This is a genomic window from Leifsonia sp. NPDC058292 (assembly GCF_042880955.1).
Lineage (GTDB): Bacteria > Actinomycetota > Actinomycetes > Actinomycetales > Microbacteriaceae > Leifsonia.
On record NZ_JBHVYL010000010.1, the window covers coordinates 54,867 to 97,985 of the forward strand.

General features: G+C 68.7%; 47 protein-coding genes (1 of these 47 cut by a window edge). 31 read left to right on the forward strand and 16 right to left on the reverse strand.

What is annotated here, in order from left to right; all coding sequences use genetic code 11:
- Both ACFVWR_RS08125 and ACFVWR_RS08130 read left to right on the forward strand, forming a co-directional pair.
- Positions 1–48, forward strand: the 3' portion of a protein-coding gene (locus ACFVWR_RS08125) for a flagellar hook capping FlgD N-terminal domain-containing protein (RefSeq protein WP_387209978.1). It extends 396 nt beyond the left edge of the window; 48 of the gene's 444 nt are visible here — the last part of the coding sequence; the start codon falls outside the window, past its left edge; it ends in the stop codon at positions 46–48.
- A gap of 26 nt (positions 49–74) precedes the next feature.
- Positions 75–1,244 carry a flagellar hook protein FlgE gene (locus tag ACFVWR_RS08130; RefSeq protein WP_387209876.1) on the forward strand — a complete coding sequence of 390 codons (1,170 nt, stop codon included), beginning with the start codon at positions 75–77 and terminating at the stop codon, positions 1,242–1,244.
- A 107-nt stretch (positions 1,245–1,351) separates the two neighbouring features.
- Here the strand turns inward: ACFVWR_RS08130 and ACFVWR_RS08135 are convergent, their stop codons facing one another.
- The 4 genes from ACFVWR_RS08135 to ACFVWR_RS08150 form a co-directional block, all read right to left on the reverse strand.
- Positions 1,352–1,639: a three-helix bundle dimerization domain-containing protein gene (locus tag ACFVWR_RS08135; protein WP_387209878.1), complete on the reverse strand. Its 288-nt coding sequence runs from the start codon at positions 1,637–1,639 to the stop codon at positions 1,352–1,354.
- Between the two features lie 45 nt (positions 1,640–1,684).
- Entirely contained in the window at positions 1,685–1,894 is a 210-nt protein-coding gene (locus ACFVWR_RS08140; RefSeq protein ID WP_387209880.1) for a hypothetical protein, read from the reverse strand.
- Positions 1,895–1,965: 71 nt separating this feature from the next.
- Entirely contained in the window at positions 1,966–3,531 is a 1,566-nt protein-coding gene (locus ACFVWR_RS08145; RefSeq protein WP_387209882.1) for a molybdopterin-dependent oxidoreductase, read from the reverse strand.
- 87 nt (positions 3,532–3,618) lie between these two features.
- Positions 3,619–4,182 carry a TetR/AcrR family transcriptional regulator gene (locus ACFVWR_RS08150; RefSeq protein ID WP_387209884.1) on the reverse strand — a complete coding sequence of 188 codons (564 nt, stop codon included), beginning with the start codon at positions 4,180–4,182 and terminating at the stop codon, positions 3,619–3,621.
- A gap of 135 nt (positions 4,183–4,317) precedes the next feature.
- Between ACFVWR_RS08150 and ACFVWR_RS08155 the strand changes: the two genes are divergently transcribed.
- On the forward strand, positions 4,318–5,784 hold the full coding sequence (locus ACFVWR_RS08155; protein ID WP_387209886.1) for an MFS transporter: 1,467 nt from the start codon (positions 4,318–4,320) through the stop codon (positions 5,782–5,784).
- Here the strand turns inward: ACFVWR_RS08155 and ACFVWR_RS08160 are convergent.
- The gene (locus ACFVWR_RS08160; RefSeq protein WP_387209888.1) at positions 5,698–6,966 is read right to left on the reverse strand and encodes a DUF4185 domain-containing protein; all 1,269 of its coding nucleotides are present in this window, start codon (positions 6,964–6,966) and stop codon (positions 5,698–5,700) included. The genes ACFVWR_RS08155 and ACFVWR_RS08160 overlap by 87 nt on opposite strands.
- 149 nt (positions 6,967–7,115) lie before the next feature.
- Between ACFVWR_RS08160 and ACFVWR_RS08165 the strand changes: the two genes are divergently transcribed.
- From ACFVWR_RS08165 to ACFVWR_RS08205, 9 genes are all read left to right on the forward strand, one after another.
- Entirely contained in the window at positions 7,116–8,150 is a 1,035-nt protein-coding gene (locus ACFVWR_RS08165; RefSeq protein WP_387209890.1) for a LacI family DNA-binding transcriptional regulator, read from the forward strand.
- Between the two features lie 144 nt (positions 8,151–8,294).
- Positions 8,295–9,209 carry an ROK family protein gene (locus ACFVWR_RS08170; protein WP_387209892.1) on the forward strand — a complete coding sequence of 305 codons (915 nt, stop codon included), beginning with the start codon at positions 8,295–8,297 and terminating at the stop codon, positions 9,207–9,209.
- Positions 9,209–10,984 carry a class I mannose-6-phosphate isomerase gene (locus ACFVWR_RS08175; RefSeq protein ID WP_387209894.1) on the forward strand — a complete coding sequence of 592 codons (1,776 nt, stop codon included), beginning with the start codon at positions 9,209–9,211 and terminating at the stop codon, positions 10,982–10,984. The genes ACFVWR_RS08170 and ACFVWR_RS08175 overlap by 1 nt, the downstream gene beginning before the upstream one ends.
- Positions 10,985–11,157: 173 nt before the next feature.
- A complete protein-coding gene (locus ACFVWR_RS08180) occupies positions 11,158–12,417 on the forward strand; it encodes an ABC transporter substrate-binding protein (protein ID WP_387209897.1) in 1,260 nt (419 codons plus the stop codon).
- A 3-nt stretch (positions 12,418–12,420) separates the two neighbouring features.
- Positions 12,421–13,296: a carbohydrate ABC transporter permease gene (locus ACFVWR_RS08185; protein ID WP_387209899.1), complete on the forward strand. Its 876-nt coding sequence runs from the start codon at positions 12,421–12,423 to the stop codon at positions 13,294–13,296.
- Positions 13,297–13,305: 9 nt separating this feature from the next.
- On the forward strand, positions 13,306–14,121 hold the full coding sequence (locus ACFVWR_RS08190; protein WP_387209901.1) for a carbohydrate ABC transporter permease: 816 nt from the start codon (positions 13,306–13,308) through the stop codon (positions 14,119–14,121).
- 28 nt (positions 14,122–14,149) lie between these two features.
- Entirely contained in the window at positions 14,150–16,330 is a 2,181-nt protein-coding gene (locus tag ACFVWR_RS08195; RefSeq protein ID WP_387209903.1) for a hypothetical protein, read from the forward strand.
- Positions 16,327–17,493 (forward strand): SGNH/GDSL hydrolase family protein, encoded by a 1,167-nt coding sequence (locus ACFVWR_RS08200; RefSeq protein WP_387209905.1) that lies wholly within the window; start codon positions 16,327–16,329, stop codon positions 17,491–17,493. The genes ACFVWR_RS08195 and ACFVWR_RS08200 overlap by 4 nt, the downstream gene beginning before the upstream one ends.
- An 89-nt stretch (positions 17,494–17,582) precedes the next feature.
- A complete protein-coding gene (locus ACFVWR_RS08205; RefSeq protein ID WP_387209907.1) occupies positions 17,583–18,332 on the forward strand; it encodes an ABC transporter permease in 750 nt (249 codons plus the stop codon).
- Positions 18,333–18,335: 3 nt separating this feature from the next.
- Here ACFVWR_RS08205 and ACFVWR_RS08210 read toward each other — a convergent pair whose 3' ends face one another.
- The 5 genes from ACFVWR_RS08210 to ACFVWR_RS08230 form a co-directional block, all read right to left on the reverse strand.
- Positions 18,336–19,145, reverse strand: a complete 810-nt coding sequence (locus ACFVWR_RS08210) for a flagellar motor protein MotB (protein ID WP_387209909.1) — start codon at positions 19,143–19,145, stop codon at positions 18,336–18,338.
- A gap of 1 nt (position 19,146) precedes the next feature.
- Complete coding sequence (locus ACFVWR_RS08215) at positions 19,147–19,959, reverse strand: motility protein A (RefSeq protein WP_387209911.1); 813 nt, start codon at positions 19,957–19,959, stop codon at positions 19,147–19,149.
- Positions 19,960–19,968: 9 nt separating this feature from the next.
- Positions 19,969–20,310: a flagellar FlbD family protein gene (locus ACFVWR_RS08220; RefSeq protein WP_387209913.1), complete on the reverse strand. Its 342-nt coding sequence runs from the start codon at positions 20,308–20,310 to the stop codon at positions 19,969–19,971.
- A gap of 127 nt (positions 20,311–20,437) precedes the next feature.
- Entirely contained in the window at positions 20,438–21,229 is a 792-nt protein-coding gene (locus ACFVWR_RS08225) for a hypothetical protein (protein ID WP_387209915.1), read from the reverse strand.
- A gap of 46 nt (positions 21,230–21,275) precedes the next feature.
- Entirely contained in the window at positions 21,276–21,881 is a 606-nt protein-coding gene (locus tag ACFVWR_RS08230; protein ID WP_387209917.1) for a TetR/AcrR family transcriptional regulator, read from the reverse strand.
- 66 nt (positions 21,882–21,947) lie between these two features.
- Between ACFVWR_RS08230 and ACFVWR_RS08235 the strand changes: the two genes are divergently transcribed.
- The 13 genes from ACFVWR_RS08235 (at position 21,948) to ACFVWR_RS08295 (ending at position 32,733) form a co-directional block, all read left to right on the forward strand.
- Complete coding sequence (locus ACFVWR_RS08235; RefSeq protein WP_387209919.1) at positions 21,948–23,399, forward strand: MDR family MFS transporter; 1,452 nt, start codon at positions 21,948–21,950, stop codon at positions 23,397–23,399.
- Positions 23,400–23,435: 36 nt separating this feature from the next.
- The gene (locus tag ACFVWR_RS08240) at positions 23,436–24,317 is read left to right on the forward strand and encodes a flagellar motor switch protein FliM (protein ID WP_387209921.1); all 882 of its coding nucleotides are present in this window, start codon (positions 23,436–23,438) and stop codon (positions 24,315–24,317) included.
- Position 24,318: 1 nt separating this feature from the next.
- The gene (gene fliN / locus ACFVWR_RS08245) at positions 24,319–25,035 is read left to right on the forward strand and encodes a flagellar motor switch protein FliN (RefSeq protein ID WP_387209923.1); all 717 of its coding nucleotides are present in this window, start codon (positions 24,319–24,321) and stop codon (positions 25,033–25,035) included.
- 8 nt (positions 25,036–25,043) lie between these two features.
- Positions 25,044–25,598: a FliO/MopB family protein gene (locus ACFVWR_RS08250; RefSeq protein WP_387209925.1), complete on the forward strand. Its 555-nt coding sequence runs from the start codon at positions 25,044–25,046 to the stop codon at positions 25,596–25,598.
- Entirely contained in the window at positions 25,595–26,452 is an 858-nt protein-coding gene (gene fliP / locus ACFVWR_RS08255; RefSeq protein ID WP_387209980.1) for a flagellar type III secretion system pore protein FliP, read from the forward strand. Before ACFVWR_RS08250 ends, fliP begins: the two co-directional genes overlap by 4 nt.
- Positions 26,452–26,727 carry a flagellar biosynthetic protein FliQ gene (locus ACFVWR_RS08260; protein WP_387209927.1) on the forward strand — a complete coding sequence of 92 codons (276 nt, stop codon included), beginning with the start codon at positions 26,452–26,454 and terminating at the stop codon, positions 26,725–26,727. Before fliP ends, ACFVWR_RS08260 begins: the two co-directional genes overlap by 1 nt.
- Positions 26,727–27,488: a flagellar biosynthetic protein FliR gene (locus tag ACFVWR_RS08265; protein ID WP_387209929.1), complete on the forward strand. Its 762-nt coding sequence runs from the start codon at positions 26,727–26,729 to the stop codon at positions 27,486–27,488. The genes ACFVWR_RS08260 and ACFVWR_RS08265 overlap by 1 nt, the downstream gene beginning before the upstream one ends.
- Complete coding sequence (locus ACFVWR_RS08270) at positions 27,485–28,645, forward strand: flagellar biosynthesis protein FlhB (protein ID WP_387209931.1); 1,161 nt, start codon at positions 27,485–27,487, stop codon at positions 28,643–28,645. The genes ACFVWR_RS08265 and ACFVWR_RS08270 overlap by 4 nt, the downstream gene beginning before the upstream one ends.
- Complete coding sequence (flhA, locus tag ACFVWR_RS08275) at positions 28,645–30,702, forward strand: flagellar biosynthesis protein FlhA (protein WP_387209933.1); 2,058 nt, start codon at positions 28,645–28,647, stop codon at positions 30,700–30,702. Before ACFVWR_RS08270 ends, flhA begins: the two co-directional genes overlap by 1 nt.
- Before the next feature lie 319 nt (positions 30,703–31,021).
- Positions 31,022–31,585 carry a hypothetical protein gene (locus tag ACFVWR_RS08280; RefSeq protein WP_387209935.1) on the forward strand — a complete coding sequence of 188 codons (564 nt, stop codon included), beginning with the start codon at positions 31,022–31,024 and terminating at the stop codon, positions 31,583–31,585.
- A gap of 4 nt (positions 31,586–31,589) precedes the next feature.
- A complete protein-coding gene (csrA, locus tag ACFVWR_RS08285) occupies positions 31,590–31,826 on the forward strand; it encodes a carbon storage regulator CsrA (protein ID WP_387209938.1) in 237 nt (78 codons plus the stop codon).
- A gap of 34 nt (positions 31,827–31,860) precedes the next feature.
- Positions 31,861–32,496, forward strand: coding sequence for a TMEM175 family protein (locus tag ACFVWR_RS08290; RefSeq protein WP_387209940.1), 636 nt, complete (start codon positions 31,861–31,863; stop codon positions 32,494–32,496).
- Positions 32,497–32,532: 36 nt separating this feature from the next.
- Entirely contained in the window at positions 32,533–32,733 is a 201-nt protein-coding gene (locus ACFVWR_RS08295; RefSeq protein WP_387209942.1) for a hypothetical protein, read from the forward strand.
- Positions 32,734–32,790: 57 nt separating this feature from the next.
- Here ACFVWR_RS08295 and ACFVWR_RS08300 read toward each other — a convergent pair whose 3' ends face one another.
- Entirely contained in the window at positions 32,791–33,066 is a 276-nt protein-coding gene (locus ACFVWR_RS08300) for a hypothetical protein (protein WP_387209944.1), read from the reverse strand.
- 121 nt (positions 33,067–33,187) lie between these two features.
- Positions 33,188–35,911, reverse strand: coding sequence for a hypothetical protein (locus ACFVWR_RS08305; RefSeq protein WP_387209946.1), 2,724 nt, complete (start codon positions 35,909–35,911; stop codon positions 33,188–33,190).
- A gap of 125 nt (positions 35,912–36,036) precedes the next feature.
- On the opposite strand from ACFVWR_RS08305, the gene ACFVWR_RS08310 reads away from it, so the two are divergent.
- The 4 genes from ACFVWR_RS08310 to ACFVWR_RS08325 all read left to right on the forward strand — a co-directional run bounded on the left by ACFVWR_RS08310 (position 36,037) and on the right by ACFVWR_RS08325 (position 39,973).
- On the forward strand, positions 36,037–36,990 hold the full coding sequence (locus tag ACFVWR_RS08310) for a hypothetical protein (RefSeq protein WP_387209948.1): 954 nt from the start codon (positions 36,037–36,039) through the stop codon (positions 36,988–36,990).
- Positions 36,991–37,069: 79 nt separating this feature from the next.
- Positions 37,070–39,325 carry a glycoside hydrolase family 3 C-terminal domain-containing protein gene (locus ACFVWR_RS08315; RefSeq protein WP_387209950.1) on the forward strand — a complete coding sequence of 752 codons (2,256 nt, stop codon included), beginning with the start codon at positions 37,070–37,072 and terminating at the stop codon, positions 39,323–39,325.
- Positions 39,326–39,389: 64 nt separating this feature from the next.
- Positions 39,390–39,596, forward strand: coding sequence for a hypothetical protein (locus tag ACFVWR_RS08320; protein ID WP_387209952.1), 207 nt, complete (start codon positions 39,390–39,392; stop codon positions 39,594–39,596).
- A gap of 26 nt (positions 39,597–39,622) precedes the next feature.
- A complete protein-coding gene (locus tag ACFVWR_RS08325; RefSeq protein ID WP_387209954.1) occupies positions 39,623–39,973 on the forward strand; it encodes a hypothetical protein in 351 nt (116 codons plus the stop codon).
- A gap of 69 nt (positions 39,974–40,042) precedes the next feature.
- Here ACFVWR_RS08325 and ACFVWR_RS08330 read toward each other — a convergent pair whose 3' ends face one another.
- The 3 genes from ACFVWR_RS08330 to ACFVWR_RS08340 are packed head-to-tail and all read right to left on the reverse strand — an operon-like array spanning position 40,043 to position 40,921.
- A complete protein-coding gene (locus ACFVWR_RS08330; RefSeq protein ID WP_387209956.1) occupies positions 40,043–40,255 on the reverse strand; it encodes a hypothetical protein in 213 nt (70 codons plus the stop codon).
- 11 nt (positions 40,256–40,266) lie between these two features.
- A complete protein-coding gene (locus ACFVWR_RS08335) occupies positions 40,267–40,614 on the reverse strand; it encodes a hypothetical protein (protein WP_387209958.1) in 348 nt (115 codons plus the stop codon).
- Between the two features lie 7 nt (positions 40,615–40,621).
- Positions 40,622–40,921 (reverse strand): hypothetical protein, encoded by a 300-nt coding sequence (locus ACFVWR_RS08340; RefSeq protein ID WP_387209960.1) that lies wholly within the window; start codon positions 40,919–40,921, stop codon positions 40,622–40,624.
- A 150-nt stretch (positions 40,922–41,071) separates the two neighbouring features.
- Here ACFVWR_RS08340 and ACFVWR_RS08345 point away from each other — a divergent pair, with 150 nt between their 5' ends.
- Complete coding sequence (locus tag ACFVWR_RS08345; RefSeq protein ID WP_387209962.1) at positions 41,072–41,449, forward strand: cupin domain-containing protein; 378 nt, start codon at positions 41,072–41,074, stop codon at positions 41,447–41,449.
- A gap of 86 nt (positions 41,450–41,535) precedes the next feature.
- On the opposite strand, the gene ACFVWR_RS08350 is transcribed toward ACFVWR_RS08345, so the two are convergent.
- Complete coding sequence (locus ACFVWR_RS08350) at positions 41,536–42,186, reverse strand: HAD family hydrolase (protein ID WP_387209964.1); 651 nt, start codon at positions 42,184–42,186, stop codon at positions 41,536–41,538.
- A 74-nt stretch (positions 42,187–42,260) separates the two neighbouring features.
- Between ACFVWR_RS08350 and ACFVWR_RS08355 the strand changes: the two genes are divergently transcribed.
- Positions 42,261–43,067, forward strand: a complete 807-nt coding sequence (locus ACFVWR_RS08355) for an SDR family oxidoreductase (RefSeq protein ID WP_387209966.1) — start codon at positions 42,261–42,263, stop codon at positions 43,065–43,067.
- The last annotated feature ends 52 nt before the right edge of the window (positions 43,068–43,119 follow it).

Sequence of the window (43,119 nt, forward strand, 5' to 3'; positions counted from 1 at the left end):
GATTCGATCTCCGGCGTGGTCACCCCCGCGCCGGCCACCACCGTCTGACCCACCGAAACCAGAAAGGCAGCATCATGCTCCGTTCGCTCTACTCCGGAATCTCCGGCCTCCGCTCGCACCAGACCATGCTCGACGTCACGGGCAACAACATCGCCAACGTCAACACCACCGCCTTCAAAGCTGGCGCGGTGCAGTTTCAGGACACGCTCTCGCAGCTGGTGCAGGGAGCCGGGGGCCCGCAGGCGCAGACCGGCGGAACGAACCCCGCGCAGATCGGTCTCGGCGTGCTCGTCGCGGGCATCTCGACGAACTTCACGCAGGGCGCCGCACAGGCCACCGGCCGCCCCACCGACATGATGATCAACGGCGACGGGTTCTTCGCCGTCAACGTCGGCGGCGAGATCCAGTACACGCGCGCAGGCTCGTTCGACCCGGATGCCGACGGCCGCCTCGTCGGCCCCGGCGGCGCGATCCTCCAGGGCTGGAACGCGGTGAACGGTGTCGTGCAGCAGGGCGGCGCCCTCGGCGACGTGACCATTCCGCTGAAGGCCGTCACTCCGGCATCCGCCACCACCGCCTCCAGCGTCACCGGCAACCTGCCCTCGACCGCGGCCGTGGGCGACCAGCTCGTGCGCGACATCAAGGTCTACGACGCGAACGGCGCCGAGCGCGACCTCTCTCTCACGTTCACCCGCTCGGCAACGGGATGGGATGTGTCGGGCACAGACGGAACGGCCACCGCCACCGGCGCGCTCGCCTTCACCAACGGCGCGCTCACCTCCGGCGGCACGCTCACGGTCGGCGGCGTGGCCGTCGACCTCAGCAAGGTCACCGGCTTCGCCGACCTCACGACCGTCGCGTTCAAAGACCAGAACGGCAGCAAGGCCGGCACCCTGGAGTCGTTCACCCTCTCGAAGGACGGCACGATCATCGGCCTGTTCTCGAACGGCGACAAGCAGGCCGTCGGCCGCATCGCCCTCGCGACGTTCGTCAACCCAGGTGGTCTGGAGAAGGCCGGCGGCTCGACCTACCGCGCGACCGTGAACTCGGGTGCGGCACAGCTCGGCGCTCCCGGCTCAGACGGCCTCGGCACGCTGCAGGGCGGCTCCCTCGAGATGTCGAACGTCGACCTCTCGCAGGAGTTCACCAACCTGATCGTCGCGCAGCGCGGTTTCCAGGCCAACGCCCGCATCATCACCACCTCCGACGAGGTGCTGCAGGAGCTCACCAACCTGAAGCGCTAGCACGCGCGCTCCGCGAGGGGCGAGTAGATGCGGCCTGGCAGGCGTGCCAGGCCGCAACAACTCGCCCCTCGCGGCGGCAACGCGGCGCGCGTGCCGCCCGCGGCAGGTCAGCCCTTGCGCTTCTCGTTCTTGAGGGTCTGCTTCGCGCTGTGTTCGACGAGCACGGGGATGTAGTCCCTCAGCTTCGCGCTCTGCAGGCCGTCGTAGGCCTCGGCGACGACCTTCGCGACGTGCTCTTTCGGCACTCCGTCGAACTTCTTCGCGAGACGGGTCACGACGTCGTCGATGGCCTCGGTCTCGTGCTTCTTGTCGTGGTTCTTATCGTGCTTCTTGTCGTGCTTCTTATCGTGCTTCTTGTCGTGCTTCTTATCGTGCTTCTTGTCGTCGCCGCTCACGCTGCTCAGCTTCGGGGGCCGAGGTGAACGAATGCTGTGCGCGGGTCACTTGGCGCACTGCGACCATTCGCCCCGCGGAAGATGGTGCTCCTCGCCGAGAACGTCGACGACCCAGTCGCTCCCGTCGATGCGGAGGTAGCGGCCGGCGACGATCTCGGAGGTCCACCCGTCGGCGGTCTGCGCCCAGCGGATGAACTGCACACGCTCGCCGACATGGGGTGCGTTGCCGGTCTGGGCCGTCCACCGCTCGGTCATATCCCCATTCAAGGGTGTATCCATCCTGATATCCAACAGACACGCGCTGAACTTTCGGAGCTCGACGTGCGTCAAGCAACGCTGATGAGGGTGCGTTGCAAACCAGTGGAGCCGTTCGGTGCGATGGGTCGACGCTGGTCGTCCTGCACTTTTCCGTTCTTGTCGGTGGCTCTCACCGTGACGTAGTGGGTGCCGCTTTCCGCCGTCCAATCCAGGAACCACTGCACCCAGGTGTCATCGTCGACCGCCGTGCTGAGTGTCGCCCGCTGCCAGTCGCCCTGGTCGATCCGCACATCCACTCGTCCGATGCCGACGGTCTGCGCCCAGGCGACTCCCGCGATCTTGGTGGCGCCTTGCGGGATCGACTTGTCGAGCCGAGGGGTGTCGATACGCGACGAGAGCTTGATCGGGGCCTTCGCGCTGTAGCCGCGCGGAGTCCAGTAGGCCTGGTCGGCCGCGAACGTCGTGACCTTCAGTTCGGTGAGCCATTTCGTGGCCGAGACGTAGCCGTAGAGGCCGGGCACGATCATGCGAACCGGGAAGCCGTGCTCCAGCGGCAGCGGTTCGCCGTTCATCCCGACGGCGAGGATGGCGTCGAGTTTCGGATCGGTGAGCGACGAGAGCGGGGTGCTCGCCGTGAACCCGTCCATGCTGCGCGAGAGCACCATGTCGGCGCCCGATGTCGGCGAAGCGGTGCGCAGCAGGTCGCGCACCGGGATCCCGAGCCATTTCGCGGTGCCCGCGAGGTTGCCGCCGACCTCGTTCGAGACGCACGTGAGGGTGATCGCGTACTCATCGAGACCCATCCGCAACAGCTCGTCGAAACCGATCTCGACCGGCTTGTCGACCATGCCGCCGATCTTCAGCCGCCAGGTCGCGGGATCGATCGACGGAACCGTGAGTGCCGTATCGACGCGGTAGAAGTCTTTGTTGGGGGTGAACAGCGGCGAGATGCCGGGGATGCGCAGCTCGGCTCCGGCGGGAACTATCACCTTCTTGCCGGGCGCCGGCAGCTTCAGTGCGGCGCGCAGAGCGGTCACCGACGAGGTGGCCGCGTTGGCGACGCGTGCGCCGACCCCGACGACGAGCGCCGCAGCGCCCGCGATCGCGGTGAGCCGGAAGAAGCCGCGGCGGTCGATGGCGGCGCTCGCCGCATCCGGTTCGCGCAGGTGGTCCCGCCAGGCGCGGAGGCGGCGCGCCGTCAGATACAGCAGCGTTGCTCCGACGATGATCCCCACGATGCCGGGCAGGGATGCCAGTGCGCCCGCGCTCGACCTGGTCACGGTGGCGACGACCGAGAGCGCGCCGGCGACCACGATCAGCGCCGCGCCGAGTGGAGGCCGCACGTACTCGATGACCCCGGCGACGGCTGCGGCGACCACGACGGCCACGGCGAGGCTCAGCAGCAGGAACGGCTTGTCGTTCGACCCGAAGGTCTCGATCGCGAACTCTTTGGCCCAGCGCGGAACGATGTCGATCACGAACGAGCCCACCGCGAGGATGGGGCTCGCCTCGCGTGCGACGATCAGCGCCACCAGCTCGGCCGCAGCCAGAAATGCGCCGGCGCTCACCACTCCCGCCGCTGCGGCGAACGGCCAGATGCGCCGCCCTCTGATGCTCGGCTTCTTCGCGTGCACGGTCGCCTCCGGTTCCGCGGCGACCTCGCCTCCGCTACCCCCTATTCGGTGCGGACGCTCTGCCGGATGGCTCCCGTGTGCGCCGGACTACCGCGCGCGCAACCCGTCGATCGCCAGCTCGACGACCTTCGTGCGCTGGGCGTCGTCTTCGAATGCGACCCCGGCGATGCCTGAGACCATTCGAACGACGTCGCCGATGACCACGTCGTCTCGCACCTCGCCGGACTTCTGGGCGCGTTCGAGCAGCGGGGAGCCGCTGTCGTAGATGGCGGTGCGGCAGGTGAGCAGCACGGGGGAGTCCTTGTTGAGGCCGTCGAGCAGGGCGTGCTTCGTGCCGATGTACGAGACGAAGCGGTGCAGCCAGGTGTCGAGCGCATCCCACGGCTCGAGTGATTCGGCGTCGCGGGCGGCGCGCACGACCGATTCGACCTCGTCCACGTACACCGCCTCGATCAGGGCGTCGCGGGTGGGGAAGTTGCGATACAGCGTGCCGATGCCGACCCCGGCGCGGCGCGCGATGTCTTCGAGGGATGCGGTGCTCCCGTGCGCGGCGAACGCCTCGCGTGCCGCGGCGAGCAGCGCGTCGAAGTTGCGGCGCGCGTCGGCTCGGTGCGGGCGCTGGGCGATGAGCGCGCTGTCGGTGTCGGTCATGGGTCCTCCAAAGAAGAGGCTTGCGTAGCGGAGGCGTCCTCCGCTACTCTAAAACGGAGGGTCCCTCCGATCGGAGCCTCCCTCCAATTCTAGCCGATTCCTCTCGGCGAACCCCTCGAGAACGGAAAGATCTCAATGTCTCGATCCCATCCAGCCCTCACCTTCGCCATTCTGGCGCTGAGTGCCGGCTCCTTCGCCACCCTCCAATCCCTTGTCGTGCCGGTTCTGCCGGTGATCCAGCAAGACCTCGGCACCACCACCTCCGGCGCAACCTGGACGATGACTGCCTGGCTCATCTCCGCGGCCGTCGCGACCCCGCTGCTCGGCCGCGTCGGTGACATGGTCGGAAAGCGCCGCATCTTCGTCATCGCGATGCTGGCCGTCGCCATCGGCTCCGTGATCGCCGCGGTGGCTCCCTCGATCGCCGTGCTCATCGTGGCGCGGGTCATCCAGGGAGTCGGCGGCGCCATGTTCCCGCTGGCGTTCGGAATCGTGCGCGACACGTTCCCCGCCCATCGCCTGCCCTCGGCCATCGGCGCACTCGCGTCGGTCATGGCCATCGGCAGCGGTCTCGGCACCGTTCTGGCCGGACCGCTCTCGGATGTGCTGGGCTGGCGCGGCCTGTTCCTGGTGCCTGTCGTGTTCACCGTCAGCTCCGCCGTGCTCGCGATGATCTTCATCCCCGAGTCCAGTTCACGCGCGCCCGGCGGCATCAACCCGTGGGCGGCCATCCTGCTCTCCGGCTGGCTGGTCGCGCTGCTGCTCCCGCTCAGCACGGGAAGCCAGTGGGGCTGGGGCTCGCCGCTGGTGATCGGTCTCTTCATCGCAGCGGCGGTGCTTCTCGCCGCCTGGATCGCCGTGGAACTGCGCTCGCGCACCCCTCTCGTCGACATGCGCATGATGCGCCTGCCGAGCGTGTGGGCGATGAACGCCGCAGCGGTGTTCGTCGGCGCCGCGATGTTCGCCGTGTTCTCCTTCTTTCCCCGGTTCACGCAACTCCCGACCTCGACCGGCTACGGACTGGGTGCGACGGTGGCCGGTTCTGGCCTGCTGATGCTGCCCATGCTCGTCACGATGGCGATCACCGGTTCTGCCAGCGGTCCGCTCGCCCGGTTCGTCGGCTTCCGCGCGCAGGTCATCATCGCGAGCCTGATCATCGCCGTCTCCAGCGTGGCGATCGGGCTGTTCCACGGATCCTTGTTCATCGTCTCCGCGGAGGCGGGCGTGTTCGGCCTGGGCCTCGGCCTCGTCTACGCGGCGATCACGAGCGTCGTGGTGCAGAGCGTGCCGGCGACCCAGACGGGCGTCGCCAGCGGGATGAACGCCAACCTCCGCACGGTCGGTTCCGCGATCGGCGCCGCCCTGATGACCGCCATGGTCACCGGGGCGATCGGTTCCGACGGCCTTCCGGCGGAGTCGGGCTACACCGACGGCTTCGTCACCGCGGGGCTACTCGCCCTGGGAGCCGCGGCCGTGACCGTTCTGTCAGTGGTCGTCGCGCGCGCCAAGCGCACGTCAGCGGAAGTCGGCGCGGCCGAGCGGGCTGACGAGGTGCCTGAGGTCGCGCCCGCCGAGCGCGAGCCGGAGCCCGTGCTCGGCTGACGCATCCCGCGACCGTCGCCGTCCGCTCGTCGTGCCTTCGGGACAGCGACGGCGGATGGCGACGTCCACGTCGATGTAGCGCGGGCGATAGTTGTCGACGTTCGCGTAGACATCGTCGGTCGAGAAGCTGTTGACGTTGTAGGTGACGAGCAGGGTGTCGCGGTCGCCGAGCTCCGGATGCGCCTTCGCGTTGTACGTGAACACGTTTCCGCCGGTCTCGGGGGTCGTGTAGAGCAGCGTCTTGTTCGTGAACGGCCCCGTGAGCGAGTCGCTGCGGTACATCACGACCTTTGCGCTCAGGATCTCCGTCGTGTCACCCGTGACGAGCGTGTACCTGCCCTGGAACTTGGTGACGCTGAACTCGTTGGAGACGCCGTCCATGATGCGCGCCGACGCGGATTCGGCGGCCGACCATCCCGAGCCCGTCCAGAACTCCCAGGGCTTCGTCGTCAGGTGGTTGGTGCGCACGCGGGCGAGGTGCAGATACTTGGTCGACTGCAGGTCTTCGACGCCGTAGACGTAGGTGTACCCGCCGTCTTCGTAGATCGCGGAACCCCACTGCACCGTGCCCGCCGGGCGCTTCGTGATGCCTTCGAGGGCCATCGTCCGCAGGGAGAACGACGCGACCGCCGTTCCCTTGAACGCGAAATCGAACGGCTGGTCGCCGGTGCGCACGAACTCGAGCAGGGTGACGCGCAGGTGGTTGCCCTCGACCGTGCCGTCGCCGAACCAGTACCAGTCCTGGTTCTCGTCGCCACCCGGAACCTGCACCAACGAGGCGGGGGCGGCGGTCGTTCCGCCGGTGTGCGTGGTGAGCCCGTGCCGGTCGTCGACCACGATCGAGTTGTGCACGAACGGGGAGTCGGTGGGCCGGGAGTGGTCGGCATTCACAGTGCCGAGAAACGTGTCTGAGTAGAGCCAGGCGATCTTGCCACCGGGCAGCGGCACGCTGTAGGCGGAGTCGGCGCCCGTCCAGCGGCCAGAGGTGTCGCCGTAGGTCTCGAACTCGGTGGTGAGCGACGCGTCGACGGATGCGGTGGTCGTGATCGTCTCGCTGCCGCCGGCGGGTGTCGTGCCCGGCGCCGGCGGGCCGGCCGTCGCGGCCAACGGTGCGGCGAGGGCGAGGCCGAGCCCGAGGGCGGCCGCGATCGCGGTGCGCCCGCGCAAAAGGGTGTGCGTCATGATTCTCCGATCCACGCTGATCCTGATATCGTTACCAACGCGCACAAGGTAGCACCGAATCCGCGTCGCTGTACAGCAATGGGCTCGGCCGGTCACGCCCGGTAGTAGGTTGAGTGCGACCCATGCGGCCTGTCAGACGAGGAGCGAGCATGACCCCAACGCCCCTCGGTGGCCCGCCACGGCAACCGACCATCAAAGAGGTCGCAGCCCTGGCCGGCGTGAGCCCGATGACGGTCTCGCGCACGCTCGCCGGGGGTAAGAACGTTCGCCAGGATGTGCAAGACCGCGTCTTCGAGGCGGTGGCCTCGCTCGGCTATCACCGCAACGAGAACGCTCGCAGCATCCGGCCGGGCCAGACGAGCGGCCTGGTGGGTGTGGCGATCACGAACCTCGGCAACCCCTACTACGGCAACTTCGCGCTCGGTGTCGAGGAGGTTGCGTCGCACTACGGCCGCCGTATCGTGCTCGGCAACACGGGCGAGGAACTCTCGCGCGAGCGGCAGCTCATCGCCGACTTCATCGGCCGCCAGGTCGAAGGCTTGATCGTCGTGCCGTCGGGCGGCGACTCCGGGCACCTCCAGCGCGAGATGCTGCGGGACACCCCGCTCGTGCTCGCCTCGCGAACGGTCGCCGGCGTCGAGGCCGACGCGGTGGTGCTCGACGACATCGGCGGCGCATACCGGGGAACCTCCGCCCTGCTCGACGCGGGTCACACGCGGGTCGCCTATCTCGGCAACGTGACGAGCGTCTTCACCGGCCAGCGGCGCTACGAAGGGTACGAAAGAGCGTTGGCCGAGCGCGGCATCCCGGTCGAGCCGAGCCTGGTTCGCCGCGGGCAGCAGGATGTGGCGACAGCGAGCGCGGCGATGCGTTCGCTGCTCGATCTCGAGCATCCGCCGACCGCGGTGTTCAGTGCCAACAACCGCAACACGATCGGCGCGCTGCAGGAGATCGGGGAGCGCATCCGCACCCGCTCGCAGGTGCCGCTGCCGTCCATCGTGAGCTTCGACGACTTCGAGCTGGCAGACATGATGCCCGTGCCGGTGACCGTGATCGACCACGACCCGCGCGAGCTCGGGCGCGAAGCCGCCCGCCTGCTGTTCGCCCGGCTGCTCGACTCCGCCGAGCCCGCGCCGGCCCGCAGCGTCGAGATGCCCACCCATCTCCGCGTCGCCCGCCCCTAGGGCGCTCATCTTCGGCCCGTGAGTCGCGCCTCAGGCGGGCTTCCGGGGCTCGCGAGGGTGTGTTTGACGCGACTCGGTTCTGTTGGTAACGTTACCAACGCGCCGCGCCGTACCTGACGTCGAGCGCCCGCGACGAGGAGGGAGATGACGATGGCTGTGCTGTGCATCGACTTCGGCGGCACCGAGATCAAGCTCGGGACGCTCGAAGGCGCCGACATCATCGACACCGCCTCGCTCCCCAACACCGGCGACGAGAGTGACCTCACGGCGGTTCGCGAGGTCGCGCTGCGGATGCCGGGGCGCATCGACGGGGTCGGCATCGCCGTTCCGGGTGTGGTCGACCGAGCCCGGGGAGCCCTCGTCGCCGCTCAGGAGAAGTACGAGTGGGCGACCGGACGCGATCTGCGAGCCTGGGCCGCCACCACGTTCGACGCCCCTGCCGTCATCGAGAACGACGCGCGCGCGGCGCTGCTGGGAGAGACGGCATTCGGATGCGCGTCCGGCGCGACCGACGCCGTGCTCCTGACGCTCGGCACGGGCGTCGGCACCGCGGCCATCGTCGACGGCGTGCTGCTTCGGGGCGCGCACGACCACGCGGGCATCCTCGGGGGCCACATCACGGTCGACCTCGACGGGCCGGTCTGCAATTGCGGCAACATCGGATGCGCCGAAGCGATCGCGAGCACGTGGGCCCTCCGCCGCGACGCCGCGGCGGATCCCGCTCTCGCCGCCGCCCTCGGCGCCCCCGGCATCCAGGCACTCGGCATCAAGAGCCTCATCGACCACAGCGCCGATCCGCTCGTCGCTCCCGTGCTCGATCGGTTCGTGCGCGCCTGGGGCGCTGCGATCGTCGGGCTCTGCCACGCGTACGATCCGAGCGTCGTGGTCGTCTCCGGCGGCGTGATGCGGTCGGCCGACATCCTTCTTCCGCGGTTGACCCGGTATGTGCACGATCACCTCTGGTCGTCGTCTTTCCGCCCACCGCTGCTCACGCCGGACGCGCCGGAGCACTCCGTGCTGCTCGGCCTCTCCGCCGCCGCCCCTCGAAAGGACCAGTAGTGACCGCACTCCGCTCCACCTACGACAAGCAGCCTTCGGTTCCGCTTCCGAGCGGCAGCCGGGTGTGGCTCGGGGCCGAGGCCTGGCCGCAGCTCGACGCGGCCGCGCGCGCCGCATCCGGTGATCGCGCTCCCGTGATTGCCGTGGACTGCTACCCGGGTGTCGACGTCGACGGCCTGGTGGCCGAGTTGAGTGCAGCGCTTCCCCTATATTCCGTCATCGACATGGAGGGCGCGCGCAAGCCGGCCGAGCAGATCGATGCGCTGATCGTGCGCAATCTCACCGACGACAGGGTCTTCGGCGTGATGAGCCATTTCACGCTCGACGAGTTCTATGTGGCCGACGAACTCATGGCTCTGGCTGCCGGGGTCGCCGACTCGGGCGAGCCGACCGTGCTGGTCGGCTGGGGCGCCGATCTGGTTCCGCTCGACGCCGACGTGCTCGTGCTGGCCGACCTCGCCCGGTGGGAGATCCAGCTGCGCCAGCGCGCCGGCGCCACCAACTGGCACGCGAACAACCCCGGCGACGACAATCTGCGCAAATACAAGCGCGGGTTCTTCGTGGAGTGGCGCACCGCCGATCGGCACAAGCGCACGCTCTTCGATCGCGTCGACTTCGTGCTCGACACGAACACCAGCATCGGCGAGGCGGGGCTGATCACGGGCGACGCGTTCCGGGGAGCGCTCCGAGCGACGACAGCCTCGCCGTTCCGGGTCGTGCCGTTCTTCGACCCTGGGGTGTGGGGCGGCCAGTGGATGAAGGAGCGTCTCGACCTCGACCCTGCCGCCGACAACTACGCGTGGTGCTTCGACTGCGTTCCGGAGGAGAACTCCCTGCTGCTCGAAGCCGACGGCCGCGTGATCGAGATCCCGGCGATGGATCTCGTGCTCTCGCAGCCGAGGGGTCTGCTGGGCGAGAAGACGTTTGCGCGGTTCGGGGCCGAGTTCCCCATCCGATTCGACTTCCTCGACACGATGGAGGGCGGCAACCTGTCACTGCAGGTGCACCCGCTCACCGACTACATCCTCGACACGTTCGGCATGCATTACACGCAAGACGAGAGCTACTACCTGCTCGACGCGGCCGACGACGCGGTGGTCTACCTGGGCGTCAAGACCGACGTGGACAGGGAGGAGATGGTCGCCGCCCTGAACGCCGCGCAAGACGGGGAGCACCCGTTCGAGGCGGGGCGGTTCGTCAATGTCTTTCCTGCGAAGAAGCACGATCACTTCGCCATTCCGGCGGGAACCGTGCACGCCTCGGGTGCCGACTCGATGGTGCTGGAGATCTCGGCGACACCGTTCATCTTCACGTTCAAGCTCTGGGACTGGGGCCGGGTGGGCATCGACGGCATCCCGCGGCCGATCCACCTCGAGCACGGGACGAAGAACATCCAGTGGAATCGCGACACCGAGTGGACGCGCGACAACCTGGTCGGGCAGGTCGAGGTGATCCGCGAGACCGAGGGCGCGCGCGAGGAACGCACCGGCCTGCACGAGCTCGAGTTCATCGAGGTTCGCCGCCACTGGTTCGAGACCGAGGCCCGCCACGACACCGAGGGCACCGTCAACGTGCTGAACCTGGTGGAGGGCGACAGTGTGGAGGTGGTGAGCCCGACCGGCGCGTTCGAGCCCTACCGCATCCACTACGCGGAGACCTTCATCGTGCCGGCGGCGGTCGGCCCGTACATCATCCGTCGCACGGCGGATTCGCAGAGCGAGACGTTCGCCACCGTCAAGGCTTTCGTGCGGGGCACCCGCGCGGACGACAACTGAACACTGGGCACCACCGAAACACCGCATCACCACAGCACGCACCGTCCGGCTCCTTGCAGGAGGTACCGAATACTGGTACTTTTGCAGATTGTTGGTAACGATACCAACAAGGTTTCCCGGGGGCGCATCAGAATGTGCCGGCCGTCACGCCGCACACGAACAAGGGAGTTCAGATGAACAAGAAACGCACACTGGGGCTCGTCGCCTCCGTGCTCGCGACCGGCCTGCTGCTCGCCGGATGCTCCGGCGGCGGATCGAGTACGGCCACCACGGGCACCCTCAAGTTCTACACCGACAAGGCGGCGTGGAAGCCGCAGTTCCAGGCGCTCAACCCGACGTCGCAGAAAGACGTGAAGATCAGCCTGAACACCACGGGCTACTCGGATGAGAACCAGTACCAGGCCTTCGTGAAGCAGTCGTTCCGCACACAGCAGAGCCCGGGCCTGTTCACCTGGTCGACGGGCGACTCGCTCAGCCAGCTGGTCGACCAGAAGCTCGTGGCCGACACCTCCGATGTGTGGAAGAAGGCGATCGACGACGGCAACGTGAGCAAAGACCTGGAGAAGTACTACACGTTCGACGGCAAGCAGTACTGCGTGCCCATGAACATCGCCTACTGGGTCATGTACTACAACAAGAAGATCTTCGACGAGAACGGCATCCAGAAGCCCACCACCTGGAAAGAGCTGATGGCCGACGCCGCGAAGCTCAAGTCGGCCGGTGTCACGCCGTTCTACCAGACGAGCACTCTGTTCACGTTCCCCTGGTTCGAGACCCTGGTCGCCGGAACCGACCCCGACCTCTACAACGGGCTGGCCGACGGCTCGGTCAAATACACCGATCCGCGCATCGTCGACATCATGAACGTCTGGCTGGAGCAGGAGAAGAAGGGCTGGTTCAGCGACGCGGGCAGCAAGACCGACCCGGCGCAGATGCTCAAGCAGGGCGACATGGCGATGATCAACTTCGGCACGTTCTTCGGCGCATCCCTCGACGGGGTGGGTATGAAAGCGGGAACCGACTACGACTACTTCATCATCCCGGCCGTCGACCCGAGCCTCAGCAAGACGCCGGTTCCGGTCGAGACCGGCCCGATGTGCGTCGCGCAGAGCTCGAAGCAGAAAGACCTCGGCCTCGCGTACTCCAAGTGGTGGATGACCCCCGACGCGCAGTCGGCGTGGGGCAACGCGCGCGGCGACGTTCCGTTCAACCCGAAGGCGACCGTCAAAGACGCGAGCCTGAAGAAGCTGGGCGAGGATGTGTCGGGCGGCGACTACCAGCTGGTCACGCGCTACTTCGAGGCGGCACCCACCCCCATCCTGAACGTGGCGCTCGAGCAGTTCGGCGCGTTCTCCGCCAACCCCGGTGACCCGACGCCGTTCCTGCAGAAGATCCAGGACGCCGCCGACAAGTACTGGGCCAGCAAGAAATAACACGTGAGCGACAAGAAACCGCAGTACCACTGGGCCGCCCGGGGCTTCGTCGCCCCGGGCGTGATCCTGGTCGCCGTACTCCTCTACCTCCCGCTGCTGTGGACGGTGTTCCTCAGCTTCACCGACTACAACGGCCTCGGCGACCCGACCTGGGCGGGGCTCTCGAACTATCAGGCGATGTTCGAGGACCCCGACTTTCTGAATTCCCTCTTCAACACGCTGCTCTGGGTGGTCGGAACCCTCGTCATCCCGGTCGGGCTCGGGCTCGCTCTCGCGCTCCTCACTTTCAACCTGAAGGGCGGGGTGTGGCTGCGGCTCCCCTTCCTCATCCCCTACGCGATCTCGGGCATCGGGGTCGGCCTCATCTGGTCGTTCGTGCTGCAGAGCGACGGCGCGCTCGATCAGGCGCTGCACTTCTTCGGCATCATGGACACCCCGCGGTGGCTTCTGGATGCGCCCCTCAACACGGTCGTGATGATCATCGCGGCCGCGTGGCAGGGGGTGGGCGTCAACGCTCTCCTGTTCACGATCGGCCTGCAGTCGATCCCGAAGGAACCGCTCGAGGCCGCGCGTCTCGACGGCGCGACGGGCTCGCGGCTGTTCGGCAGCATCCTCTGGCCGATGCTGCGCCCGCTCACCACGGTGGTCATCGGCCTCTCGATCGTCGCCAGCCTGAAGACCTTCGACATCGTGCTGGGGATGACGAAGGGCGGCCCCGGGCGGGTCTCGGAGACGCTGGCGCTCACCATGTACAACGACACCTTCGTGAACAGCCAGTACGGGCTGGGCTCGGCGATCGCGGTGTTCCTCACCGTCGTCACCCTGGTCGCCTCCGTGCTGTATCTGCGGCAGCAGCTGTCGAAGAAGAACGAGATCTAGGAGCATCCGATGGCATCCCGCATCACGAGAACCGCCGTGCTCATCTTCTTCGGCATCATCTGGCTGCTACCGGTCTACCTGCTCGTCATCAACGCGGCCAAGGCGCCCGACGCCTACGACTCGAAGCAGTCGTGGATTCCGACCGGCACGGCGCTGTTCGACAACATGGTGCAGGCCTGGCAGCTGAGCAACCTCGGCGACAGCCTGCTGAGCACCGTGATCTACTCGATCGTCTCGCCGGCCGTCGCCGTGATCGTCGGCGCAGCGGTCGGTTTCGCGATCGTCGCCCTGCGCCTCAGGCACGGGTTCTGGTGGTTCGTCTTCATCTTCGGCGGCACCGTCTTTCCACTGCAGATGGTGCTGCTTCCGCTCTTCGACGGTTACTCGCGCACCGGGCTCTTCGACACCCAGCTGGGCATGATCATCGTCTACACGGCGATCTCCATCCCGTTCTCGGCGTTCGTGATGCGCAACTTCTTCACGGGCATCGCGCACAACGTGTTCGAGGCGGCTGTGGTCGACGGAGCCTCCAGTTGGCGCATCTTCGGCCGCATCTACCTGCCGATGGCGTCGAGCGCGCTCATCGCCGTATTCATCCTGCAGGCGACCTTCATCTGGAACGACCTGCTGCTCGGTCTCACGCTCAGCCAGTCCGACAACGTGCGCCCCATCGTCACGACCCTCAGCGGCATGCAGAGCACCTACGGCGGCGCGCAGTTGTCGACCGTGCTGGCGGCGGGCATCCTGGTGTCGCTGCCGACGGTCGTGCTGTTCCTCTTCACCCAGAAGTTCTTCTCCCGCGGCCTGGCCCTCGGCCAGTACTGACCGCACACCGACCACACCTGGAGCACCGATGCCCGCACCGACGAGCACCACGAGCGGCACCCGCACCATCCCGACCGTCGACGATCTCGCGGCCGATGTCATCACCCACCACTACGACGACCTGATCGCGCCTCCAGGGCTCACGAACTTCCTCGGCACGACCGTGGTCGGGCACGACCTCACGTCACTGTCGGCCGTGACCTTTCCGCCCGTGTCGCAGGGGCTGGCGCTGACCGGCACGCTGTTCGTCGACGGGCGCGTGTTCGAGTCGTACGGCATCCCCATCGCGCACGCGTGGCGCCCCGACCGAGTGGTGCGCAGCGCTTCCGTCGGGGGGCTCGATCTCGAGACCGTCACGGTGTGCGTTCCTGGCGAGACGGCCGTCGCGATCGACGTGCGGGTGACCAACCGTGGCGCCGAGCGGCGAACTGTGTCGCTGACGATGGCCGCCAACGCTCGCGTCGTGCAATCGGGAACCGCCTGGGGCGACGCCGAATCGCCGAGCGAACGCAATGAGGTGACGGTGGATGCGGCCGGCAACCGTCTCGTGTTCGGGAGCCAGGCTGGAACGGCCTGGAGCATCCAAGGCCTCGACCGCCAGACCGGCGTGCGCAAGAGCGCGGTGCCCCCGACACCGGTCGACGAGTTCGAGGTCGGCATCGGCGGGGCGGGTCGCGGCGGCGAGCTCGAGACGACCCTCGACCTTGCGCCGGGCGAGACCGGCCGGTTCGGCTACGTGCAGGCCGTCGGCACCGACCGTGCCGCGGCGGCGGCTGTCTTCGACAGGGTCGCGACGGATGTTCCGAGCGCCGTGCTGGCTGCCGAGACGTTCTGGAACGGTCAGCTTGAGGCGATCTTCACGCCCGGAAACAGCGAATACTCGGGCCACCTGCCCTTGCTCGACACGACGTCGGACGCGCTGCGCCGGCTCTACTGGTGGGGCGCGCTGGGCGTCATCTGGTTCCGCCGCGAGTTCGCGGGCAATGTGCACGGTCGCAGCTACGACACCCTCATGCCCAACTACTGGTCGACCGCCACCTTCATCTGGGACTACAGCCTCAGCTCCGTCGTGCACGCTCTGCTCGACCCGGTGGAGATGCGACGCCAGCTGCGGCACTGGATCGCCAGCGACATCCACACCCACTTCGGCACCTCCTCGCTCACCGGCGAGGCGATCGGGCGCTGGTACTCGGTGAACGACTACGCCATGACGCGCATGGTCGATGACTACGTGCGGCTGAGCGGCGATGAGGGCTTTCTCGACGAGCGCGTCGGCGCCGGCGACCGGTCGGCGGCACGCGTGGCCGATCACGTGGTCGAGTGGTCGGAGGCGTGGAAGGCGCTGCGCGGCGACCGGCAGGCCGGCAGCGGTCGCCTGGCCGACTACGGCGAGATCGACAATCTGCTCGAATGCGTCAGCTCTTACACGCACGAGGTCGCGAGCCTCAACGCCGCGAACGTGTGGAACCTGCGCACGGCGGCGGCCATCCTCGACCGGCTGGGCGACACCGAGGAGGCCTCGCGGTTGCGGTCGGAGGCCGACGAGCTGCTCCCCGATGTCGTCTCGCTCTACCTCGACGGCACAGGGCATTTCGCGGCCGGGCAACCGGATGGCACCCGCATCCCGGTCAAGCACTGCTACGACTTCAACATCGTCGGCACCACCATCGCCGCCGACCTCGAACCGCGGGTTCGCCAGGAGATGGTGCGCTTCTTCCAGCACGATCTGCAGACCGACAACTGGATGCGCGCCCTCTCCCCGTGGGACCCGGATGCGAGCTTCAGTGTGCGCCCCGACCACCAGTGGAACGGCGCATACCCCGCCTGGCCCGCCGACGCCGCGAGGTCGCTCATCGCCCTGGGGGCCCCAGACGTCGCCGTGCCCTGGCTGGAAGGTCTCGCCCGCACGGCCAACCAGGGCCCTCCCGGGCAGGCGCACTTCGTGGAGGAGGCGCTGCCGGGCATCAACGGCGGAGCGCGCAAGGCTCCGCCCCAGCTGCCGTACATCAACGACTGGTCCTGCTCGTCGGCCGGCGCCTGGGTGCAACTCGTTCTCGAGTCGGTGTTCGGCGTGCGCGCCGGCCACGACGGCACGGTGACGGCGGGTGGATGCGCGGCGCAGCTCGACCCGAACGCGACGCTCAGCGGGTACCGCGTGGCGGGCCGCGACTACCGCATCCACGCCGACGGGCGCGTCGAGGCCGAATGATCGACGCGCGCGAAGTCGATGTGACGCCGTTCACCGACGGCCGCGTCGAGGTGCGCGGTGCGATCGCGATCGAGCGCGGGGAGCGCGGAATCCTGCCGCGACGGCTGCGCGCGCGGGAGTGGAAGCAGCTGCCCGACGACTTCATGCTGGCTTCGGTCTCGCAGAGCGCCGGCATCCGGCTCGCGTTCCGCACGCGTGCCACCGCGATCGAGCTCGACGTGCTCGCCACGAAGATGATCGACAGCGAGACGACACCCCTGCGGCCGGCGTTCTACGAGCTCGTCGTCGACGGCGAGCTCGCGCAGGTGGCGTCGTCTTCTGTGGGAAACCGGTTCGTCTTCACGTTCGAACGCCCGAACGCGTATGTCGTCGCCGGGAAACCGGACACGCTGCGCTTCGACGGGTTGCCCGGCCACGACAAGGCGATCGAGCTGTGGTTGCCGTACACCGACGAGGTCGAACTGCTCGGGCTGCGCGCGGATGCTCCGCTGACCCCGCCGTCGGCACCGGCCGGCCCACGGTGGTTGCACCACGGCAGCTCGATCAGCCACGGCTACGCCGCCTCCCGCATCGGCACGACCTGGCCGGTCGCCGCCGCCCGCGCGGCCGGTGCGGAGCTGACCAGCGTCGCCTACTCGGGCAACGCGCTGCTCGACCAGCTCACCGCGCGCACCATCCGGGACACCCCGGCCGACCTCATCAGCCTCAAACTCGGCATCAACATCGTCAACGGCGACATGATGCGGCTGCGCATCTTCCGAACGGCCGTGCACGGCTTTCTTGACACCATCCGCGACGGGCATCCGTCGACGCCGCTGCTCGTCGTCTCCCCGATCTTCTGCGAACCGGTCGAAGACTCGGCCGGCCCGACCATCCAGGATTCGGCCCGCGAAGACCTGTGGACCATCACCGCCGGCAGCCCTGACGAGCTCGCCGACGGCAAGCTCAGTCTCGGCGTCATCCGCCGCGAACTCGCGCGCATCGTCGAGGAGCGCGCCGTCGACGACCCTCACATCGCCTACCTCGACGGCCTGAGCCTCTACGGCTCCGAAGACGCAGCGAGCCTGCCGATGCCCGACAACCTCCACCCCGCCGACGACGTGCAGACCCTCATCGCCGACCGCTTCGTGCGCCTCGCCTTCGGCTCGCCGAGGTGGCACTAGCTGCACCTTTTCGGCCCGAATCCTTGCACCTAGTGGCACCTCGGCCCTCGCGAGAGGGGGGCAGGGGGCAGGGGCAATAGGGTCGGGGCATGGGGATTGTACGGGAGCTGGGGCCGACCATCGTCGGCGTTCTCGTGCTGGCGGCGCTGGCCACGGCGGTGCTCGCGCTCTACCGGGTGCCGCACCGCTGGTCTCCGTTGCTCGCCGTGCTGCGCGGTGCTGTGCAGCTGGCGGCGATCAGCCTCATCCTGGCCGGAGTGATCACCAGTCCCGTGTGGGTCGGTGTGGCGCTCGCGGTGATGTTCTGCGTCGCCGCCACCACAGCCACCCGCCGGGTCGGCTGGTCGCGCGAACACGCGGTGATGATGGCGTCGGCGATGGCGCTGGGCATCGCAGTCACCCTGACCGTGGTGTTCGTCAGCGGTGCGATCGAGTTCTCGGCGCGGTACGTGCTCGCCATCGGTGGCATCGTCGTCGGCAACGCGATGAGCATCGCCACCCTCGCGGGGCGGCGTTTCACCGAGGCGGTGGACGGGCACTGGGATGAGGTCGAAGGCTGGCTGGCGCTCGGCGCGACCCCGAGGCAGTCGACACTGCAGCTCGCGCGCGGCGCCGTGTACGGAGCGCTCATCCCGGCGGTCGATCAGACCAAGACCACGGGGCTCGTGACGCTGCCGGGTGCCTTCGTCGGAGCGATCTTCGGCGGTGTGTCCCCGCTGGAGGCCGGGCGTTTCCAGGTCGTGGTGCTCGCCGCCATCATGGCCGCAGGCGCGATCACGGCCGTCGTCGTGGCCGCGTGGCTCGCGCCGGTGCGACAGCGACCCGCCGAGCTCGGGTGAGGTTCAGCCCGTGGTCGTGCGGCCGGCGATGGCTTGCGGGATGAGCTTGCGCACCTCGTCGGGCTGGTTCGACAGCACCACGACATCCACTCGCCGGTTGGCCGCGAGGTCGGTGTCGCTGGTTCCGGTGGCGGTCGGAAGCGGGCGGGCGGAGCCGTAGCTCACCGCCGCGATGCGGTCTTGCGGAAAGGTGTCGACCTCGACGAGGTGCCGCAGCACGCTCGTCGCGCGCCCGGCCGACAGCTCCCAGTTGGTGGGATACGGTGCACCCGGTTGCCTCAGGTCGGCGTGACCCTCCACCGACACCTGGTAGGGCGTCGGCGCCAGGATCGGGCCCATGTCGCTCAGCACGACGGTGGCGGCCTGGCTCAGCTCGGCACGGTTGGAGGCGAAGAACGTCTCGTTGCCGACGAGGCCGATCGTGAGCCCGCGCTCGTCGATCTTCATCGTCACCGCGTTCTGCAGGCCGTCTTTGCCGAGGGCGGTGAGGATGCGGTCGCGCAGCTCCTTCAGATTCTCCGCCTCCTTCACGGCGAGAGTGAGATCGGTGTTCTTGCCCGTCTCGTCCACCTGTTTGGGCGGCACGACGACGCCGCTCGCGGTGTCGACCTTCTGCGTCTTCACCTGGCCGAATCCGGTGGCCAGGGAGTCTTTCAGCTGCTCGAACTTCTTCTGGTCGACCGTCGACATGGCGAAGAGCACGATGAACATGCACATGAGCACGGTGACCATGTCCATGTAGGAGGCCATCCAGCGCTCCTCGTTCTCGTGCTCCTCCTCCGGTTCGTGCCGGCGCCGACGACGGGCGCTCACGCTACGCGGCTTCCTTGAGGGTCTCGTCTTTGTCTTTCGCCGACTTGCCCTTCGCGGCTTTCGCGGGCGCCGCATCCGGGACCATCGCGCGCAGCCGTTCGCCGAGCAGACGCGGCTGGCTGCCCGACTGCACCGCCAGCACGCCCTCCATGAGCAGGGTCATGCGGTCGACTTCGAGGTCGGCGAGGCGCCGCAGTCGTGCGCCGATGGGAAGCCAGAGGAAGTTGGCCGAGAGCAGACCCCACAGGGTGGCGACGAAGGCGCTCGCGATCATCGGGCCGAGCTCGCCCGGGTCGGCGAGGTTCTCGAGCACGTGCGTGAGCGAGACCACGGTGCCGATGATGCCGATGGTCGGCGCGTAGCCGCCCATGCTGGAGAAGAACTTGGCGGCGACGCGGTCTTGCTTCGACCGGGTGGCGATCTCGTCTTCGAGCAGCACGCGCAACTCGTCGCCGTCGGTGCCGTCGGCGATGTTCTGCAGGGCGCGCTTGAGGAACGGATCGGTGACCGCGTCGGCCTCCTGCTCCATGGCGAGGAGTCCGTTGGCGCGGGCCTTCTCGGCGAGGCCGACGACCTGCTCGATCACCTTCTCCGGCGGCTCGACCTTGCCGCGGAACGCGCCAGGCAGCGCCTTGAGCGCCACGAAGAAGTCTTTGATCGTGCCGCTGGCGATGCCGACGGCGATCGTCGCGCCGAACACGAGCACCATGGGCGCCGGCAGGAGCAGGGAGCTCAGGTGGGCGCCCTCCATCGTCACCATGGCGACGACGGAGCCGAACGCCAGGACGATCCCGATGATGGTTGCCGGATCCATACTGCTTCCCTACTTCTTTCGTGCGTGCAGCGGCACCGCGCGCACGGGGTCGGTGCGCGGCTGGGCGTCGTGGCCGGGGTCGTGCGCATCCTCGTCGGCCGGCGGCACCAGGCCGAGTTGGGGCGCACCGTTCGGCCGGAGGGGACCGGCCGCGGGCAGATCGTGCGCCAGCGCGATCACGCGGGCGCGGTAGGCGGCGATCTTCTCGATGACCTCGGCCATGCTCTCGGTGACGATGAACTTCGCACCGTCGACCATCACGAGCGTCGTGTCGGGGCTGGCATGGATGCGCTCGATGAGGTCGGGGTTGACCGCAAACTGGCTCTCGTTCAGCCGGGTGACGACGATCATGGTCGGGTAGTCCTGGTCTCGGCTCCGGGTGAGCCGTCACCCCCACTATCGGTCGCCCGCCGCTCCCCGTAAGCGCCGGTGTCCGTGCGTGGGGAGGGGGAGTCTGCGCCTGGTCAGCGGTGAGCGTTCAGGCCTGCTGCGTGCGCGACACCAGGATGGAGTCCTCGTCTGCGGGGCGGGCGGTGTCGTAGTGCACGACCACGGTGTCGCCCACCCGCGGGAGGTCCGTCCACTCGATGGTCTGCGTCTTGGTGACCCAGCGCGTGATCCCGCGGTGGTCGGTGAACCGAACGGTGAAAAGTACCCGCGGCTGGTTGTTGATGCGGATGCCGGTGTCGTGTGTCTCGGTGACCACACCATCCGTCGCCGTCCCGTGTCGCACGATCTCGTCGGCTCGAGCCTTCCGTTCCGCCCGGGTGCGGCGAGCGCGGAACTCGGCGAGCAGAATCGCTACACCGATCAGCAGCAGCACTGCCGGAACCCAGTACTGCGAACTCCAGGCGAGCCACGAGCCGGCGTTCCAGGGCTCGCCGCCGGCCGAGCCGATGGCGTCCGGTTTCACCCACGACCGCGCCGCGCCGAGAAGCACGCCGAGAGCGATCGCGGCGAGCGCAACAGCGGTGACGATGCCCATCGCCATCCGCAGACCCACCCGCCGGGCGAGGGCGTTCTGCAGCCCGGCGCCGACGACCGCTCCACCGAGCACGCCGCAGAACAGCGCCCACAGCAGTGCCGGGTCGGTGTTGGGCGGCACGGCGGAGGCGTCGAGGTAGAGCGTTCCGATCGGGTAGCGCACCGCGTCGCCGATGCCCAGCCCGAACAGCCACCAGAAGCCGGCAAGCACGACGACGCCGATGATCGAGCCGACGCCGCGCGAGGATGCGCCGGCCCGCCGTGACGCCGGATCGATCGTGCTCATCGGCCCCCCCTTTTCGTCTCGACTGTATCGCGACTCTCGCCGGCTGTCAGGGAGCGAGCGGGCGCACCAGGGGGAGGAAGATCGTGTCGACGATCTCTTCGATGTCGACCAGGGGCATCGGCTTGAGGGTCATCAGCGCGTGGTGGCGAAAGAGGTCGAACGGCAGTGTGACGATGCGAGGGGTGAGGCGGGACGGGTCGACCTCGCCGCGCTCGACCCCGCGGGCGACGACGGTCTCCATCGCGCCGACCCGGCCGCCGAGCATCACCTCGCGGAGGTCGGCCAGCGCGGTGCCGGTCTCCTCGAAGTAGGAGCCCAGTCGCACACTGAGCAGTGCGGCCGTCGCCAGCCGGGTCTCGTTGGCCAGCAGCATCATCGCGATGACGTCGCCGCGCAGCGTGCCGGTGTCGGGTAGTGGCGGGCGATCGGCGAGGCCGGAATGCCGGATGGCCGCGAGCAGGAGCTCCTGCTTGGTCGCCCACCGGCGGTAGACGACCGGGCGGCTGGTGCCCGCGCGGTGGGCGACGGCGTCGATGGTGAAGGATGCGTAGCCGCCGTCGAGCAGCTCCGCCCACGCCGCGTCGAGCAGCGCGTTCTCCAGTTCCTCCCCTCGCCGGCGGCGGGCGGGCGAAGCATCTTCGACAAGATCCACTTGCGTATCCTATCGGACGGTCCTATGCTCCACTTAAGATACACCCGCGTACCTAAAAGGAATGTCATGGCTGAGAAGACGAAGATCGACCCCGGAGTGCTGAGAATCGCGATCGTGCTGATCGTCGGCGGCATGGCGGTGATCTTCGACACCACCATCGTGAGCGTCGCACTGCACACGCTCGCCACCGACCTGCACGCCTCCGTCGACACCATCCAGTGGGTGAGCACCGCCTATCTGCTCGCCCTCGGCGTGACCATTCCCGTGGTCGGCTGGGCACAACAGCGCTTCGGCGGCAAGCGGTTGTGGCTGGCCGCGCTCGTGATCTTCCTGGTCGGCTCGGTGCTCTGCAGCTTGGCCTGGGATGCGCCGAGCCTGATCGCGTTCCGCGCTGTGCAGGGCATCGGCGGCGGGCTCATGCTCCCCCTGATGTCGACGCTCGTCATGCAGGCCGCGGGCGGCAAGAGCCTCGGCAGTCTCATGTCGGTCGTCAGCCTGCCGACCGCGCTGGGGCCGATCCTCGGGCCGGTGCTGGGCGGCGTCATCCTGAACACGCTCGACTGGCGGTGGCTGTTCTGGGTGAACGTGCCCTTCTGCGTCGTCGGGTTCATACTGGCTCTCCGGATGCTGCCGGCCGACGAGCCCGGCCCCCGCCCCCGGCTCGACGTCGTGGGGCTGGTGCTGCTCTCGCCGGCGATGGTCGGCATCCTCTACGGCCTTTCCAATGTGAGCAAAGACGGCGGCTTCTCGCGTTCCGACGTGCTGCTCCCCGCGCTGGCCGGTGTCGCCCTGTTGACCGCCTTCGCGATCTATGCCGCCCGGCGCGGGCCGAAGGCGCTCGTGGATCTGCGCCTGTTCTCCCACCGCCCGGTCGCCTCGGCGTCGGCGTTGCTGTTCCTCACCGGTGCGTCGCTCTACGGCGCGATGCTGCTGCTTCCCCTCTACTTTCAGGAGGTGCGGGGCGCGGATGCTCTGGGCGCCGGTCTGCTGCTGGCGCCGCAGGGCATCGGCACGCTCTTCAGCCGGGCACTCGCCGGGCGTCTCACCGACAGGTTCGGCGCCCGCTGGGTGTCGTTCGTGGGGTTCGCCATCGTGGGGCTCGCGACGGTGCCGTTCGCCTTCGCCACCGCGACGACGAACGAGTGGCTGCTCATGGCGGCACTGGTGGTGCGCGGGTTCGGTCTCGGCGCCGTCATGATCCCGCTGATGACGGTGGCGTTCGTGGGGCTCGACCGGCCCGACGTGCCGCACGCCAGCATCCTCACCCGCATCGCGCAGCAGGTGGGCGGCTCGTTCGGTGTCGCGCTGCTGGCGGTGATCTTGCAAGGTGCGGCGGTCGGGGCGCACGGCCTCGACGGCATCGCGGATGCGTTCGACCAGGCGTTCTGGTGGGCGATCGGCTTCACAGCGCTCGCCGTGGTGCTCTCCCTCCTGCTTCCCGGTCGCCCTGCGCCTGCGATCGCACTGGAGCCGACGCAGCCCTCCGGAGAAGCCAGTGAACAAGTACAGCGTCGGTAGCTAACGGGCACGGCCGGCCGGCCGATAGTCGGCCACGTGACCATCTTGCAAGCCGACACCAGTGCTCCCGAGGCACAGGTGTACGACTTCCGCCGGCCGACGACCCTCGCGCGGGAGCACTCGCGCGTGCTGGAGCTGGCCTTCGAGACTTTCGCCCGCCAGTGGGCGACGCAGCTCACCGCCAAGGTTCGCGTGCTCAGCCAGGTGACCTGCGAGTGGGTCGCGATGCAGACCTACGACGAGTACGCCGCCTCCCTGCCCGCGACGACGGCCATGGTGCTCTGCGAGCTCGACGGCGTCGCGCCCAAAGGCGTCATCCAGTTTCCGACCACGGCGGCTCTGTCATGGGTGAACGTGATGCTCGGCGGCCACGGAGCGCCGACCGAGGGGGAGCGCACCTTCACGCAGATCGAGCACGCCCTCGTTCGCCGCCTGATGGACGACGCGCTCGAAGATCTCCGCTACTCGCTGGGGTCGCTGCTCGTCACGCCGATCGCTGTCGACGCCATCCAGTACAACTCGCAGTTCGCGCAGGCCGCAGCGACGGCCGAACTGATGATCGTCGCCGGATTCGACCTGCGGGTGGGCGACAACGTGAGCAGCGCGACTCTCGCGCTGCCGGCCGTCGTTCTGCTGCCGCAGCTCGGGGAGACGAACCCGACGAGCAGCGCAGAGAACGCGCGCGAACTGGTCGACGCGCAGCTCGCGCACGTTCCGGTCGACGTGTCGCTCCGCCTCGCGCCGGCGAGCGTCAGGCCGAGCGTCGTGCTCGGCCTGGCTGTCGGCGACCTTCTCCCGCTTCCCCATCCGCAACACCGCCCGTTCGACCTCGCCGTCGGCGGCCACCCGGTCGCGGAGGCCGCGCTCGGGGCCAGCGGCTCCCGGCTCGCCTGCGTGATCGTGAGAACAGAGGACTGACATGAGTATGACCGCCACCCGCACCGCCGACACGGCGACCCTCGCGCTCACCGCCGCGCGGGCGCTCGCCGCCGTGCTGCCGACCGGGGCATCCCTCACACCGCGCCTGCACACCACCGGCGGCTTCGCCGGCGCGACCGGTCAGGCCGTCGTCGCCACGTTCGTCGGCGCCCTCTCGGTCGACCTGGCGGTGGTCCTCACCGAGGTGCCCGATCTGGTGGACGAAGCCGCGGACACCGCGCCGGTCGTGGCCGTGCAGGATGTGCTGCAGCCCGCCCTCGAAGCGGCCAGCGACGCGTTCGGCGCCGGGGTGCTCGACGACGCCAGGGTCGAGGATGCCTCCGACCTGTTCGCCGACGACGAGAGCGTCGTGTTCGAGCTCGCCGGTGAGGCCGGCATCGCGGGATGGTTCGCCGTGCGTGTGCGCCAGAGCCCGTCGGACTCCCGCGCGACGGTCGGCTCGTACGCCGGAAAGCTCGGGCGCATCAGCAATGTGGAGATGGCACTCACCGTGGAGATCGGGCGAACCCGCATGCCCGTGCGCGACGTGCTCGCGATGGAGCCGGGCGCCGTGATCGAGCTCGACCGCTCGGCCGGCTCACCGGCCGATGTGCTGCTCAACGGCCGCCTGATCGCCCACGGCGAGATCGTGGTCATCGACCAGGACTACGCCGTTCGCATCACCAAGATCCTCGACGCCGCAGAAGACGTGGACTGACCCGAACCGTGGACACCGTTTTCATCGCTCTCCGAGTGCTCGTCGTGCTCGGGGTCATCGTCGCACTGCTCTGGTATGTGCAGCGACGCATGACCAAAGGCAAGCGCGGCAGCGCCCGCCGGGGCAACGCGGTGACGGTCGTGGGCCGCCAAGGAGTGGGCGCCAAGGCGTCCGTCGTCGTCGTTGACGTCGATGGCACGCGGTTCGTGCTCGGCGTCACCGAGCGCGCCGTGAACGTGCTGCACTCCGGTGACCGCCCGGTCGAGCTCGACGCCGAGGTCACCAAGTTGGCTCCGGTGCGCCAGACCTTCGCGAAGCCGATCGTGCGCTCGTTCGAGCGCTCAGACCACACCCACCACGAGAGCGCCGCCGTGCAGCAGGCGCAGGAGCACAACCAGAAGACGTCGAGGCAGGATGCGTCGACGAGCAAGCAAACCAGGCAGGATGCCGATTACCTGAGTGCGCAAGCCCGCGCATCCGTATTCGACGAGGCCCTCAAGGGCTCGATCCTGTCACCGGCAACGTGGAGGCAGGCGAGCTCGGCGGTGCGGCAGAAGAAGTGAGGGCGGCTGTCGGGCGTCTGGCCCGCTCCCCACGCTTCGGTGTCGCGATCCTCCTCGGGGTGATCGCTGCTGTCGCGCTCGTGCTCGTGTCGTCGAACGTGGTGCACGCGGCCACCCTGCCGATGGTGCCCGAGCCCGTGCCGACGCCCACCGGCCCGGCCGGCCCCGCCGCCGGCACCGGAACCGGCGGTCTGACGATCGACATCAACGGACCGAACGGCACGCCGTCGGCGGCCATCCTGACGCTGCTCGGCATCACGCTGCTGTCGGTCGCGCCCGCCCTGCTGCTGATGATGTCGTCGTTCACGAAGATCTTCGTGGTGCTCGCCCTCACCCGCAACGCCCTGGCGCTGCCGTCGATCCCGCCGAATCAGGTGCTCGCCGGCCTCGCGCTCTTTCTCAGCCTGTTCATCATGAGCCCGGTGCTCGTCGACATCAACAACGGCGCGGTGCAGCCGTATCTGAACGGGCACATCGACTTCACGGCCGCGGTGCACGCGGCAGAGGGGCCGCTGCGGGGCTTCATGCTCGCCCACGTTCGCGAGGAGGACATCGCGCTGATGACCCGCGCGGCGGGCCGGGCCAATCCGGCGAGCCCGGCGGCGGTGCCGATGCTCACGCTCATCCCCGCCTTCATGATCTCGGAACTGCGCGCGGCGTTCATCATCGGCTTCGTGATCTTCGTGCCGTTCCTGGTGATCGACATGGTGGTCTCGGCCGCGCTCATGTCGATGGGCATGATGATGCTGCCGCCGGTCATGATCTCGCTGCCGTTCAAGATCCTGCTGTTCATCCTGGTCGACGGATGGGGTCTCATCATCACGTCGCTGATCACGAGCTATCGAGGCGGCTGATGAACGCGAACGCAGTGCTCGACATCGCTATGCAGGGCCTCATGGTCACCGCGAAACTCGCCGCGCCGATCGTGATCACCGCGCTGGTGGTCGGCTTCGCGATCTCGCTCGTGCAGTCGATCACGCAGATCCAGGAGGTGACCCTGTCGTTCGTTCCCAAGGCGGCGGCGGTCGGTGTCGCGCTCCTGATCTGCGGGCACTGGATGATCTCCGAGATGATCGGCTTCACCCACGTGCTGTTCGACAAGATCCCGCTGCTGCTGGGTGGCGGCTGATGAACATCCCCATCGACCTGGCGTCCATCGAGGCGATCGCGCTGGCGTCGCTGCGCATGGTCGCCTTCATCGTGATCGCGCCGCCCTTCTCCTACAACGGCATCCCGTTGCAGGTCAAAGGGATGCTCGCGATCGGTCTCGGTGTCGCCGTCGCTCCGCGGGTCTCCGCCGGGTATCAGTCGGGGGACATCGGGGTGTTCCTGCTCGACATGCTGCGCGAGCTGGCGGTGGGGGCGACGCTGGGCTTCCTGGTGTTCCTGGTGTTCGCCGCCATCCAGTCGGCGGGCAACCTGGTCGACCTGTTCGGCGGATTCCAGCTCGCCCAGGCGTTCGATCCGCAGTCGATGATCAACGGCGCCCAGTTCACGCGTATGTTCCAAATGACAGCGCTGGCGCTCCTGTTCGCATCCGGGGGCTATCAGCTCATCATCGGCGGCCTCGTGCGCTCGTACGACGCGATCCCGTTCGCTGCCGGTATCGACCTCGCCGATCCCGCGAAGGAGATGGTCAACGGCGTCACCCAGATGTTCCTGGCGTCGGTGCAGATCGCCGGGCCTCTGATCGTCGTGCTGTTCCTCGCGGATGTCGGCCTCGGTCTCCTCACCCGTGTCGCCCCTGCGCTGAACGCGTTCTCGCTCGGCTTCCCGCTGAAGATCATGCTCACCATCGTGCTCGCCGCGATCGTGTTCGTTGCTCTGCCCGGCGTCGTGGACGGACTCACCGGCACGGCGGTCAAGACGATGCTGGGGGTGGGGCCGTGAGCGACGCGCAGGAACGCACCGAGCAGGCCACCGAGAAGCGCATGAAGGAGGCCCGCTCCAAGGGCCGTCTCGGCAAGTCGATGGACCTCACCGCCTGGGTCGGGGTCGGAGCGGCCGCGGTGATGCTGCCGTTCACGATCGACCTCGGCAGCAAGGCCGGACTGGCCCAGGTGTTCTCGATCAAGACCGTCATCGAGAACCCCGACCCGGCCACGGCGCTCGAGATGCTCGGCGAGGGGCTGAACAGCATCCTCGCCACCATCGGGCCGTTGCTCGTCGTGACCGCGCTCGCCGTGATCGCTGCTGCGGCGGTGCAGGGCGGCATCCACTTCAAGAGGTTCGAGGGCAAGTACGAGCAGTTCGACATCGTCAAGGGAATCGGCCGGGTGTTCGGGATGCGCGCCCTCTGGGAAGGCGCCAAGACGCTCCTGAAATCCGGCGTGGTGGCGATCGGCCTGTTCCTCGTGGTGCAGGGGCTGATGCCCGTGCTGCTGATGGCCGGGAGCCTGTCGCTGAACTCGCTGCTCGCGGCGGCGTCGAGCGGGGCAGGCGGGCTGCTGCAGGCGGCCGTGGGCGCCGGACTCGTTCTCGCCGGCCTCGACCTCCTCGTGGTGATGCGGCGCAACCGCAAGCAGACCCGCATGACCAAGCGGGAGGTGCGCGACGAGAACAAGAACTCCGACGGCGACCCCCTGGTGAAGTCGCAGCGGCGGTCGCGCCAGCTCGCGATGAGCCGCAACCGCATGATCGGGGCGATCGGCGGGTCGGATGTGGTGCTTGTCAACCCGACGCATATCGCCGTCGCGCTCAAATACGAGCCGGGCAAGTCGGCACCCCGGGTCGTCGCCAAGGGCGCAGGGAACATCGCGTTGCGCATCCGCGAGAAGGCGGAGGAGGAGCGCGTGCCCATCGTCAAAGACGTGCCCCTCGCCCGGGCGCTGCACAGCGCCTGCCGACTCGGCGACGAGATCCCCGTCGAGCTCTACAACCAGGTCGCCCGCGTGCTCGCGTTCGTGATGACGCTGAAAGCGCGAGGGTCAGCTCACGGCGTGCACACCATGACGGCGCCACCGCAGTCCACCGGGGCGGCGCGCGTGCCGGCCCCGGCATCCTCTCCGTCCCCATCCGTCACGGCTGCCGCCGTAGGAGGTCACTGATGAAGTTCATGAACGGCACCGCCGCCAAAGTCACCGTGCCCATCGGGGTCGTCGGCATCATCATGCTGCTGGTCGTTCCGGTGCCGGCCTGGCTGCTCGACACGCTCATCATCGTCAACATCATGCTGGCGCTGGTGATCCTGCTCACCACGATGTTCGTGAAGAAGCCGCTCGACTTCTCCGTGTTCCCGTCGCTGCTGCTCGTGGCGACGCTGTTCCGGCTGGGTCTGAACGTCGCGTCGACCCGGCTGGTGCTCGGCGACGGCTACGCCGGTCAGGTGATCCAGGCGTTCGGTCACGTCGCCGTCGGCGGGTCGATCATCATCGGCGCGGTGGTGTTCCTCATCCTCATCGTCATCCAGTTCATCGTGGTGACGAAGGGCGCCGAGCGCGTGGCCGAGGTCGGCGCGCGGTTCACCCTCGACGCCATGCCGGGCAAGCAGATGGCGATCGACGCCGACCTGAACGCCGGCCTCATCACCGAAGACCAGGCCAGGGCCCGCCGCGCCGAGGTGTCGGCCGAAGCGGACTTCTACGGCGCGATGGACGGCGCGTCGAAGTTCGTGAAAGGGGATGCGATCGCGGGCATCCTCATCATCGTCATCAACGTGGTGGGCGGCATCGCGATCGGCATGATCCAGCGCGGCATGGAACTCGGCGATGCGGTCAACAGCTACACGCTGCTGACCATCGGCGACGGGCTCGTCACGCAGATCCCGGCCCTGTTGATGGCGGTCTCCACCGGCATGATCGTCACCCGCTCCAACGCCGAGAGCGACATCGGCACGACCGCGAGCGCGCAGCTCAGCCAGTCGCGCAACGCCCTCACCATCGCCGGATGCGCCGCCATCGTCATGGCGCTCATCCCCGGCATGCCGCCCATTCCGTTCGTGCTGGTCGGTGCCGGGCTGATCCTGGCTGCCCAGCGCATCAAGACCACGCAGGCCGCCGCGAAGAAGGCAGCGGCCGCGCAGGCGGCGGTCGCCAGCTCGGGCAAATCGGACTCGTCGGAGGATCTGCTCGAACAGATGCGCGTGCACGCGCTCGAGATCACCCTCGCGCCCGACCTCGTCGACATCGTGAGCGGTGCGTCCGACGACCTGCTCGCCCGCGTGCGCGCGCTGCGCCGCAAGATCGCGCTCGAGCTCGGCATCATCGTTCCGCCGGTGCGCACCCGCGACAGTGCCGACCTTCCGCCCGCCACCTACGTGATCAAGATCGCCGGCGTCGAGGCCGGCCGCGGTCAGGCGCCGTCGGGCCGCGTGCTGGCGCTCGGCGACATGCTCGACTCCCTGCCGGGCACTCCCACTGTCGAGCCGGTGTTCGGGCTCGACGCCAAATGGATTCCGAGCGAGATGCGTCACAGCGCCGAGCTCGGCGGCGCGACCGTGATCGACCGCGTCTCGGTGCTCATCACCCACCTGTCGTCGATCATCACCGGCAACGCCGCCCGCCTGCTGACCCGTGAAGACGTGCGGCAGCTCACCGAAGGCGTGAAGCAGGTGAACCCGTCGGCCGTCGACGAGCTGATCCCGAACCTGCTCACGCTCGCGGAAGTGCAACGTGTGCTGCAGGGGATGCTCGTGGAACAGGTGCCGATCAACGACCTGCCGCGCATCCTCGAAGCCCTGGCGCTGCGGGCGAAGATGTCGAACGACCCGGAAGGCCTGGTGGAGGCGGCCCGCGCATCCCTCGGCCCGGCGATCGTCGCCCCGCACCTCGACGGCGGCGCGCTGCGGGTCATCATGATCGACCCGGGCCTCGAACAGGCGATGCTCGAAGGGCTGCGCCCGTCGGAACTGGGAACGCAGATCGTGCTCGACCCGAACCGGCTCGAAGCGGTGCTCTCGTCACTGCGCCAGACCGCCGCGAACCTCGACGAGTCCGGTGTGAACGCGGTGCTCGTGTGCGCGCCGGCGCTGCGCCCTGCTGTGCGGCGGCTCGTCGCGGGCCAGCTCAGCGGACTCGCGGTGCTGTCGTATCAAGAGGTGACGGCGGTGCAGGCCGCCATCGAGACGGTGGGGGTGGTGCGTGTTGCGGAGCCGATCGCGGCCTGAGTGGGAGGCGCCGGGCGCCGCACCTGCGCCTGCCCCCCTGGGAGAGGCTGGCGGCGACGGCGAGCCCGTGCTGCCGGCGATGTCGACCAGCAGCCTCGCGTTCCAGGCCATCCTCGACGATCTCGTGCGCACGGTCGGCGAGGCGGAGTCGGACGCCGAGCCCCTCCGCGCAGCGTCGGGATCGAGGGGGCCTGACACGCCGTCTCGAGAGGCGTCTAGCGGCGAGTCGGGACCCCTGGATGGCGCACCCGAGTTCGCAGGCGGGGTCGAGTCGCAAACGAGGGGGCCCGGCGCGCCGTCTGGCGGAGCGCCTGGCGGCGTGTTGGGACCCCTGGGTGGCGACACGCGCGCGAGCGCGACCGCCACGACCAGCACGAGCGCAGGCGCGAGCGTGCTCGGGCCCCCACCCGCGGTGTTGCGCGGGCGCGGCGACCTGACGCTGGTGGTCGGGCTGGGCAGCGACGCCGTCGCGGCGGCCCGCACGCTTGCCGCGGCCATCGGCGACGCCGAGGTGCGGCCGGGCGGGTGCTCGCGGGCCGCGGCGCCGCGGGTCGACGACCGCCGCGGAGCGCTCCGCGCGCGTGCCGACGGTGTGCGCCGGGACAGGCCGATCGTGGCCGCCTTCGGGATGGCGCGGGGAGCATCCGAGGTCCCCGAGCTCACGGAGGGCCTCGCCGGAATCGAGCCCGACCAGGTGTGGGTGGCCGTCGACGCTTCGCGCAAAGAGTCCGACACGGCGGAGTGGGTTCGCGCGATCGACGCGGTACTCGCGGTCGACGGGATGCTCGTGACGGGTACCGCTCTCACCGCGACTCCCGACAGCGTGCGCGAGCTCGGCATCCCGATCGGATGGCTCGACGGAACACGGGTCGGGATAGGCTGAGCAAATGCTGGTATTGACGCGGAAGGTCGGGGAGCGCGTGCTCATCGGCGACGACATCGTCGTGACCATTCTCGACTCGCGCGGCGACGGCATCCGCATCGGCATCGACGCGCCCCGGGGTGTGCGCATCCAGCGCGACGAGGTGATCAAGGCGATCACCGAGGCCAACCAGGAGGCCACCGCCGCCGCAGCGTCAGCGGACGATCCCGAAGCGCTCATCAAGAAGTCGCTCGGCCTCTGACCCGCGCGCCCGAGCGACCGGCAGAATGACGGCTATGAAGGCGATCAGAACCGAGCGTGGCCTCGACCGGCTGGTGAACTTCTCCGACGCGACGGTCGCGATCGCGATCACCCTGCTCATCCTGCCCCTGGTGGACGTGGCGACCGAGATGGGCGATCACACGGTCGTCGAGGTGCTCGGCGACCACTGGGGGCAGCTGCTCGGGTTTCTGATCTCGTTCTGGGTGATCGGACGCTTCTGGATCATCCACCACCAGGTGTTCGAGTGGGTCGCCGACTACACGTACGGTCTCGTCTGGGCGAACCTGCTCTGGATGTCGTCGATCGTCTTCATCCCGTTCGTCGCCAACGCGCTGGCCAACATCGACACGACCGACCGGCCCGACCTCTACGCCCTCTACATCGGCACGATGATCGTGACCTCGCTGTCCATGGCGCTGATCGAGGTGATCCTCGCCCGTCAGCCGGAGCTGCTGCGGGAGGACGCGCGCGGTCGCATCGAGTTCGTGCGCGTGTTCGTGCCGTCGGGCATCCTCGTGCTCGCCCTGATTCTGGCCGTCTTCTTTCCCCGCGTCGGCATGTTCTGGCTGCTGCTGCTCTTCGTCGCGCGGCCGCTGACGATGCTGCTGCGACGAGTCTTCCGCGCGCGGGGTTCACAGACGGCGCGCTGAGGGTTAACGTCGCGGTCACAACAGGCAGGAGAACCCATGCGTCCCAAGACCCTTCTCATCCTCGCGATCGCTGCTGCGGCCTACGTTCTCGGCGCGCGCGCCGGTCGTGAGCGCTACAACCAGATCACGAAGGCGGTCACCTCGTTCTGGAACGATCCGACCGTGAAGAAGGCCCGCAAGGATGCGTCGAAAGAGGCGCACAAGGCACGCAAGGCTGTGCAGAAGAAGCTCCGCTGACCTGCCTCGTCGCCCGTCCGCCCTCAGCGCTGGGCTGAGACGGATGGGCGGCGAGCGCTAGCCCGCGTGGCGGGGGCCGGGCTTCGGGTGCTCGGTTTCCGTCACCTTCTCGGTCTCCGTGTAGTCGCCCTGCTCCTCTTCGGTCGAGGTCTCCTGCACGCCGTCGGCGTCGACATAGCTGCCCTCGGTCTCCGACTCCGGCCCGGCGAACTCAGCCGACTCCGTGTACTGCCCGTGAACCGTGCGCTCTTCCGGCCCTTCGCCGTTCGCCTCGGTGTACGTGCCTTCGAGGTTCTCCCGATCGTCGCCGGCCTTCTCTTCGTAGTCGCTCATCTGGCTCCCTCTCGGTTCGTCTTCGAACGGTGCCGCGAACGGCGCTCACCGTCGGGCGTGAGGCGACTCTACGCCCGCGCCCTCCGCCCGGCTAGCCGAACCGGCGCACGTTCGTGCAGTTTCAGAGGAGGTCGATCATCCGCTTCAGGTTCGCCATGTACTGCACCGACGCCTGGTAGTTCGGATGCGTCGCGATCTGCACGAGATACTCGGGCGGCCCGAACTCGTCGGCACCGCTGTCGATGTCGTTCGCGCGATGGCTGTGGTCGGGGAACCCGAGGTAGTCGGTGCGGCGCCACAGGTTGAACCAGGCGACTCGTCCGCTGGGCTGGGTCAGCAGTTCCATCAGGGTCGGATCCTCCGCGTCGGTGGACACGCGCGCACGTGCGGCCAGCACGTCGTCGGCGACGCTGTGGTCTTCGATGACCTGGCGGAACCACGGGTCGGCCCGCCAGAGCGAGGGGCCGGACTGCGGCCTCGTGCCGAGGGCTCCCGGGCCGAAGAGCTCGGGCCAGAACCGGCCGAAGTACACCCGCAGCTGCGTGCCGTACGTCAGAAGGCCCACGTTCTTGATCGCCACGCGCGTGTCGGGCTGAAGCGTCAGGAGGCACGCGACCGCGAGCACCGCGCCGAGGCTGTGAGCGCTGAGGATGACCTTGCGGTCGTTGTCGGCAGACGGCCCCGCCGGTCCGAGCCATTGGAGCACCCGCTGACGGAGTTCCGGCACCACGCGTTCGGCGTAACAGGGAGGCCCGAACGGATGCCCTGCCCGCGGAAGAAAACAGATCAGGTCCCACATGACCCCGAGCGGGCGTTCTTTCGACGTGACCGCGTTCGCGGCCACCATCACCACCGCGGCCACGGCGATCGCCCCGAGCACGCTGACGACGAGCGCCTGATAATTGCGCCAGAGGTCGACGTCGATGTGCACCGTGAGCGCGAAGACGAACGCGACGGCCAGGAGCCCGGCGAGGATGCCCAGGATGGGCTCACCGCGATGGAACATCGCCGCGAACCGACGCGCTCGCAGCATCTTCATCGAGAGCTTGCCGGCATCGCTCACGAAGGTGACCCGGTCATCCGTGTACTCACCCAGCGGGTAGCGCAACGGGCGCCCGCCGCCGGTCTCTGGGGTGGTCAGCAGGGGCACCCGCACCAATCGCAGGAACACCATCACCCCGACGAGGACGAGCAGGATGAGCGCGAGCGGAGGGATCGTCACGCCGAAATCGCGGAACGCCGGTGGCGGGGTCAGCTTGCCGAAGGCCGCTGCGGCCGCCGCGCCGGTGGTGGCGGTTCCCGTCTCCAGCCAGGTCTCCGTGCCGAGAACGAGCAGAGTGGAGAGGATCATCGCGGCGCCGAGCGCGAGCAGCATGAGCACGCCCGGCCCCATCCCGCTCCAGCCCTGGTATCGGTATGTCTTGTGGTGCGCGATGGGTACGAACACGATGAGGGCGAGCAGCGCCAGCACGCACGCGCCCGCGATGACGAAGCAGACCGTGCCGAGGGTGCTGCCCTGGCGTTGGGACACGGCCGTGAGCAGCGCGAGGCCGGCCACCGTGACGAGCACGATCGACTGCCAGCGCGACACACCCCGCCGCCAGCCGAGCGCCGACAGGCAGATCGCCACCATCGCGCCGAGCAGGATGGACGGAGCGGCGACAAGCCCCAGAAACTCCCGGTCGCCCGCCGCCTCGCGGTAGTCGCCGGCGAGTGCGACGACGACAGCGGTGAAGGTGAACACGGCCACAGCCGCCGCGAGCGTCCACCCGGCGAAACGCTCGCGGGTGTGCTGTCGACGGCGCACGTTCCGCTCGCGGCTTTCGGCATCCACGGCCTTCGGAACCGTGTCGGCCGCAGCGGCGATGCGAATGACGACCACCACGAGACCAGCGGCCGCGGCGAGCATCCCGAGGGCGGGCAGGAGGGCCGCCGACAACGGCCCGGATGCCAGGTTCAGGCTCCCGTGCGTCGGGTCGAAGAAGCTGTCGAGACTTCCGCACCCGGCGCTGCCGGCGAAGACGCGGTCCCAGCCGAGCAGCAGTGCGATGAGCAGGAATGCCGCAGCCAGGTGCAGCCACTCGGTCGGCGACCCGACGCGGGCCTGATCCCAGAACCCGTCCGACGCGAGCGGCCGGCGGCGGGTTCCACCCCCCTCGCGCATCGCCTTGACGGTCTCGAAGATGCCGGCTTCGTAGCGCATCCGGGCGTGATGGGAGACGAGAAAGAGCACGACGACGCCGACGATGGGCAGAAGGGCGAGAATGGCGAGCCGTGGCCCGCGCTCCGGCGCGACCGACGCGAAGAAGGCCGTGAGCGGTGTGGGCAGTGCGGGGCAGCCGCGGCGATCGCCGAGACACTGCGAGCCGACGAGATCGAGACTCACCGACGCGAGCGCGCAGGCGTAGAGCAGCGTGAGGCCGAGGGCGAAGACCCGCAGCGACGAGGCCCCGCGCCCCGCGCGCCACTCGTTGCTGCCCTTCTGAACCGGCACTTTGCGCGCCCAGTAGGCCGCGTTGCAGAGCCCGAACGGAAGAAGCAGCAGCCAGGCGACCTGCACGAAGAACTGTCCGAGCACGAACAGCGCACCGCCGTCGGTGCGCGCGAGAGCACCCCACGAATACGCCTCGCGCCGAACGCCGGCCGGAGGCGTCGCCGGGTCGGTCGCGCCCGAGGTGTCAGCGGCGGCGGAACCCTTCGCTATCCAGAAACCGCCCTTGTCATCGCCCTGATCGAGGCGCAGATCTGCTGCGGGAAGGCCGAGCATCTCCGACGGTGGAGTGTTCTTGATCCCATGGATGCGCAACTCGAGAATGCGCGGCTCGTCCTGCTCCGGCTCAGCCATGATGGGCGGAGCCTACTCGCCGTGAGCTTTTCTCGTCTAGCGTTTCGGCCTGGCAGACCGGCGGTCCGCTAGCCTGATCCGAGGGGGCGGTCTCCGCGCCCGTTTCGGTGAGGAAAGGCTTAAACGTGGCGTCTGCAGTCAAGAAGAGAAGCGCACTGGGGCCCTGGGCTCCGCGGGTTCTGATCGCGGCGGTGGTGCTGTCCGCGCTGCTGTCGATCGGGTTCGTGCTGTTCGGGGTGAGCGGCGAGACGCTCGGCCGGGTGCTGAGCACCAACGTCACTCTCGTGGTGTTCGCGCTTCTGGTGTGGGCCGACTCCGTGCTCGGGCGGTACCGGCCCGACTGGTTCGAGTTCTCCTCGCTCGCCGCCGACGCCTACCTTCTGCTCGTCTGGATCGGGGTCATCTGGCTCGGGCCGTTCGGAACGTTCTCGGGCTCCGACACGTTCGCGAACTTCTTCGTGAGCCTCGGAGTGCTGCTCTGGGTGCGGGCGATGCTCGGACTCGGCGACCTGCTGCGACTGCTCTGGAACCGGATGCGCTCGTCGGTGACCGACGTCATCGCGGTGGTCGGGCTCATCGCGATCGCCCTCGTGGCCGTGCTGGTCACCCTGCCCGCGCCGTATCCGCTGCACGACCTGTGGGACCTCGACTTCTACGGCCGCGTCATCGGCGCGCTGAGCATCGTCGCGGGCGGGTGCTTCGTGCTCGTGCCGCTGTGGGCGCTGCTCGGCTCGCGTGGCGAGAAGGCGCACGCGTTCGGTGCTCCGGGAGCCTACGGGCAACCGGTCGCGTATCCGCAGTCGGTTCCTCCGGCCTCTGCGCCCGTCGCTCCCGCACCGGCGCCCGCTCCTGCTGCAGCGCCGGCGCCCGCTCCCGCGCCCGCCCCTGCTGCCGCTCCGAGCATCCCGCCGATGGCGTTGGCCTGGCCGCTGCTGGCTGACGGTCGTCCGGTGCCCGCCGGCCAGGATGGACACCCCGACTTCTCCCGGCTTGCGCCCACCGACCACCTCGCGTGGCCGACCTTCGCCGACGGCAGCCCGGTTCCGGCCGGCCCCGACGGCGCGCCGCTCTACCGCTGACCTCCAGCGGCACCGGACGGACGCAAAACCGAGTGTTGTAAGGTATTGCCAGCACCCGCGACCGTATCGAAGGAGAATCATGGCCGACAGTCTGCCTCGCGCCTCGGCGCTGACCACCGAAGAGAAGGCCGCGCTGACGAGCGGGGCGAGTTTCTGGGAGTCGAAGGGCATCGACCGCGTCGGCATCCCGTCGATCTACCTCACCGACGGCCCGCACGGAGTGCGCAAGCAGCGTGAGGGCGGCGACCACCTGGGCATCGGCGACAGTGTTCCCGCCACCTGCTTTCCGCCCGCGGTCGCGCTCGGATCGTCGTGGGATGCCGAGCTGCTCGAACGCGTCGGCACGGCTCTCGGCGAGGAGGCGAAGGCGGAAGGCGTCGGCGTGCTGCTCGGCCCCGGCATCAACATCAAGCGCTCGCCGCTCTGCGGTCGCAACTTCGAGTACCTGTCGGAAGACCCCATCCTCAGCGGGCGACTCGGCGCGGCCCTGGTGAACGGTCTGCAGTCGCAGGGCGTCGGTGCGTCGCTCAAGCACTTCGCCGCGAACAACCAGGAGACCGACCGGTTGCGGGTGAGCGCAGACATCGACGAGCGTCCCCTGCGTGAGATCTACCTCCGCGGCTTCCAGCACGTCGTGCAGCACGCGCAGCCCTGGACGGTCATGTGCTCGTACAACCGCATCAACGGCATCTACGCGAGCGAGAATCCTTGGCTGCTGACCAGTGTTCTGCGCGACGAGTGGGGCTTCGACGGCGTCGTCGTCTCCGACTGGGGCGCGGTGAACGACCGGGTCGCCGCTCTGGTGGCCGGCCTCGACCTCGAGATGCCGTCGAGCAACGGTGTGACGGATGCGAAGCTCGTCGCCGCCGTCGGCGACGGTTCGCTCGACGAGTCCGTTCTCGACACGGCCGCCGATCGCATGATCGACCTCGTGCAGAAGGCGATCGGCGGCGCGGACTCGAACGCGGACTACGACCGCGAGGCGCACCACGCGCTCGCTCGCGAGGTGGCAGCACGCAGCGTCGTGCTGCTCAAGAACGACGGCGTCCTCCCGCTCGAAGCCGACGCAGGCCGCATCATCGCCGTGATCGGTGAGTTCGCCCGCACACCGCGCTACCAGGGCGCCGGCAGCTCGCAGATCGTGCCGACCAAGCTCGACAACGCGCTCGACGAGCTCCGCGCGCTCGCCGGCTCCACGACCGTGACCTTCGCGCCCGGCTATGTCGTCGGCGATGGCGACGCCTCCGGGCTGGTCGCCGAGGCCGTCTCCGCGGCCGAAGCGGCCGACGACGTGCTCGTCTTCCTCGGGCTTCCGGGGGAGGACGAGTCCGAGGGCTTCGACCGCGACCACCTCGAACTGCCGTCCGCTCAGACCGAGCTGCTGAATGCGGTGCTCGCCGCCAACCCCCGCGTCACCGTCGTGCTCTCCAACGGCGGCGTGGTGCGGGTCTCCGCCTGGGCCGACCGCGCCCAGGCGATCGTCGAAGGCTGGCTGCTCGGCCAGGCCGGCGGCGGCGCCGTGGCCGATGTGCTGTTCGGGGTCGTCAACCCGTCCGGACGCCTGGCCGAGAGCATCCCGCTGCGCCTCGAAGACACCCCCGCGTTTCTGAACTTTCCGGGCGAGAACGGCCACGTGCGCTACGGCGAGGGGCTGTTCGTCGGCTACCGCGACTACGACGCGCGCGACGCCGCCGTCAGCTTCCCGTTCGGGCACGGCCTCTCCTACACGTCGTTCGAGTTCTCGGGCCTGACGGTCACCGAGTCGGAGGGCGGCATCGCCGTCGAGCTGTCCGTCGCCAACACCGGAGACAGGGACGGACGCGAGATCGTGCAGGTCTACGTCGGCGTTCCCGGGTCGGCGGTGAGCCGGCCGCTTCGCGAACTCAAGGGCTTTGCGCCGGTCGCGGTCGCCGCTGGGGCGAGCGAATCGGTGAGCATCGCCATCCCCGCCGAAGACCTGGCCTATTTCGACACCGCGCGCGGCGCCTGGGTGGTGGAGGGCGGCGACTACGTCGTGTCGGTCGGCGCCTCGTCGCGCGATCTGCGCGCATCGGCGACCGTGACGCTGGCGGGCGACGCCGGCCCGGCGAAGCTGACAGCGGAGTCGACGATCGGTGAGTGGCTGAAGCATCCGGTCGGTGGTCAGCTCCTCGGCGGAGCCCTCGCGCAGACCGCCGACGCAGGGATGGGCGCCATGCTCGCCGACCCGTCGATGATGCGCATGGTCGAGTCGATGCCGCTGGGCCGCGTCGCGTCCTTCCCCGGAAGCCCGGTGACCGCGGAACAGCTCGACCAGCTCGTCGCCGCTGCGAACGGAGCGGGCGTTCCGGCGTAGTACCCCGTAGCTTCATCCCGCTGAACCCCTTGCGAGAGCGAGGGGTTCGGCGTTTGTTGGGGTCATGAGCGATCCAACGAAACCGGAAGAACCGATCACGGGTCACGACCAGACCAACGGTCTCGCCGAAGGACTCGAAGGAGACGACGGCGGAGCGGTCGATCCCTCGCCGGACGAGAACGTGATCAGCGAGGCCATCCGTGACCTCGACGATCCGCTCACCGACGAGGAGTCCGCCGAGACGCCGTACAGCGAAGAGGGCAAGCCGTAGGGCAAGCCCGGGAAAGGAGCACGCCGATGTCAGACACCAGCGGACTACCGAACACGAACGCCGACGGCGTCCCCATCGAAGACGAGCCGGAGCGGTTCGAAGGTGGGGCCCCGTCGCAGGGGCAAGAAACGCAAGACGCGCAGGCCGCCGAGCCTGCCGAGACCGAACCGGGTCAGGGCGACACCGCCGCTGAGGGCGCGACGGCCCCTGAGGGTGCGGCGGCCGCTGAGGGTGCGACGGCCCCTGAGGGGGCCGAAGACGTCACGGATGCGTCGACGACCGGAACCGAGGCGGCCGAGCCGCCGCCGGCCGATTTCGATCCGGCGCAGCAACCGTCGAATCCAGACCTGGTGAAGAACACCGAGCCGCCGGACTGACCCCTCCGGCGAGACCCCGCGCGGCTGAGCCGAGCGGGGTCTTCTCGTGTGCGCCGCGCGGGTCTCGCGTCAGGGATGCGGGGCACGCGACGCGTACATCCAGCCCGCCCCTGCCGCGAGCCCGGCCGCGCAGAGCGAGATGCCCGTCACGAGCACGGAGTTGCCGCCGGCTCCGCCGCGCGGAAGTAGGAGACCCGCGATGAAGGTGAGCGCGCCGAGGTTCAGCAGGGCGGCGGATGCCCAGCCCAGTGCCGTCCTCAGCGTCGGTCTCACGCTGGTCATCGTAGCGGCCGTCACTTCTTGTCGATCAGTTCGAGCAGGTTCTTGGTTGCTTTGGCGATCTCGTCGTGGTCGTTCTGTGCTGCCCTGCTCTCGAGCGAGATCACGGCGCAGCGGTGCACTTTCTTGAAATCGCCGAACGGAAAGCTGTAGCGGCCCTTGGTGTCCTCCGACTTGTCGGTGTCGATCCCGAGGTGCCACTCGCTGTAATCGCCATAGCCGTGCTCGTCGATGAATGCGTTCTGAGCGTCGGTGCTGGGCGCGTGTTCGCTCCAGTCGTCGCGGTCGTCGCGCACGACTTTGCCCTCTTCGACCAGCTTGCGGGCGTGGGTCAGCGCTTTGCGGTTGAGTTTGATGGTCATCGGATTGTCACGCCTCTCCTTGATTTCCGGTGGATGCGGGCGCCGGTTCGAGTGCCTCGTTGATGAGCGACGAGACGAGCATCTTCCAGTCGGAGCCTTCGTGCAGCGTCTCGGTGTGCCCCGGCGGGATAGCGCCGAACACCGGCTCGTGCTCCTCCCCTTCGCGGGCGACCCTCACGAGCACGCCGAGCTGGGCGTGCGACTCGTCGAGAACCACCCAGCGCCCTGCGGCCTCCTTCTCGACGTGGAAGATGCGCTCCCGGTACGGAAACCGAACACTGGACATCTCGAGCTCGCTGGCAGACATGGTGACCCCTCTCGGCTGATGCGCGACGATCGCTCAGACGACCGACGTCTAAGAGGCATCAAACGCCCGTGCGTCGCGGGGCGCAAGGGTTGGGCTCCTGCCGCCACCGGAATCCCCGGCCTACCGGCGGCTCGCAATAGGTTGGAACCCATGACCCAGCATGTGCGCAACCTCGACACCGCTCTCGCCCAGATCGCCGAACCGTGGCAGCCGCACCGCGTCGCCAGCGTCAACGACTATGACGTGAAGGTCGTGAAGCTGAACGGCGAGTTCGTGTGGCATTCGCATCCGGAGACCGACGAGCTGTTCCTCGTGCTCTCGGGCCGCCTCACCATCCAGTTGCGTGACGGGGATGTGGAACTCGGCCCGAACGACCTCTATGTCGTACCGCGCGGGGTCGAGCACTGCCCGAAAGCCGAGGGCGACGTCACCGCCGTTCTCATCGAGCCGCAAGGAACCGTGAACACCGGGGACGCGCCCGGCGACCGCACCTCGCCCCTGCGCGAGCTGCCGCCCCTCCAGCCCTGAGGATTCGTGCGAATAGTGCGCTCCCCAGCCCGCCGGCCGCACTTTTCGCACGAACGGACGGGCTGACGGCCGGGCGGACGGGCGCGTCAGAGCACGTCGTCGAGGGCGGCGAGCAGGGCGGCCGGGTCTTCGTAGACGGCGAAGGCGCCGGCATCCGCGAGTTCGTCGGCACCCGTTCCGCCGCTCAGCAGCCCGATGGAGCGGATGTGCGCCCGCGCGGCCGCCTTGAGGTCCCAGATCGCGTCGCCGACCATGATCGCCTCGGAGGGTGTGGCATCCGCACGGTCGAGGGCGACCTCCAGGATGCCGGGGTCGGGCTTCGCCTCGTCCACGTCATCCGCCGAGGTGGTCGCGAACAGCGCGTCCCCCGCGTCGAGAGCCTCGAGAAGCAACTCCAGTTCGTCGTCGGGCGCCGAGGTCGCGAGCACCACCCGCACGCCGCGGTCGGAGAGAGCGCGCAACAACTCGGCGGCACCGGCGATGGGGCGCAGGCGCGGGGCCATCTCCTTGTACAGCCGGGAGTGGATGTCTTTGGCGCGCTCTGTCCAGTCGTCGTCGCGCTCGCCGACGAGGGAGGTCAGCAGCTTGGCCGAGTCCTGGCCGATCGAGCGGTGGATGCGCCAAGCGTCAACCGGCTCGCCGAGTTCAGCGAAAGCGCGCTGCCAAGCGTCGACGTGCAAGAAGTTGGAGTCGACGAGCGTGCCGTCGACGTCGAAGAGTGCCGCAGAAACGGTCATGTTCCCTGTCTACCCGTCGAGCGGCGAGACTCAACCCCTTGCCCATGCCGTCGTTCCGGCGCAGACTCCGCTGCATGGCTGAGACAGAATTCGCACCCAAGACCGCGATCGTCACCGGATCGGACTCGGGCATCGGCCGGGCGACAGCCGTCGCGCTCGCTGAGGCGGGCCTCGATGTCGGCATCACCTGGCACTCCGACGAGGAGGGCGCAGAGGAGACCGCCCGCCTCGTGCGCGAGCGCGGCACGCGGGCCGTCGTCACGAGGCTCGACACGACCGACGCTCCCGCCTGCGGGGATGTGGTCGACTCTTTGGCCGACGAGCTCGGCGGCTGCGACGTGTTCGTGAACAACGCCGGCGTCAACGGTGGGCCGGCCTTCTTCGACACCGATTGGGACACGTGGCGCACCACCGTCGCGGCCGACCTCGACGGGCCGTTCGTCTGCATCCAGCGCATCGCCCGGCGCATGGTCGACGCGGATCGCGGTGGCCGCATCATCGCCGTGACCAGCGTGCACGAGCACCAGCCGCGGGTCGGCTCGTCCGCTTATGACGCGGCGAAGCACGGCCTAGGCGGGCTGGTCAAGACGCTCGCGCTCGAACTCGGCGAGTACGGCATCACCTGCAACACTGTCGCGCCCGGCGAGATCTCCACGCCGATGAACGACGCGGAAGACGAGGACCCGCACGAGGTCGAGCGCCCCGGCATCCCGCTCGGCCGCCCCGGCGACGCGCGCGAGGTCGCCGCCGTGATCGCTTTCCTCGCCTCGCCGCAGGCCGCTTACGTCACCGGCGCATCCTGGACCGTCGACGGCGGGATGCTCCAGATGGGCCCCCAGGCCGGCTCCCACCTCACGACCAACGCCTGGCGAACCCCCTAACCTCCCCCAAAGCAATCGACTCCGGGAAGAATGCTCTCGAACAGCCCGTTCG

Bases quoted from the DNA above. Each gene is read 5' to 3' on its own strand.
- ACFVWR_RS08130 (WP_387209876.1), top strand. From the start codon at position 75: ATGCTCCGTTCGCTCTACTCCGGAATCTCCGGCCTCCGCTCGCACCAG.
- ACFVWR_RS08140 (WP_387209880.1), bottom strand. From the start codon at position 1,894: ATGACCGAGCGGTGGACGGCCCAGACCGGCAACGCACCCCATGTCGGC.
- ACFVWR_RS08150 (WP_387209884.1), bottom strand. From the start codon at position 4,182: ATGACCGACACCGACAGCGCGCTCATCGCCCAGCGCCCGCACCGAGCC.
- ACFVWR_RS08155 (WP_387209886.1), top strand. From the start codon at position 4,318: ATGTCTCGATCCCATCCAGCCCTCACCTTCGCCATTCTGGCGCTGAGT.
- ACFVWR_RS08160 (WP_387209888.1), bottom strand. From the start codon at position 6,966: ATGACGCACACCCTTTTGCGCGGGCGCACCGCGATCGCGGCCGCCCTC.
- ACFVWR_RS08165 (WP_387209890.1), top strand. From the start codon at position 7,116: ATGACCCCAACGCCCCTCGGTGGCCCGCCACGGCAACCGACCATCAAA.
- ACFVWR_RS08170 (WP_387209892.1), top strand. From the start codon at position 8,295: ATGACGATGGCTGTGCTGTGCATCGACTTCGGCGGCACCGAGATCAAG.
- ACFVWR_RS08180 (WP_387209897.1), top strand. From the start codon at position 11,158: ATGAACAAGAAACGCACACTGGGGCTCGTCGCCTCCGTGCTCGCGACC.
- ACFVWR_RS08190 (WP_387209901.1), top strand. From the start codon at position 13,306: ATGGCATCCCGCATCACGAGAACCGCCGTGCTCATCTTCTTCGGCATC.
- ACFVWR_RS08195 (WP_387209903.1), top strand. From the start codon at position 14,150: ATGCCCGCACCGACGAGCACCACGAGCGGCACCCGCACCATCCCGACC.
- ACFVWR_RS08200 (WP_387209905.1), top strand. From the start codon at position 16,327: ATGATCGACGCGCGCGAAGTCGATGTGACGCCGTTCACCGACGGCCGC.
- ACFVWR_RS08205 (WP_387209907.1), top strand. From the start codon at position 17,583: ATGGGGATTGTACGGGAGCTGGGGCCGACCATCGTCGGCGTTCTCGTG.
- ACFVWR_RS08215 (WP_387209911.1), bottom strand. From the start codon at position 19,959: ATGGATCCGGCAACCATCATCGGGATCGTCCTGGCGTTCGGCTCCGTC.
- ACFVWR_RS08220 (WP_387209913.1), bottom strand. From the start codon at position 20,310: ATGATCGTCGTCACCCGGCTGAACGAGAGCCAGTTTGCGGTCAACCCC.
- ACFVWR_RS08225 (WP_387209915.1), bottom strand. From the start codon at position 21,229: ATGAGCACGATCGATCCGGCGTCACGGCGGGCCGGCGCATCCTCGCGC.
- ACFVWR_RS08235 (WP_387209919.1), top strand. From the start codon at position 21,948: ATGGCTGAGAAGACGAAGATCGACCCCGGAGTGCTGAGAATCGCGATC.
- fliN (WP_387209923.1), top strand. From the start codon at position 24,319: ATGAGTATGACCGCCACCCGCACCGCCGACACGGCGACCCTCGCGCTC.
- ACFVWR_RS08260 (WP_387209927.1), top strand. From the start codon at position 26,452: ATGAACGCGAACGCAGTGCTCGACATCGCTATGCAGGGCCTCATGGTC.
- ACFVWR_RS08265 (WP_387209929.1), top strand. From the start codon at position 26,727: ATGAACATCCCCATCGACCTGGCGTCCATCGAGGCGATCGCGCTGGCG.
- flhA (WP_387209933.1), top strand. From the start codon at position 28,645: ATGAAGTTCATGAACGGCACCGCCGCCAAAGTCACCGTGCCCATCGGG.
- csrA (WP_387209938.1), top strand. From the start codon at position 31,590: ATGCTGGTATTGACGCGGAAGGTCGGGGAGCGCGTGCTCATCGGCGAC.
- ACFVWR_RS08290 (WP_387209940.1), top strand. From the start codon at position 31,861: ATGAAGGCGATCAGAACCGAGCGTGGCCTCGACCGGCTGGTGAACTTC.
- ACFVWR_RS08295 (WP_387209942.1), top strand. From the start codon at position 32,533: ATGCGTCCCAAGACCCTTCTCATCCTCGCGATCGCTGCTGCGGCCTAC.
- ACFVWR_RS08300 (WP_387209944.1), bottom strand. From the start codon at position 33,066: ATGAGCGACTACGAAGAGAAGGCCGGCGACGATCGGGAGAACCTCGAA.
- ACFVWR_RS08305 (WP_387209946.1), bottom strand. From the start codon at position 35,911: ATGGCTGAGCCGGAGCAGGACGAGCCGCGCATTCTCGAGTTGCGCATC.
- ACFVWR_RS08315 (WP_387209950.1), top strand. From the start codon at position 37,070: ATGGCCGACAGTCTGCCTCGCGCCTCGGCGCTGACCACCGAAGAGAAG.
- ACFVWR_RS08320 (WP_387209952.1), top strand. From the start codon at position 39,390: ATGAGCGATCCAACGAAACCGGAAGAACCGATCACGGGTCACGACCAG.
- ACFVWR_RS08325 (WP_387209954.1), top strand. From the start codon at position 39,623: ATGTCAGACACCAGCGGACTACCGAACACGAACGCCGACGGCGTCCCC.
- ACFVWR_RS08330 (WP_387209956.1), bottom strand. From the start codon at position 40,255: ATGACCAGCGTGAGACCGACGCTGAGGACGGCACTGGGCTGGGCATCC.
- ACFVWR_RS08335 (WP_387209958.1), bottom strand. From the start codon at position 40,614: ATGACCATCAAACTCAACCGCAAAGCGCTGACCCACGCCCGCAAGCTG.
- ACFVWR_RS08340 (WP_387209960.1), bottom strand. From the start codon at position 40,921: ATGTCTGCCAGCGAGCTCGAGATGTCCAGTGTTCGGTTTCCGTACCGG.
- ACFVWR_RS08345 (WP_387209962.1), top strand. From the start codon at position 41,072: ATGACCCAGCATGTGCGCAACCTCGACACCGCTCTCGCCCAGATCGCC.
- ACFVWR_RS08350 (WP_387209964.1), bottom strand. From the start codon at position 42,186: ATGACCGTTTCTGCGGCACTCTTCGACGTCGACGGCACGCTCGTCGAC.
- ACFVWR_RS08355 (WP_387209966.1), top strand. From the start codon at position 42,261: ATGGCTGAGACAGAATTCGCACCCAAGACCGCGATCGTCACCGGATCG.